This window comes from Acinetobacter sp. LT1 (assembly GCF_059800965.1).
Genome location: NZ_JBBAXE010000002.1, coordinates 113,780 through 171,450 on the forward strand (window position 1 = coordinate 113,780; position 57,671 = coordinate 171,450).

At 38.8% G+C, this 57,671-nt stretch carries 49 protein-coding genes, 2 pseudogenes and 1 riboswitch (2 of these 52 running past the window's edge); of the genes and pseudogenes, 44 read left to right on the forward strand and 7 right to left on the reverse strand.

What is annotated here, in order from left to right; genetic code table 11:
• The 7 genes from WBW42_RS02300 to WBW42_RS02330 all read left to right on the forward strand — a co-directional run.
• Positions 1-222, forward strand: the 3' portion of a protein-coding gene (locus tag WBW42_RS02300; protein ID WP_032056507.1) for an acetyl/propionyl/methylcrotonyl-CoA carboxylase subunit alpha. Its footprint begins 1,497 nt before the window's first position; only the last 222 of its 1,719 coding nucleotides appear in the window; its start codon lies off the left edge, out of view; its stop codon occupies positions 220-222.
• Between the two features lie 303 nt (positions 223-525).
• A complete protein-coding gene (locus WBW42_RS02305) occupies positions 526-1,746 on the forward strand; it encodes a chloride channel protein (RefSeq protein WP_032063565.1) in 1,221 nt (406 codons plus the stop codon).
• A gap of 345 nt (positions 1,747-2,091) precedes the next feature.
• Complete coding sequence (locus WBW42_RS02310) at positions 2,092-3,831, forward strand: ShlB/FhaC/HecB family hemolysin secretion/activation protein (protein WP_032056506.1); 1,740 nt, start codon at positions 2,092-2,094, stop codon at positions 3,829-3,831.
• Positions 3,832-3,877: 46 nt separating this feature from the next.
• Positions 3,878-9,940, forward strand: coding sequence for a two-partner secretion domain-containing protein (locus WBW42_RS02315; RefSeq protein WP_032056505.1), 6,063 nt, complete (start codon positions 3,878-3,880; stop codon positions 9,938-9,940).
• Between the two features lie 11 nt (positions 9,941-9,951).
• A complete protein-coding gene (locus tag WBW42_RS02320; RefSeq protein ID WP_005070065.1) occupies positions 9,952-11,352 on the forward strand; it encodes a hypothetical protein in 1,401 nt (466 codons plus the stop codon).
• Positions 11,353-11,620: 268 nt separating this feature from the next.
• Positions 11,621-12,136 carry an SMI1/KNR4 family protein gene (locus tag WBW42_RS02325; RefSeq protein ID WP_005070062.1) on the forward strand — a complete coding sequence of 172 codons (516 nt, stop codon included), beginning with the start codon at positions 11,621-11,623 and terminating at the stop codon, positions 12,134-12,136.
• A gap of 792 nt (positions 12,137-12,928) precedes the next feature.
• Positions 12,929-13,495, forward strand: a complete 567-nt coding sequence (locus WBW42_RS02330; protein ID WP_032056504.1) for a TetR/AcrR family transcriptional regulator — start codon at positions 12,929-12,931, stop codon at positions 13,493-13,495.
• Positions 13,496-13,546: 51 nt separating this feature from the next.
• Here WBW42_RS02330 and WBW42_RS02335 read toward each other — a convergent pair whose 3' ends face one another.
• Positions 13,547-13,978: an SRPBCC family protein gene (locus WBW42_RS02335; RefSeq protein ID WP_017481476.1), complete on the reverse strand. Its 432-nt coding sequence runs from the start codon at positions 13,976-13,978 to the stop codon at positions 13,547-13,549.
• 140 nt (positions 13,979-14,118) lie between these two features.
• Complete coding sequence (gene yddG / locus WBW42_RS02340; RefSeq protein WP_032056502.1) at positions 14,119-15,039, reverse strand: aromatic amino acid DMT transporter YddG; 921 nt, start codon at positions 15,037-15,039, stop codon at positions 14,119-14,121.
• Positions 15,040-15,242: 203 nt separating this feature from the next.
• On the opposite strand from yddG, the gene WBW42_RS02345 reads away from it, so the two are divergent.
• From WBW42_RS02345 to WBW42_RS02415, 15 genes and pseudogenes are all read left to right on the forward strand, one after another.
• On the forward strand, positions 15,243-16,193 hold the full coding sequence (locus WBW42_RS02345) for a 3-hydroxyacyl-CoA dehydrogenase NAD-binding domain-containing protein (protein ID WP_032056501.1): 951 nt from the start codon (positions 15,243-15,245) through the stop codon (positions 16,191-16,193).
• Between the two features lie 236 nt (positions 16,194-16,429).
• On the forward strand, positions 16,430-17,593 hold the full coding sequence (locus WBW42_RS02350; RefSeq protein ID WP_017402877.1) for a zinc-dependent alcohol dehydrogenase: 1,164 nt from the start codon (positions 16,430-16,432) through the stop codon (positions 17,591-17,593).
• Positions 17,594-17,782: 189 nt separating this feature from the next.
• Positions 17,783-17,878: riboswitch (guanidine-I (ykkC/yxkD leader) on the forward strand.
• Between the two features lie 28 nt (positions 17,879-17,906).
• On the forward strand, positions 17,907-18,647 hold the full coding sequence (locus WBW42_RS02355; RefSeq protein WP_032056499.1) for an urea amidolyase associated protein UAAP1: 741 nt from the start codon (positions 17,907-17,909) through the stop codon (positions 18,645-18,647).
• 15 nt (positions 18,648-18,662) lie between these two features.
• On the forward strand, positions 18,663-19,316 hold the full coding sequence (locus WBW42_RS02360) for an urea amidolyase associated protein UAAP2 (RefSeq protein WP_032056498.1): 654 nt from the start codon (positions 18,663-18,665) through the stop codon (positions 19,314-19,316).
• Between the two features lie 2 nt (positions 19,317-19,318).
• Positions 19,319-20,101: pseudogene (locus WBW42_RS02365) on the forward strand (biotin carboxylase N-terminal domain-containing protein); the annotation flags it as partial.
• Positions 20,101-21,999 (forward strand): annotated as a pseudogene (locus tag WBW42_RS02370) (ImcF-related family protein); the annotation flags it as partial. The pseudogenes WBW42_RS02365 and WBW42_RS02370, both read left to right, overlap by 1 nt.
• Before the next feature lie 37 nt (positions 22,000-22,036).
• Positions 22,037-22,996: a type VI secretion system-associated protein TagF gene (tagF, locus tag WBW42_RS02375; protein WP_014206363.1), complete on the forward strand. Its 960-nt coding sequence runs from the start codon at positions 22,037-22,039 to the stop codon at positions 22,994-22,996.
• A gap of 2 nt (positions 22,997-22,998) precedes the next feature.
• Positions 22,999-23,766, forward strand: coding sequence for an OmpA family protein (locus tag WBW42_RS02380; protein WP_005076738.1), 768 nt, complete (start codon positions 22,999-23,001; stop codon positions 23,764-23,766).
• A gap of 16 nt (positions 23,767-23,782) precedes the next feature.
• Positions 23,783-24,046, forward strand: a complete 264-nt coding sequence (locus tag WBW42_RS02385) for a PAAR domain-containing protein (protein ID WP_004793184.1) — start codon at positions 23,783-23,785, stop codon at positions 24,044-24,046.
• 148 nt (positions 24,047-24,194) lie between these two features.
• Positions 24,195-26,876 (forward strand): type VI secretion system ATPase TssH, encoded by a 2,682-nt coding sequence (gene tssH / locus WBW42_RS02390; RefSeq protein ID WP_080776913.1) that lies wholly within the window; start codon positions 24,195-24,197, stop codon positions 26,874-26,876.
• Positions 26,877-26,898: 22 nt separating this feature from the next.
• Positions 26,899-27,993 (forward strand): type VI secretion system protein TssA, encoded by a 1,095-nt coding sequence (tssA, locus tag WBW42_RS02395; RefSeq protein ID WP_032012867.1) that lies wholly within the window; start codon positions 26,899-26,901, stop codon positions 27,991-27,993.
• A 16-nt stretch (positions 27,994-28,009) separates the two neighbouring features.
• A complete protein-coding gene (tssK, locus tag WBW42_RS02400) occupies positions 28,010-29,374 on the forward strand; it encodes a type VI secretion system baseplate subunit TssK (protein WP_032056494.1) in 1,365 nt (454 codons plus the stop codon).
• Between the two features lie 17 nt (positions 29,375-29,391).
• A complete protein-coding gene (gene icmH / locus WBW42_RS02405; RefSeq protein WP_002114531.1) occupies positions 29,392-30,198 on the forward strand; it encodes a type IVB secretion system protein IcmH/DotU in 807 nt (268 codons plus the stop codon).
• Between the two features lie 12 nt (positions 30,199-30,210).
• On the forward strand, positions 30,211-30,834 hold the full coding sequence (locus WBW42_RS02410; RefSeq protein ID WP_017385507.1) for a hypothetical protein: 624 nt from the start codon (positions 30,211-30,213) through the stop codon (positions 30,832-30,834).
• 7 nt (positions 30,835-30,841) lie between these two features.
• Positions 30,842-31,795, forward strand: a complete 954-nt coding sequence (locus tag WBW42_RS02415; RefSeq protein WP_032012871.1) for a M15 family metallopeptidase — start codon at positions 30,842-30,844, stop codon at positions 31,793-31,795.
• On the opposite strand, the gene WBW42_RS02420 is transcribed toward WBW42_RS02415, so the two are convergent.
• Positions 31,792-32,649 (reverse strand): LysR family transcriptional regulator, encoded by an 858-nt coding sequence (locus WBW42_RS02420; protein ID WP_163114364.1) that lies wholly within the window; start codon positions 32,647-32,649, stop codon positions 31,792-31,794. The genes WBW42_RS02415 and WBW42_RS02420 overlap by 4 nt on opposite strands.
• A gap of 147 nt (positions 32,650-32,796) precedes the next feature.
• On the opposite strand from WBW42_RS02420, the gene WBW42_RS02425 reads away from it, so the two are divergent.
• The 4 genes from WBW42_RS02425 (at position 32,797) to WBW42_RS02440 (ending at position 36,433) form a co-directional block, all read left to right on the forward strand.
• Positions 32,797-33,465, forward strand: coding sequence for an ankyrin repeat domain-containing protein (locus WBW42_RS02425; protein ID WP_032056492.1), 669 nt, complete (start codon positions 32,797-32,799; stop codon positions 33,463-33,465).
• A gap of 16 nt (positions 33,466-33,481) precedes the next feature.
• A complete protein-coding gene (locus WBW42_RS02430) occupies positions 33,482-33,964 on the forward strand; it encodes a nucleoside deaminase (protein WP_032056491.1) in 483 nt (160 codons plus the stop codon).
• Positions 33,964-35,145, forward strand: coding sequence for a cyanate transporter (locus WBW42_RS02435; RefSeq protein ID WP_032056490.1), 1,182 nt, complete (start codon positions 33,964-33,966; stop codon positions 35,143-35,145). The genes WBW42_RS02430 and WBW42_RS02435 overlap by 1 nt, the downstream gene beginning before the upstream one ends.
• 130 nt (positions 35,146-35,275) lie before the next feature.
• On the forward strand, positions 35,276-36,433 hold the full coding sequence (locus WBW42_RS02440) for a winged helix-turn-helix domain-containing protein (RefSeq protein WP_032063495.1): 1,158 nt from the start codon (positions 35,276-35,278) through the stop codon (positions 36,431-36,433).
• Positions 36,434-36,470: 37 nt separating this feature from the next.
• Here WBW42_RS02440 and WBW42_RS02445 read toward each other — a convergent pair whose 3' ends face one another.
• Positions 36,471-36,926 carry a GNAT family N-acetyltransferase gene (locus WBW42_RS02445; RefSeq protein WP_032056488.1) on the reverse strand — a complete coding sequence of 152 codons (456 nt, stop codon included), beginning with the start codon at positions 36,924-36,926 and terminating at the stop codon, positions 36,471-36,473.
• A gap of 112 nt (positions 36,927-37,038) precedes the next feature.
• Between WBW42_RS02445 and pdxR the strand changes: the two genes are divergently transcribed.
• Positions 37,039-38,514, forward strand: coding sequence for a MocR-like pyridoxine biosynthesis transcription factor PdxR (gene pdxR, locus WBW42_RS02450; RefSeq protein ID WP_032056487.1), 1,476 nt, complete (start codon positions 37,039-37,041; stop codon positions 38,512-38,514).
• 274 nt (positions 38,515-38,788) lie between these two features.
• Here pdxR and WBW42_RS02455 read toward each other — a convergent pair whose 3' ends face one another.
• Positions 38,789-39,448 carry an epoxyqueuosine reductase QueH gene (locus WBW42_RS02455; RefSeq protein ID WP_068938179.1) on the reverse strand — a complete coding sequence of 220 codons (660 nt, stop codon included), beginning with the start codon at positions 39,446-39,448 and terminating at the stop codon, positions 38,789-38,791.
• Positions 39,449-39,902: 454 nt separating this feature from the next.
• Between WBW42_RS02455 and WBW42_RS02460 the strand changes: the two genes are divergently transcribed.
• From WBW42_RS02460 to WBW42_RS02470, 3 genes are all read left to right on the forward strand, one after another.
• Complete coding sequence (locus WBW42_RS02460) at positions 39,903-40,196, forward strand: hypothetical protein (RefSeq protein ID WP_005070027.1); 294 nt, start codon at positions 39,903-39,905, stop codon at positions 40,194-40,196.
• A 194-nt stretch (positions 40,197-40,390) separates the two neighbouring features.
• A complete protein-coding gene (soxR, locus tag WBW42_RS02465) occupies positions 40,391-40,858 on the forward strand; it encodes a redox-sensitive transcriptional activator SoxR (protein ID WP_032056485.1) in 468 nt (155 codons plus the stop codon).
• 158 nt (positions 40,859-41,016) lie between these two features.
• A complete protein-coding gene (locus tag WBW42_RS02470; RefSeq protein ID WP_025466543.1) occupies positions 41,017-41,451 on the forward strand; it encodes an I78 family peptidase inhibitor in 435 nt (144 codons plus the stop codon).
• 71 nt (positions 41,452-41,522) lie between these two features.
• On the opposite strand, the gene WBW42_RS02475 is transcribed toward WBW42_RS02470, so the two are convergent.
• Positions 41,523-42,146 (reverse strand): hypothetical protein, encoded by a 624-nt coding sequence (locus tag WBW42_RS02475; protein ID WP_032056483.1) that lies wholly within the window; start codon positions 42,144-42,146, stop codon positions 41,523-41,525.
• A gap of 470 nt (positions 42,147-42,616) precedes the next feature.
• On the opposite strand from WBW42_RS02475, the gene WBW42_RS02480 reads away from it, so the two are divergent.
• Positions 42,617-43,996: an L-serine ammonia-lyase gene (locus tag WBW42_RS02480; RefSeq protein ID WP_032056482.1), complete on the forward strand. Its 1,380-nt coding sequence runs from the start codon at positions 42,617-42,619 to the stop codon at positions 43,994-43,996.
• A 42-nt stretch (positions 43,997-44,038) separates the two neighbouring features.
• Here WBW42_RS02480 and paaZ read toward each other — a convergent pair whose 3' ends face one another.
• On the reverse strand, positions 44,039-46,141 hold the full coding sequence (paaZ, locus tag WBW42_RS02485; RefSeq protein WP_032056481.1) for a phenylacetic acid degradation bifunctional protein PaaZ: 2,103 nt from the start codon (positions 46,139-46,141) through the stop codon (positions 44,039-44,041).
• Positions 46,142-46,406: 265 nt separating this feature from the next.
• On the opposite strand from paaZ, the gene paaA reads away from it, so the two are divergent.
• The 13 genes from paaA to WBW42_RS02550 form a co-directional block, all read left to right on the forward strand.
• Positions 46,407-47,345: a 1,2-phenylacetyl-CoA epoxidase subunit PaaA gene (gene paaA, locus WBW42_RS02490; protein ID WP_014206395.1), complete on the forward strand. Its 939-nt coding sequence runs from the start codon at positions 46,407-46,409 to the stop codon at positions 47,343-47,345.
• Between the two features lie 32 nt (positions 47,346-47,377).
• On the forward strand, positions 47,378-47,668 hold the full coding sequence (gene paaB, locus WBW42_RS02495; RefSeq protein ID WP_000389648.1) for a 1,2-phenylacetyl-CoA epoxidase subunit PaaB: 291 nt from the start codon (positions 47,378-47,380) through the stop codon (positions 47,666-47,668).
• A gap of 12 nt (positions 47,669-47,680) precedes the next feature.
• Positions 47,681-48,436 (forward strand): 1,2-phenylacetyl-CoA epoxidase subunit PaaC, encoded by a 756-nt coding sequence (paaC, locus tag WBW42_RS02500; protein ID WP_032056480.1) that lies wholly within the window; start codon positions 47,681-47,683, stop codon positions 48,434-48,436.
• 16 nt (positions 48,437-48,452) lie between these two features.
• Positions 48,453-48,953, forward strand: coding sequence for a 1,2-phenylacetyl-CoA epoxidase subunit PaaD (gene paaD, locus WBW42_RS02505; RefSeq protein ID WP_001177938.1), 501 nt, complete (start codon positions 48,453-48,455; stop codon positions 48,951-48,953).
• A 23-nt stretch (positions 48,954-48,976) separates the two neighbouring features.
• Positions 48,977-50,038: a 1,2-phenylacetyl-CoA epoxidase subunit PaaE gene (gene paaE / locus WBW42_RS02510; RefSeq protein WP_032056479.1), complete on the forward strand. Its 1,062-nt coding sequence runs from the start codon at positions 48,977-48,979 to the stop codon at positions 50,036-50,038.
• A gap of 8 nt (positions 50,039-50,046) precedes the next feature.
• Positions 50,047-50,820, forward strand: a complete 774-nt coding sequence (locus WBW42_RS02515) for an enoyl-CoA hydratase-related protein (RefSeq protein WP_032056478.1) — start codon at positions 50,047-50,049, stop codon at positions 50,818-50,820.
• Positions 50,820-51,611, forward strand: coding sequence for a 2-(1,2-epoxy-1,2-dihydrophenyl)acetyl-CoA isomerase PaaG (paaG, locus tag WBW42_RS02520; RefSeq protein WP_002046513.1), 792 nt, complete (start codon positions 50,820-50,822; stop codon positions 51,609-51,611). The genes WBW42_RS02515 and paaG overlap by 1 nt, the downstream gene beginning before the upstream one ends.
• A 2-nt stretch (positions 51,612-51,613) precedes the next feature.
• Entirely contained in the window at positions 51,614-53,152 is a 1,539-nt protein-coding gene (locus WBW42_RS02525) for a 3-hydroxyacyl-CoA dehydrogenase (protein WP_032056477.1), read from the forward strand.
• 12 nt (positions 53,153-53,164) lie between these two features.
• Positions 53,165-54,373, forward strand: coding sequence for a 3-oxoadipyl-CoA thiolase (pcaF, locus tag WBW42_RS02530; protein ID WP_032056476.1), 1,209 nt, complete (start codon positions 53,165-53,167; stop codon positions 54,371-54,373).
• Between the two features lie 40 nt (positions 54,374-54,413).
• On the forward strand, positions 54,414-55,703 hold the full coding sequence (paaK, locus tag WBW42_RS02535) for a phenylacetate--CoA ligase PaaK (protein WP_000377856.1): 1,290 nt from the start codon (positions 54,414-54,416) through the stop codon (positions 55,701-55,703).
• 53 nt (positions 55,704-55,756) lie between these two features.
• Positions 55,757-56,722 (forward strand): phenylacetic acid degradation operon negative regulatory protein PaaX, encoded by a 966-nt coding sequence (gene paaX / locus WBW42_RS02540; RefSeq protein WP_000062822.1) that lies wholly within the window; start codon positions 55,757-55,759, stop codon positions 56,720-56,722.
• Positions 56,709-57,314 carry a DapH/DapD/GlmU-related protein gene (locus WBW42_RS02545; RefSeq protein WP_032056475.1) on the forward strand — a complete coding sequence of 202 codons (606 nt, stop codon included), beginning with the start codon at positions 56,709-56,711 and terminating at the stop codon, positions 57,312-57,314. Before paaX ends, WBW42_RS02545 begins: the two co-directional genes overlap by 14 nt.
• Positions 57,315-57,391: 77 nt before the next feature.
• Positions 57,392-57,671, forward strand: partial view of a PaaI family thioesterase gene (locus WBW42_RS02550; protein WP_032056474.1) — the 5' portion only. The gene runs 104 nt beyond the window's last position; only the first 280 of its 384 coding nucleotides appear in the window; the start codon lies at positions 57,392-57,394; its stop codon lies beyond the right edge, outside the window.

Sequence of the window (57,671 nt, forward strand, 5' to 3'; positions counted from 1 at the left end):
CCAGAAGTGAGTGCCGAGCATTTACTTGCCCCAATTAATGGTGTGATTAGCACTTGGAAAGTCGAAAATGGTGAGCAAGTCACCGAAGGCCAAGTGGTTGCGATTATGGAGGCCATGAAAATGGAAGTGCAGGTACTGGCACACCGCAGTGGTGTTATTCAGATTGGCGCAGAGAAGGGCGCGACCTGTCATGCAGAAACTGTGATTGCGAGTATTAATTAAGTTTTGAATAAATGATTTGGCTCACTTAAGCATCAGTTTAACTGGGTCAAATCGAATGCTTATTTATTCACTTAGTTCGTTATTTTTCGCAGTACTCGTTAACCATTTTCAGCTTGAAAATTAGCACTAATTATGAGATATTCCTCACAGTTTAGTGATATGAAAATTAATCACTGTATTGAAAGCTCGCTTATGCGGGCTTTAATTTTTAGCCCAGTTTAAGCATTTCTCACTTAATGAGCTGGCAGCATAAAAACAATTTGAGAATTTGGCACTCACTCAAAGGCGAATTGAAGAAAGCGAATGAAAATTCTACCTTCATCTGAATATGATCAAATTCTAAAATACAGTGTCTATTGGCTCGTCATCTCGATCGTGATTGGAGTCGTAGCGGGGTTGGCATCGACTTTAATTTTTGTCGCTTTTGATATTTCGAATAAAGTTCGAAGTCTGCATCACTGGCTCATCTACTTTTTACCTTTTGTAGGTTTTGGTATTGGTTATCTCATTAAAAAATATGGATCACCGATTGAGCGGGGAACTCATTTACTGATTGATGAAATTCACCAGCCTAAGTCGTTTATTCCAAAACGAATGAGCCCCATCATTTTTATTACTTCAATTTTAACGCAGTTATTCGGTGGTTCGGCAGGGCGTGAGGCCCCAGCGGTTCAGCTTTCAGGTGCCTTAATTGACCACTTAAGCCATATATTAAAAGTCTCGGAAGATAACCGAAAAATCTGTTTAATCGCCAGTATTGGTGCAGGCTTTGCAGGGGTGTTTGGCTTGCCTCTAGCGGGTGCAATCTATGGTTTAGAAATTACTGCTTTAGGTAATTTAAGATATTCAGCTATTTTTCCATGTTTTGTGTCGGCTCTGATTGCATCGGCCATTCCTGAGCTATTTGATATTGTTCATCCGCATATTTTTTATGTGATTAGTGAGTTTCCCGCCATTCATTTTGGCACGCTCATGAACTTAATTGTGGCAGGTCTGATCTTTGGCCTAGTCGCACGTTTCTTTATTGCGGCCATCCATTTTGCGAGTGACGTCTTTTATAAATACGTTCGGTATTTGCCTTTAAGAACCATGGTGGGTGGTATTGTCATTATGCTACTTACGTTGTTCACTGCGCATCAGCAATACAACGGTTTGGGTACAGATAAAATCATTTCATCTTTTTATGTACCGATTGAGTTTTACGACTTTTTTAACAAGACTATTTTTACAGCCATCACTTTAGGTTCAGGCTTTAAAGGTGGTGAAATTACGCCATTGTTTTATGTAGGTGCGACATTAGGGAATGCTTTAGGGGCGATTTTAGACCTACCAATTTCATTGCTTGCAGGCTTAGGTTTGGTAAGTCTGTTTTCTGGAGCAAGTAAGGCACCGTTAACATCTATTATTTTAGCTGTTGAGCTATTTGGAATGAATGTTGCGACTTATGCGATTATTACTTGTTTGTTGGCGGCGTTATTTTCTGGGAATTGTGGGTTGTATCGCCGTAAAAAGTTGATGGATTGATTAAGCATTTCTAAGGAGTTGAGTGGTTTTAGAGTGCTTAACTCCTATTAAATCTTCTTTTTTTTAATAATAAAAATTGGCCTAGTAAATGAAAATAATTCTAAAAATATGAAAAGAATTGAATTTATAGCTTTATAAAAGAAGATGGAAATTAATTTTAATGAACAACTATTGTTTCCTAAATATTTAAACTATAGGTATACATTAATAAAAATTAAAAATATTTAAAAAATTTCCAAAATGTTTCAATTATGAATTTTTTATGACATTTATTGTTGATTGTGAATGATTCATGTAGTTTTTGTTTGATTTTTTATCCATTTGGTAAATTAAAAATAACATTTTATGCAAAACAAAATTTTTTTTACTCACGCTTTTTTTCTTTTGTATGGGGTAGCTACACATGCATACGCCATCGATGATATTTCTTTACCAGATCGTATACGTCAGGAACAACGTTTAAAAGAGCTTAATCAACAATTAGAAGAGCAAATCACTCAGCTTGCACCTAAACCTGTCACTACCCAATTGCAGGATTTTAAAACTATAGTCGTTTCGGAAGAGCCATGCGTTAAGGTCAAGAATATTGATTTTGATAGAAAGACGTTACAGGACCCTGAACACTATAAATTTCACTTTATGCTTCGGGCAATCTGGAATCATCCGCAGAAGATTATTGGCAAGTGTATTGGTACGCAAAGCTTACGTAACCTCGTTAATTTCGCCCAAAATGAATTGATTAAGAAGGGTTTTATTACCAGTCAGGTTACTGTTGATCCTCAAGATATTCAGCAAGGTTCTTTGCGACTTGGTGTGCAGATTGGGCGTTTACGTAAGATCATCGTTGAAGGTGAGCAACTCTCTTTATTACAACTTAAAGCATCTTTACCATTTAAAGAAGGCGATGTCCTTAATCTACAACAACTTGATCAGGGTCTCGAAAACTTAAAACGAGCTTATACGGTAGATATACAAATTGTGCCGTCAAATGAGTCTGTTCAGGAAGCTAAAGGGTATAGTGATCTGATTATTAAGTTACAGCCACAATCAAAAATCAATTTAAATTTTGGTCTGGATAATTCAGGAAGTAAAGATACAGGTCGTTATATAGGTAGTCTTGGACTCAATATTAATAATCCATTCTATTTAAGTGATTATTTTTCTTTTAATTTTAGTCATTCATTAGATAACTTAAATCGAGACTTAAATAAAAACTACTTTGTAAGTTATCAGCTTCCATTAGGAAATTATGATTTCAGTACTAGCTATAGCCGTTATCAATACGAGCAAAATGTATTGGGTGCAAATGGTGTACTACGTTATCACGGCTTAAGTCAGCAGGGTAATTTGAATGTATCTCGTGTACTTAGCCGAAGTGGACAGCATAAAACTAGCCTCTATGGCAAGCTCTACCATAAGCAAAATTCAAACTTTATTGATGATATTGAAATCGAAGTACAACGTAGAAAAACTTCAGGCTGGAATGCAGGGATACAACATCGCCAATATCTGGGTGATGCTGTATTAGATGCGGGTTTGGATTATCGGCATGGCACAGGCGCATTTGATGCGTTGTTAGCACCAGAAGAACAAATTAAGGACATTGATAAAAATCCATTACCATCAGAAGGGTATTCCCGTGCACCAATATGGAGTGCCGATTTACGTTTTCAAATGCCATTTCAGCTTTTAAATGTGCCAGCGCAATACCGTTTGAACTGGCGTGGACAATATGCTCCACGAGTTTTAGTACCTAATGATCGTTTTTATATCGGTGGTCGTTATAGCGTTCGAGGTTTTGATGGTGAACTGATGCTATCAGGCGATAACGGACAGTATTTACAACAGGAAATCAGCGTAAATACAAAAATTCCAAATACACAAATGTATGTTGCCGTAGATCAGGGCTGGGTTAACGGTAAGAACAGTATTGCTGGGCAGCGCCATCTAATGGGGAGTGTCGTAGGTCTACGAAGTTATCTGAACCATTTTTATATTGATGCCTTTACAGGGCGAGGCCTAATCGCTCCGCAGAGTATAAAAAAAGACTGGATATTTGGATTTAGCCTAAATGCTTTTTATTAAGTTTCCTTAAGAAACAAAATTAATTTTAATTAGAGAAAACTGACTTATGAATAAAAATCTTTATCGAATTGTTTTTAACAAAGCTCGTAACATGTTTATGGCTGTTGCGGAGAATGTTAGAAGCCAGAGCAAGGCGGCAGGACAATCTACCTCCTCAGAAATAGAGCGTTCGGGACAATCATCAGGACAAGAAAAATCATTTCATCAACTGTGGCATGTCAAGGCATTAGTAGCAAGTATTAGCTTATTAGTACCATTTGCTCCTGTCTATGCTGCTATTGTCGCAGATAGTGCAGCAAATGCTGCTAATAGAGCAGTCATTGGTGCTGGTAAGAACTCAGCAGGCACAACAGTTCCGGTGGTCAATATCCAGACCCCTAAAAATGGTATTTCCCACAATATCTATAAACAGTTTGATGTATTGGCTGAAGGTGCTGTTTTAAATAACAGTCGAACAGGAGCAACCACCAAAACAGTAGGGGCCGTAGGGGCAAACCCATTTTTAGCGACTGGTGAAGCGCGAGTTATTTTAAATGAGGTAAATTCAACAGCTGCTTCAAGATTTGAAGGTAACTTAGAAGTCGCAGGGCAAATGGCAGATGTGATTATTGCCAACCCGTCTGGTATTAACATTAAAGGCGGTGGCTTTATTAATGCCAATAAGGCAATTTTTACTACGGGTAAACCTCAATTAAATGCCGATGGTAGTATTAAACAGTTCACAGTTGATCAAGGGAGAATTACGGTTTCAGCAAATCCTAACTCTAAGTTTGGATTAGGGGGAAATAATAACGATGTAAATTATGTAGACCTTTATGCTCGTGCATTAGAACTTAGTGCAGAACTCCGAGCCAAAAATGATATTCAGGTGATTGCAGGGGCGAATACTATCGGTGCAGATTTACAGAATGTTATGGCTAAAACAGGAATAGGGACTGCACCGACATTAGCTGTGGACGTGAAAGCACTGGGCGGGATGTATGCCAATAACATCTATTTGATGGGGACAGAAAAGGGCTTGGGCGTTACCAATGCAGGGACTCTTCAGGCAGTCAACAATCTGGTAATTACCAGTGCAGGGAAAATTGAGCATAATGGTACAATCAGTTCAACCAGTAAAACCCAAGGTTTAGTGAACATACAGACAACGGGCACTGGTGCAGTTGCAGATATCAACTCATCAGGGAGTATTAATAGTAATAGCATGCTCAATATTGATTCAGGTAATAACCTGAATGTAAATGCCAAAGAAATTATTATTAATAATGGTAGCTTGGCTTCTTCTCCTTTAATGATCAATACTAAAGGTAATTTAAATTTAGCAGCGAATAGCCGAATTTTTAATGATGCACAGAGTGGGGATGTATATGTTGATGCAGCGAACATCAATCTGGCAACTAACGCAGGCATCACCAGTAATCGTGGTTCTGCTTATATTCAGTCACAAAAAGATGTGGTTGCAGCACAAGGTGCAAAATTAATAGCAGCACAAAATTTGAATGTATCCGGAAAAGGTAAGCTCTCACTGAACGAAAATCAGATACAGGCATCCTTGGGTTCAATAAACCTACAAGCAGATTCTTCAAATACAGATGGTTTAATTGATATCCGAGGTGGGACTATTTATGGGGGTAAAGATTTAAACTTATATAGTTCAGGAGATGTAAATTTACAGAATCTTGGATTTGCACTTGAAAATTCTGCAACACGAGTCAAGAATATTAATGCTCATAGTGGACGAAATTTGGTCTGGAACAATGCAACAAAAGTTCTACCCCAGATTACAGGGAAAGTTGCATTGGATGCCGAGAATAATTTAAGTATTTCAGCTCAAGGGGTCTCTAGCAAAGATAGTATCCAATTGCAAGCAGGTCAATTAACATTAAATACTAATCTCACCTCTCAAAAAGATATTAATCTGATCGCAGAAACAACTGATTTATTTCTAAATAATGTATTAAATGCTCAGAATGATATCAACATTTCAGCTTTAACTGGTGGGATTACTGTCAATAGCCTCAAAGCCAATTCCAATGCAGGCAAAACTTCGATTCTTGCGAATAAAAATCTAGTTTTAAATTCACTGCAAGAAATAGAACCAGCTCCTTGGGCAGATCAAGACGGCGCAACAACTGATATGACCTTCATCAATGGTAATAAAGGGGTTATATTAGGGTCAATTGGAGATGGGAATGTACAATTAAAATCTACTCGTATTACTGCTGAACAGGGAGATATTCAACTGATTGCAGGTAATGGTATTTCTTTACAAGCGAATACCGATGTGACAATTAGAGGTGATCATGGATATGATGATATTAGAAAGAATATTTTACAGGGACAATCTTTACAGATTCAGAATAAGAAAGCAGATGTCGTCATTGATAACACCACTTTAACAACCTCTGTTGGTGGTTTATCTATTAATAGCGAGGGAAAAACGACATTATCAAATAGCGAATTAAATTCTAAAGGGAATACTGAGCTTTCTGCCAAAGATCATTTGACTTTACAAAATATAGAAGCGAATGCTGATAAACACATGGCGGTGAGTAGTAAAAAGAACATTTACTTCAATAGTAAGTATGGTTCAACAGCAACTCCAGTTGTTTGGGATTCTTCGAGTTCTGTTAACTTAAAAGCGAATGGTATTTTATCTATGGTGGGTATGGATCATATCGCCAATCGGACAACTTATACTGGCGGAGCGATTTCACTAGAAGCTAATAACTTAATCAGTCCTTCTGCTGGTACCTTAACTTTTAATGCAATGGATAGTTCTGTTCTCACAAATGATCCTGCCCTAAAAAATTTAGAGGGTGATCTTACAATTCAGACAAATGGGGCTTTAACATTGGATCCCAAAATCCATAAGCTCGGTGCTGCAGGAGATTATGAACTTATTTCAAAAAATGGAAAGTTAACTTTATTAGGTTATGGTGGAGCCAATGGTCATTTCTCCGAAACAGTATTCAGATTAACCAACAATATGGGGGGGAGTCACCTAGAAGGAAATAAAGGGGTTGAAATTCAGGGTACTGTAATAAGAAACATGAAAGACCTCAAAATTGTAGCACCTGAGGGAGACATCAAAATTGAAGGGGTAAAAAATACTTTTAATAATTCTACGTATTCAAAACATTCTGATTATTTGTCCAAACAGAGGTTGTATTACGAAAATAAAATACAAGAAATTAATAGATTAGGTGTATTGAATGCGGCCCAAAAGAAACTTGTTGCACAATACACAGAAGAAATTAATGATATTACAAAACAGATTAACTTCTTAAGTCTAGGAACCAACGGAGCTGAACACGCAGGGAGTCTTTTAAGGTCTGAAACAGGGAAAGTTAATATTGTCTCTGGAAAAGGCATTATGATTACGGGGGCGGATATTCTGGCTATTGATGGTCAAGTCAATATTGAAGCTCAAGGTATTGGAGAGAAAATCTATACCTCGACGGCATTAGATAAGAATAGCCAACCCATGAGCATGAATGCGGGTGTTATTCTTGCAGCCCATAATGATTTTTATGATCGTGGCAATGAAACGGATCAAAACTATCAGGCGATCTCATTACTTACACCGACCCTTGTGGAAGGGAAGCGTGGAGTCAATATAAAAACTACAGGAGCACAGGAAGGAAGCAATCTGATTCTTCAAGCAGTAGGTATTAGCTCTTCTGAGGGGGATGTTAAGATTGAATCGAATAAAAATATACTATTTGATGTGGCGCTTGAGCAAAGTTATGATCGGTCAACATCAATTGAAAAGAAGAAGTCATGGGGTGGTTTAAAAAAGAAAACGATTACGACCTTTTCTGAGAATGAATCAACACGACCTGCTTCAGTCGATATTAGTGGCAAGAATATCTATATCGAGAGTAAAGAATTAAATAAAAATCATAAGATCGATATCTATTCAGGACAGTTTATAGCAGAAGGTGGAGATTTATTTATCCGTTCAGGTGGGGATTTATACTTTAATACAGTGAACGAAATTTCCAAGAATCAGTTGGAGGTTAATAAGAAGTCTTCAATATTAGGGATTAAATATAATACTTCAAAAACCAACAGTAGTTATCAGGTGGTTACCCAAATTCCTTCCACATTAACTGCATCATATATTGGGACCAAGTCAGGATTTGATACCCATTTAGCCGGTACAGAGTTTAATTATCTGAAAGAAGCGACAATTGAATCCGGTGGTAAAATATTTTTAGAGCCAAGTGTCACCAGTATTAATAACACTATTAAAAAGGAAAAGAATTCGGTTGTTTGGCAATCGATGCAAGATAAAGGCTCCATTACAGAAACAGCCAAACTTCCAAGTTTTAATGGACCAACTCCACCTATATTTAAAGCAGCGGGTGGATTGAGTGTACAAGTTCCAATTAGCGAAAAAGATGCCAATAAAAAAGTGCTTCGGGATGAAATATTAAAGTTGGCGAATCAGCCTGGAAATACTTATCTTAAAGATTTAGTCAATCGTAATGATGTAGATTGGCAGCAGGTTCTCCTTACCCAAAAGGATTGGGATTATAAATCACAAGGTTTAACTGGAGCCGGAGCGGCCTTAATTGTCATCATAGTCACTATTGCGACAATGGGTACTGGTACAGCAGCGGCGGCTGGAGCTGCGGGTGGAACAGCTGCAAGTGGTACAACAGTGGGGCTTGGCGCGAGCATGCTGGGTACGGCTGGTGTGACTACAACAGCGGCAGGCGCAATTGTTCCGTCAACATTAGGGGTAATGGCAAATGCAGCAGTCACGAGTCTGGCTGCTCAGGCAAGTGTTGGCCTGATTAATAATGGTGGGGATATTGGTAAAACCCTAAAAGAGATGGGAAGTAAAGATTCCATTAAAAATTTGGCTGCATCTGTGGTAACAGCTGGTTTATTGAGTCAAGTTGGTACTGCCCTAAATTTAAAGCCTGACAGTACTCTCCTATCAGATCGTTTAGTAAATAATTTTACCACTTCTGTAGGATCCACCTTAGTACAAACTGCCATTAATGGTGGGAATCTTGGCGATAATTTACAAGTTGCATTACTAGCAGGTCTAGCAGGGGCCTTACAAGGAGAGTTGGCTAGTCAGATTGGAACGAGTTTAGATAAAGTCGATCCGAATATATTTGAATATACAATTCATAAAATTGCTCATGCCGCTGTTGGATGTGCTGCTGCTGCTGCAACGAAGTCTAGTTGTGAGGCAGGTGCGATTGGTGCCGGTGTAGGTGAAATAGTTGCAGGGTTAATGCCAGAACCAGCCAATGGTATTGAATATACTGATGCAGAAAAACTAAAAATCCGGAATATAGGTAAATTAGTTTCTGGAACGGTTGCAGCATATACTGGTTATGATGTAAACACTGCTGCGAACAGTGCTGATACTGCGATTCAGAATAACTCCTTAGTTAGATTAGCAACTACCACAGGTAAGCTATTAGTAAAAGCAGCTGAAATTTATGGTGATATTAAGAAAGCAAATAAGGGTATAGTCGATTCAAAGGTTTTTGTACAAAAACTTAAAGATCAAGGCGTAAGTGAGCTTGTTGGAATAGCTGATGATTTGGTAACTGTTTTTGGTCCTGCCAGTACTCCTTTTGATAGAGCTTTAGCAGCTTTTGACCTTATTATTGGAACAGATTTAAAACCGGGGAAGGCTGAATCATTAAAGCTTGCTCAAGCTGAATTGGATAAATTAAAAGTAGATCAAGCTTATACTTTAAAAGTTTTACAAGTAAAAAAAGACGTAGTTACCAGAAACCGATTAAACGGTAAAGAATTTGAAATGAGTGCTGCAAGTAAATTGGGGGTAAAGCGAAATACCGATCGACAAATGATTACCATAAAAACTGAGAGAGATGGACAGATTAATATTATTCCAGATGCATTCGGTAATGGTGGGACATTAGTTGAGTTCAAGAATGTCCAATATCTTACAGATACCCAGCAACTCAGGGGGTATGGGGCAACAGGAAAACCAGTTACTTTAGTAGTAAATATGAATACAAAGATATCTGAAACAGTGAAGAATAGTATTTTATCTAATAAGGGGACAATTCAAAGATTTGATCCTATCAAAAATACTCTCCACTCATATTAGGAAATTATCAAATGAAGTTTAAGCGTCCTATTTATAGCAAAATTTTTACTCCAAATATGTTGAGAGATCCCCAAGAATTTTTTAAACGGATACACCACTACTGTAATTCCTTTCCAGAAATGCTTCCAGAAAAGTATGGTTTTTGGGAACCATTAAAAATCCCATTTTCACCTGATATAATAGAAAAACTGATTCCTAATGACAGAGGGGGAGCTGCTGATCGATTATTGTGCCAACGTTTAAAAAAGCCCCGTTATCAAGGAAGTTTTTGGCCTTCACTGCATGGAGAGACGCATAGTGAGGAATATCTTACCTCAGAGTTTACTCAAATTGATCAGCATAAATTGATAAATTATCTGAAAACTACTACCTTACAATTTAATGCGGACTTAGCAATTATTGATGCAAATCGGCATTCGGAACCACAGTTAGGAATTAAAGAAGGATGGCGTGGGGTAACACCTTTTTCCTATGAACTAAAACATTGGTTACCAGATATGTATTGGGGAACGGTATTTGGTAAACCTTATGTCGATTTATTTGGCTTAGAGTGTTTATTGTCTACCCCCGCGTATAAAGTAGAAAAGTTATCAGATGATGCTGTTTACATTCAATTAACTGAGCAAGTACAAGATATATTTGAAAAAACAGAACATGTGGATGAACAGCGTGAAATAGTTAAACATCATTTGGGTACTGATGCCTTTTGGTCACCAGAAAAGGCTTATGTAATAAACACGGATTATAGAGTTTTAAAAGGCTTATCTGAACATAATGTAATTAATATTCCTTTGCAGACTAATTATACTGATGTCTTCCGTGTGCCTCATTTTAATTTAATATCAGATGCTTATATGCAAGCAGAAGTGCCGCCGGAAAATATTTATACATATTTGAAGGGAATAAAGGAATTTGGTACCGATCAATGGATTGTTCAATTGTCTCAAGCATGGTTATTACGCATGTTTGATCCTATAGCGCTTGGTTATGGTGTTGAGGATGTTTATAGTCATGGTGAGGTAAGTGAAATAGAGTTTTTTTATAAACCCGATGGATATGACTCTCCTATAGAAAAGGAACTATTTATTGGAGCGTGGGATCGACCAGAGCAAGAAACAATGAGCCGTCAGAAGTATGCTGAATCCATACTTCAAGTATTAGCTAGTAATTACCCATTAGCGCAATCAGAATGGTCAAATGTAGAAAGTAAAGTTGATCATTTTGAGGGGCATTCAGAAGTTTATTTAGACCAAATCGATCCACAAGAGTTTAATTTGTTTCGTATAGCAATTAAAGTAATTGTATTTGAGCGGTTTTTTGTTAAAGTCACTTTCATGGATTATTGGTGTAATGACTTGAGTGAATCTCAAGAAATTTCTAACCCAATTTTTAACTTGTTTAAAGCTAAGTAATATTTATATAAAAAGACTTTTATTGATAAAAATAAGGGGATGAAGCCCCTTATTTTTATTCTGTACAAGAAATATATAGCAGCGAATATAGCTGTTGAATGTTCTGTCATCCACTATGGATGACAGAACATCTGCTTTAATTGAATTATCAATACGTGTGGATTTAAAGGCAGCTAAAAATGTTGATGCCTTAAAAAGCGATCAAAAAATTCTTGTGAAGAATTTAGGGACACCCTTAACAAGAATTTAATTCTTTTTGGAGAAAAATGTGAATGAAGCATTAAGAAAAATAGAGATTCTTTGGAGTAAAGAACTAAAGCACGCTGTTCATAGAGGAGAAAAAACTTTTTTTCAGTTTCGTTGTATTTTGAATAATGGTATTTCACCAGATAGATTTGATGATATCGATTTGCAATTACCCACAGAGTTTAAGGAGTTCCTCTTAGTTAGTAATGGGGCTGATTTATTCAAGGATGAGGAATATGGGCAATGGGGAGCGAGAATATTTAGTATTGATGAGTTACAGTCATCTAATAAATATTATAGAGAGTTAAGGCCTAAAGACTTCACTAAGGGGGATTTGATAATTGGTGAGTTTTATGGTGATTCAGATTTGTTATTGTTAAGGTGTGATCCTGAAAGTAAGGATTATGGCGTTGTACTTATCGCTTTACCTTTTGATAATCGCTCAGATTGGTATTGTTCAGTCAACTTTGAATATTTTATAACTGACTATGTTAATTTTGAGGGCGATAAATTCTGGGAGATGCGAACAAAAAAATAATTTTATTGAAGCTCTAACAAGGGCTAGTTTTTTTAGCATATCCCATTTTATTTATTATTCTAATTATGTTGCAAAGATTAATGCTTAAAATTAAATATATAAGTCATCTCTAGAGCTAATCTATAGTTTTGCTATGTAGTTACTAAATTAATAAAGCAAGAAAGGTATATCCTTATTTTTCTATGAATATATAAGCCCATTTCCGATGGCTAATTTCTTTCTTTTTAAGGATCTATTTTAAAACAAATGTCATTTCCCACGCTTGACGACAACAAAAGCGGATACTATCCTTTGCGGGCTGGCCTACATTGCCAGTCGGTTTTAGCAGACCGTTTTCATCTAGAACATCAAAAAAGTAATTTTTTGGTGGTGAACTCGTTCGTCCCCCTTCGTAGCGGTAGGACGGAGGAGGGACGCCTTCGGGCGTGCCAGTTCCTAGATGACTGGTCTGCTAACCCTTCTTCGTTCTGCCACCATAATCATTTAGCAGTGATCTGGTAGAACTTCTATTTCATCTAGGAGTCCGCTATGCGTACTAATTCTTCTCAATTTTTGGCCTTTGCCAAACTCTCTCTAGCCATACCGCTTAAGCAGTCTATAAATCGGTTTAACCGACCCTAGGTTTTTATGCCTAAACATCGTTACGACTAAAACATAGCAACAATAAAACCGAGGTAGGCGAGCACACCATTATTGTGCGGCTTTTACATGCCTGTTTTTAGCACTCAATTTAAGAGTAACGGCATTTCTATCTCTTTTATATACAACAAAAAATTATTTTAAGCGGTATATATGAACAATTTAGAATCTTCATTTAGAGCACTACGAGTGCTGCACACAGCAAAAGATTTATTTAATCAAGATGGATTTAACAAGGTCGGGGTTGACCGAATTATTGCTGAAGCCAAAATCCCCAAAGCGACTTTCTATAACATCTTTCATTCAAAAGCACGACTGATCGAGATGTGTTTAACCTTTCAAACGGATGCGCTCAAAGTAAAAGTCCTTTCAATTATCAATTCATACAGCGAACTTATGGTGTTCGATAAACTCAAGCAAATTTACTTTTTACATGCCAATTTAGAAGGATTTTACCGTTTACCATTTAAAGCAATTTTTGAAATTGAAAAGTGTTATGCAACGGCTTATCGAGTGGTTGTTGATTATAGAAACTGGTTTATAAATGAGCTTTATAAGCTGCTTCTTACTGTCAAAACTACCGCTTCAATAAAAGATGCCCACATGTTTCTATTTGCAATTGATGGAGCAATGGTTCAGCTGTTAAGTGCCAATAGCGTAGATGAACGAGATAAATTATTAGCTTACTTTTTATTTATGCTATCTGAGCATTCAACTTAAACCTTAAAAACAAAAAGCCCGAGATTGGGCTTTTTTGTGGATATTGGTCTATTAAAACTTAAGTTTTTTAAGCCCACGACTCACACCATTTTGTAGAGCGGCTTTAATTATAGGACCAATAAAAGGTACGCGACCTTTAAAGCTAATGGTGTAATCCAAACGACTACGATTATTTCCCAAGTCAGTAAATTTCATTACACCACGGTGACCTTTAATTGGGCTAATACCGCTGGTAATCGCATATTCAATCAGTTCATTTTCTTTATAGACTAAATTGGTTTCTACAAACGAAGGGGTCAATGGAATAGACATTTTGCGCGCAGAGCCAACACCATTACGAGCGTCTTTTCCGTTGCTAATGCGAGTCACTTTAGCAGGAGCAAAAAGCTTACTTAGGTTTTCATGCTCACTTAAGGTTGCAAATACCTTGTCTACGGGTGCATCAAATTCTTGTACGATGTTGATTTTTTGAGTTTTTAACATCTTATTTCCTCTAGAAATTATTTTGACATTGGTAATTGTCAGAATTTGGATGTTAGCACGCTTTGGGCAATGGGGGAATTCTTCTTCGTCGGAGTTATCGCATACTTAAAAAATTCACTTTGGTACATCTACAATGCTTTTTAGCCTTTTCTTAATTTTTTAAAGAAGGGCTGAATCACAGACCAGTTGGTTGAAACCCAGCAAATAAAGGAACCAGCCGTCACCATTGCTGTTCCTTGCCAAAAGCTCATCGATAATTGAGTTTGTAAAACAAACATTGCCAAAATAGACGAAATGATTGGGGTGAAATAAGAGGCCACCACAAGCACGGTAATGTTTCCATGAATGATGCCAATATTCCACGCGGCATAACCAAAACCCATGGCAGCAGACGCTACTAAAAGGGTGATGACTGTTGGAATATCCATTGACGGAATAGCGAATTGCCCCGATACAAGCAGCTTGAGCCAGAGAGTGAGCGCGACACCAACAAAGAAAATGGAAATTGGATTTTGCCCATTACTTAATTTTTTGGTGAGTACACAGTAAAAAGCCCAAATGATGGCGCCTGCAAATGCCAAAATATAGCTCAGTGGGTTGCTATGAAAATTATCGACAAGACTATTTAGACTAAAATCACCGCTTCCAGTTTGAATAAAAATAATGCCGAAAATTGAAAGCATTAAACCTAAAATAATAAGGAAATTAAACTTTAATTCCTTAAAAATAACAAAAGCTAAAACCGTTAAACTCGGCCACAGATAGTTAACAATACTAATTTCAATTGCTTGTTTTGCTGTCTGAGAGTAAGCAATCGCAAACGAGAAGCACACCTCATAAGCCACGAACAGAATTGTGCCAAATATTAAGTATTTTTTAGAGATCTGCTTAAAATCTGGAACTTTGAAAATGGCAAGCAACAGTAGCGTACTTAAAGAATAAATAAACGTAACACCTAGCTCAGGCCCAATGGCGGCACTGACTTGTTTCATTAAGCCGACCAGAGATGCCCACATGAGAATGGCGCTTAAACCAATCAATGTTGCTAGATTTTTTGACATAAAATTCAGTAAATAACGGTTAAAAAATGGTAAAAGATGAAGCTATATAGATGAAAGGAATCAATTTTCAAGCTAAGGAATATAGGACAAATTATATAAAATATAAACAATTAAATTTATTGATTGGTTGAATCTGCTATGTTTATTTAGCATTCAATTGAGTAACGAAATTTCGAATAAAACAACATTTGTACGAGGAAAATATGGAAGTCATTAAAACGGTTGGTGTTGTTGGAGCAGGTGTAATAGGTGCAAGTTGGACGGCCTTATTTTTATATAAAGGATTTAAAGTTAATGTTTACGACCCGTATCCGATCGATGAAGCGGTCTTTAAAAAAAGAATATCTGCAAATTTAAATGATTTATTGGCTTTAGATCAAAACGTTGAACGCACTCATACTCAACCAGATGTACTGCTTCATCTGGAAATTTTTAATCATTTAAAAGATGCAGTTTCAGATGTAGATTTTATTCAAGAAAATGCCCCTGAACGTCTCGATGTGAAACAAAAGCTATATCAAGATATCACAGCATATTGCCCTGAACATACCATTATTGCTTCAAGTTCATCGGGCTTAAAAGTGTCTGATTTTCAAAAAGAGGCGCAACATCCTGAACGGATTTTATTAGGTCATCCTTTTAATCCGCCTCATCTTTTACCTTTGGTCGAGATCGTTGGTGGTAATCTGACTGATCCTCAAATTTTAAAACAGGCTTCTGAGTTCTATAAACAACTAGGCAAGAATCCAATTGTTTTAAATAAAGAAGTAAAAGGGCATGTGGCAAATCGTTTGCAGGCTGCGCTATGGCGAGAAGCCTTTTCACTGGTTGAACAAGGCGTGTGCTCTGCTGAAGATGTCGATGTCGCGATTACCAGTGGGCCGGGTTTAAGATGGGCGCTCTTTGGCCCCTACATTAATATGCAGCTTGCCAACCAAAAGGGCTTTAAAGAAGCAATTCATCATTTAGGCCCACCAATGACAGAATGGTGGAATGATATGCACACATTTCAACATTCAGATGAGACAACAGAGTTATTGGAAGCACAAACCAACCAGCTATTAACACAATATAAAGATATCGATTTATATGAAACCAGAGATAAAGGTCTAGTCGATATCTTAAAGCTCAGACAGCAACTTAAGTTAGATTGAGTCAAATTTTGAAGACAAGCCAGTCATTTTATTGCAGAGATGATTGGCTTTTTTGTTGGGGTAAATAACAAAAACATGCCTAGCTGAAACAATCCTATATTCATTAAATGTTACTGAAATTCCTATCGCGTTGCATTTGAACTATATGCCTTACGTGAAAAGTAAGAATCGTTGCAAATCGTAAAGAAAGCCTCCTCATAATCAAAGGACATGATAGAAAATAGAGGAATAACAATATGCGCGCTTTAACTTACCACGGTGCAGAAGACGTTCGAGTAGAAACAGTAGCAGACCCTATTATTCAAGAACCAGATGACATTATTTTACGCGTGACTGCCACAGCGATATGTGGCTCTGATTTACATTTATATCGAGGCAAAATCCCTAGAACCGAACAGGGCGATATCTTTGGGCACGAATTTATGGGTGTGGTTGAAGAGGTTGGTCCAGCTGTCACCGCAGTCAAAAAGGGTGATCGTGTCATTGTTCCTTTTGTGATTGCCTGTGGCGAATGTTTCTTTTGCCAACTAGACCTGACCGCTGCCTGCGAAACCACGAATACAGGGCGCGGCGCAATTATTAATAAAAAGCAGATTCCACCAGGCGCAGCTTTGTTTGGTTATAGCCATCTTTACGGCGGTGTACCGGGCGGGCAAGCGGAATATGTGCGTGTGCCAAAAGCCAATAAAGGCCCTTTTAAAGTGCCAACTTCACTGTCAGATGAAAAAGTACTTTTCTTGACCGATATTTTACCGACTGCTTGGCAAGCCGTGACCAATGCCCAAGTGAAGCGTGGCTCAACCGTTGCAATTTATGGTGCTGGTCCAGTCGGACTGTTAAGCGCTGCTTGTGCCAAGATGCTCGGTGCTGAAAAGATATTTATGGTCGATCACAATGACTATCGATTGAACTATGCAGCGGCAACATACGGTGCTATTCCGGTTAATTTTGACGAAGTCGACGCGGCCGAATTTATTATTCAACATACCGACAATTACCGCGGTGTTGATGCTGTGATTGATGCAATTGGTTTCGAGGCCAAAGGCAGTGTGATTGAAACAGTGCTCACCAATCTAAAGCTTGAAGGCTCAAGTGGTGCAGCACTGCGTCAATGTATCGCGGCAGTTCGCCGTGGTGGGGTGGTCAGCGTACCGGGTGTATATGCAGGCCCGATTCATGGTTTCTTATTTGGTGATGCTTTTGATAAAGGCTTAACTTTTAAAATGGGTCAAACTCATGTGCATCAATATTTGCCGCAACTGTTAGAATTGATTGAGCGTGGTGAATTAACACCCGAAACGATTATTACTCACCGAATGAAATTAGAAGATGCCGCAGAGGGTTATCGCATTTTTAATGAAAGAGAAGAGGACTGCCGTAAGGTGATTCTACTTCCTTAAGATTCTCAATCTTATAATTTAGTTTCAAGCCTCTTCGTAAAAGGGGCTTTTTTATTTTCAAGATGCACAATTTTTAGTGCAGCTTTTTATTTTTGAACTTAAACCGCACCCAAACAGCTCAAGTTTAGTATTACTTTTAACCAAAAAAGTAATACTAAGCTGGCATGTCCTTTGCATAGTCATAATCAATCAAAAGTGATCTAGGGTTCCGATACTTACAGTATGTCTGGACCGAGAGTTCACGGTTCCTAGCGAACTACACGGAGGGATAAAAGCCCGGGAGGAAGTCTAAAACTATCCGACAGGAGTAGCTATGAACACTGCAAGTTATCATAACAATCAGGCGATTTGGACCGAACTTTTACCCGGCGGACATCACTGGTCGGGTCGTATTCAAAAAGGAACCATTCTTAGATTTACATCGCTTGGCGCTCAGGCAAATGTTTCTTTGTTTTGTGTAAATGCTGCCGATGTGCTTGAACGTTTTAACATGCCCGACAGTTTAAAAGGGCAACACACCGCCTATTTAAAAGCTTCCAATGTGCTCTATTCAGACCTTGGCCGTGTCATGGCTTCCATTATTCATGATGACCATGGCTGGAACGATGCGCTTTGTGGCCCAAGCCGACCTGAGCAAATTGAAAAGCAATTTGGTGCGCGTACATTTCAAGATGCCCGCAATGATATGTACCAAAACGGCTTAGACAGCTTACTGATTGAAATGTGTAAATACGGACTTGCCAGCCAAGATCTGAGTGCCGCCGTTAACCTATTTTCTAAAGTTGTGCCAGATGAAAACGGCGCTTTGTCTTATGTCAGTTCTGACAACACCAATCAAAGCATTGAACTGCGCTTTGAAATGGACTGCTTAATATTTTTATCTGCTGCACCGCATGGTTTAGACACCAGCCCAATCTATCAACCTGCCGATATTCAACTTAGTTTATTTAAAGCCAATTCTCTAACAGACAGCGATATTTGTCGTGATGCATGTTCGCAAAATCAGCGTGCCTTTCAAAACACAGCCCGCTACTACGCGCTTAGCAATATTTAAATCAGGAGAAGCATCATGACAGTTTTACAATCATTTGAAAAAGCAGTTTTAAATGAAGTTTGTCCTGCGGGTGAAGCGTGGATGTGCGAGGTTAAAAAGGGCCAATATTTTCGAATTATTGACCTTGAGGGAAACCAAGCGGTCGATACTTTATTTATGAGTGCCGACAATCCAACTGAGCGTTATAGCGCAATGGACACTTTGGCTATCAACCAACAGATTTATTTAGAAAAGGGCACCAAGCTCTATAGTAACTTTGGCCGTGCAATTGCCGTTATTCATGATGATAACTGCGGGCGCCATGACACCATTGGCGGTGCCTGTTCTTGTGAAAGTAATACGGTTCGTTATGCACATGATACGTATCCCATGCATAGTTGCCGTAACAACTTTATGTATGCCTTGGCAAAACACCCGATTGCAAAAAAGCATGGTTTAAATGTCCGACACATTGGCCCAAACATTAACTTTTTTATGAATGTGCCTGTGACACCAGACGGCCAGCTTAAATTTGATGACGGAATTTCAGGCCCCGGTAAATATGTAGAAGTTCGGGCAGAAATGGATTTAATTGTTTTAATTTCCAATTGCCCGCAGCTAAACAACCCATGTAATGCCTATAACCCAACCAAAATTCAACTGGTTGTCCGTGAAGCGGAAGGGGTGTAAGCATGTTTAAAAAAGTTCTGATTGCTAACCGCGGTGCAATTGCCTGTCGCGTAATTCGCACCCTTAAAAAACTCGGGATCGCTTCGGTGGCTGTTTACTCCGAAGCCGACCGTGATTCTTTACACGTGACTTTGGCCGATGAAGCTTTTCTGATTGGTCCTGCACCTGCGCATCAAAGTTATTTAAATATTGAAAAAATCCTTGAGGTTGCAAAACAGTCTGGCGCAGAAGCCATTCATCCCGGTTATGGTTTTTTGTCTGAAAATGCCGAGTTTTGTGATCTGTGCGAAAGCCAAGGTATTGCGTTTATTGGGCCAACTTCAAGCCAAATGCTCGACTTTGGGTTAAAGCATACTGCGCGTGAACTTGCTATTAAAAGCAATGTGCCTTTACTTCCGGGCAGTTCATTACTTGCCGATGAAGCTGAGGCTTTAATCGAAGCGGCCCGTATTGGTTATCCGGTCATGCTGAAAAGTACCGCGGGTGGTGGTGGTATTGGTATGCGTCTGGTCTGGAACGAAACCGAGTTAAAAGATGCCTACCAAACTGTGTCTTATTTAGCGCAGGTCAATTTTAAAGACGCAGGGTTGTACTTAGAAAAATTTGTACAACACGCGCGCCACATCGAAGTGCAAATTTTTGGTGATGGGAAAGGGCAAGTTTTAGCGTTGGGTGAGCGTGATTGTTCGGTGCAACGTCGTAATCAGAAGGTGATTGAAGAAACACCTGCACCACACTTAAATGAACAGCAACGCGACTATCTTCAAAAAGTTGCGATTCAACTATGATTCAAGAAGCTGAACAGATCTTGTCGTATGCAATGACCTTAGCAAATGATAAACAATTCCCAGTTTTAGAAGCAGATTCGCAAATTGTTGATCAAACTCGTCAAGTATTGCTCTCTGTTGTTCGTGGGATGCCAGCGCGTGATCGTGTTTATAACGAAATAAAAATGCGTGCTGCGGTACGTTTCCCAGCGCTGACTGTAAGTCAGATTGTGGGTGAGGCAAATAAAAATATTGTATTGGGTAGTTATGCATTACCTGGCGTATTTACCCAAAAAGCTTGGAATGACTATGTAGAAAAAGCAATTGAGGAAGCTGCAGATAAGCCAACAGACAGTAAAGACTGGGTGTTAAATAGTCGACAATCTGATGATTTAACTTTCTCGGGTAGTCCAGAGCAAATTAGAAAGCAGCTAACAGCGCTTTATAAGCAAGAATACATTGCTGAATGGAGAAAATTCTTAAGTGGTATTCACTATGCTAAAGCTGGCCAATTTGCTCAGCAAGTAAAAAATATTGATGTTTTAGGTGAACCGCAAAACTCTCCAATTAGAACATTAATTGAAAGAGTTGCAGTCGAAACAAATTGGGATAATCCGGTTGTTCAAGCTGAGCTTGCAGCTCCACAAAAAGGATTTATTGCATGGTTTAAACGTAAAGTTTTAAATCATGATGACAAGCAAGTTGCTAATCAAGTGGCAAACAATGCCCAAGGTGCTATTTCTCAAGAATATCAAATGTTCTACCAGTTGGTTCGCAAACGTGATGATCAACAAGGTAAGTCATTGCTTGATGAATATATGACAAATTTAGCACTCGTTCGTAGTAAGTTTAATGAGCTTAAAAATGCGGGTGAAATTGGGCCTAATGCAATGACATTAGTCAAACAGACCCTAAATGAGCAAACGTCTGTATTTAACCAAACTCAAAAAATTGTAGATGAAAAAATGGCGGTTGGTTTCAATGAAATTGATCAGCGTTTACTGCAAAAATTAGTAGTTAGCCCACTTACGCAAGCTTTTGAGAGTTTAATTACACCGACACAAGACGAAATTAATAAATTATGGGTAATGCAAGCCTATCAACCATTTACAGCAAATCTTGCTAAGAAATATCCATTTAACTCATCAGCTTCTTTACAAGCAACAAGTAGTGAAATTGGTCAAATCTTGGGTGAGAACGGTAGTATTTCTCGCTTTGTAAAAGAAAGTCTTGATCCATTTGTGATTCGTCGTGGCTATACGTTAACGTCTAAAACTTGGAAAGATTTAGGCATTAGTTTAAATCCTCAATTCGTTATGAATTTCCAAAGATATGTGGCACCAGCCAATGGTATGGCAACTGGTGAGTTGAATGCTCAAGCTCCAGCTGCTCCAGCGACTAACCAATCGAACTTCCAGTTCTACCCAATTCCAAACCCACAATTGCTTTCATATACCGTTGATATTGATGGTCAGCGTATGACTTATGAAAACGGTGTTCAGCAGTGGGTTAACTTCATTTGGCCAAACCAAGGCAGTATTCCAGGTGCTCGTATTACCGCTGTAGATTTACAAGGCCAAACCCATACAATTTTTGATGAACCAGGTGAGTACGGTATTAACCGTTTAATTGATAGTGCTCAACGTAAGGAACAAAATGGTGGATTTGAAATGCTTTGGCGTAGTAAAACTGATCCATCATTATTTGTAAAAATGAATTTCCGTCTAATTAGCAGTAATTCAGGCAGTATTGGTTCAAGCCGTGGTTATGCAGGTATGCAACTGGTTGATAAAGTCACTGCCGACAAAGCAGCTCGTGTGGTGTCTGCTCAGCAAGCTCCAGCTCAAGCTACTCCAGCAAGAACTGAAAATCCTGTTTCAGCACTTGCTCAGCCTTCTGCGGGAGTTAAACCATGACATGGAAAATAACCTCTATGCGAAAGGAGGAGCAATAATGCAAACATTAAAAACAACTCCTTTGTATTACGGCAAAAGTCCTGCACGAGGTGACTTTTTAAAAACAAAAGGTCAGAATGCTCTAATACAGTTGCTTGATCAGTGGATTACTGAAGCATTGGAATACGCAATGCAATCAGGCAGCTTTAAAGAAGCTTATAACACGTTACCTTCACTGGATTTCTTTATTGCGAATCCGAAAGAAAATATGTTTTTAGCGGCAAATCTACTCGCAAGTGAAGATAGTTCAGGTCGATCTTTTCCAATGGTACTGAGCCATTTGTTAGAAATTGATTTACCGTATGATAATTTGTTGTATGCGCCCTATAGCTATAAACATGTACTCGTTGATTTATTTCAAAACAATCGTGCTTTAAAAGGAATTAAAGATTCCGATCTGTTACTTGGAAAATTAGGTCACTTACAAAATCAAATTCAGGTTTTAACTGAACGCGAGTGTGTAGGTTTCTATGAAAATCATACGATGCACTCATTTGCTCAATTAATGAAGTTAAGTATTTATGAATTAGCTCAAAGTATGATTGGTCTAGGATTATTACTGCAGCCGATTTTACAAAATGGAACCAGTCGGTTAAATAAAGTTTTAATCTTACCTATTAATAATCCTGCTTACAGTTATGAAATAGCAGCATTTTGGGTCAGTATTATTTGCCGTTTTTTAAAAGAACATAATACTGAGGTGCTGATAGGTTTGCTACATCGAGAGCAACCCGTATTATTCTTCGGTTTTCAAGGGGCGGATATTTTAGCCCTTAGCGATATTTTTACTCAGAATATGGATAGTAAACACTGGGTTTCTTTAATAGAAGCACAATGGATTGATACTTATTTGGAGCAGAATGCTGGTTTAGCTACGCTAGAACAATCATTATGCCAACGCCAACTAAGTTTAAATCAAGGTTTAAAACTATTTAGACAGACTTTTTTGGGTGAATAATAATGAATCAACGATATCAAACTAAACTTTCACAGCTCATAAAAGGCTGTTTTATCTATGCAATCGCTAACTATGCTTTAGCTCAGCCGATTGTTGTAGAAGGAGTCGTTCCTAACGAGGCAAGTAAACAGGCCATCTTATTAAAAATGCAATCTGTTTATGGTGCTGATCAGGTTGTCGATAAAATACAAGTGAGACCCGTAGCTGCTCCAAATGGATGGAGTGATTCCGTGACTCGAGTGATTACACCTGATCTTAAAAAGGTCTCACAAGGCAAATTAAGCGTAAACGGCACACGTTTTGAGTTGAGTGGGAAAATGCTGAACCCAGCAGATATCCAGCCTACAATTCAATCTTTTCAAGGACTAGTGCAACCGCCGTATCAACTATATTCACAATTATCAGTTAATCAGGCTGAGCAGAAAATTATTGATGATGCACTTAAAAATCGAATTATTGAGTTTGAATCTGGTAGCGCAGTTTTAACTGATGCAGGTCAAAAAATTCTAGATGAGATGGCTATTGCTTTAAATAAAGTAGGTGGTAAGAAAGTCAAAATCGTAGGACATACAGATAGTTCTGGTGATGCGAATAAAAACTTAAAACTTAGCCAAGACCGCGCATTAGCAGTTAAAAACTATTTGATTAGTAAGAGTATTCCCGCCGACCATTTATCTACAGAAGGTTTAGGTTCATCTAAGCCAGTTGCAGATAACACTTCTCCGGAAGGAAGAAAGAAAAACCGTCGGATTGAGTTTACTGTTCTATAAATATAAGGAGAAGAACATGGCTAGCCCTTACATTACGATTGGATGCCCAACAACTGGTGGAGGGCAAGTCATTTCAGGAAACAGTACATTTTTAATTGATGGAATTGCAATTGCCTGTGTAGGAGATAAGGCTACTTGTCCGTTACACAAAACGGTTTCTACGATTGTATCGGGAGACCCAAATATGCTTGTCATGGGAAAATCCGCAGCACGTGTAAATGATTCATTATCATGTGGCTGTAAATTATTACCAAAACAGAGTTTAGTTAATCAAGGATAAGGGTAGAGATATTTTTATATAGATATAAATATCTACTAAAACATATTAACGCTTGAAATGATGAGTAGTTTGTCTGATAAAGCTGAATTTTGTTAATATACAGGCATTATGATTTTAAGCATTAAATTATTTAAAAATATTGAGAGTAATGATGAGTAATTTAAAAATTTTAATTACAAAACTTTCTACAGTTGCACGAACTGCCTTAGAAAAATCGGCTAATGCTTGTGTTATTCAACAAAATTACGAAATTGAAATTGAGCATCTATTTTTAGAATTACTTAATCAATCTTTAGAGAATGATTTAAAAATTTTATTAAAGAAATATAAAATTTCATCTGAAGCTTTAGCTGATGATTTAAAAGAAACAATTTCTCAATTACCAAAAGGTAATACTCGAACTCCTATTTTTGCTAAATCTATTGTTCGTTTGTTTGAACAAGCTTGGTTATTAGCTTCGGCTGAACAAAATCCCGTTATTCGTAGTGGTCATTTATTAGTTGCATTATTAACTGCGCCTGATTTATATCAAATTGCAACAAGAGCTTCGAGTTTATTTGACCTTTTACCGATTGATTCAATGAAACACAAGTTTCTTGAAATTTGTGAGAAGAGTGTTGAACAACAAGATGAAACAAAAACACCACCTGATGAGGCAGAGTCAACAGAGGCGACTGTAGCAAATACCAAAGTAGCTAAAACACCTGCACTTGATCAATATACGATTAATCTCACTGAAAAAGCGAAAAAAGGCGGTATAGATCCAGTTATTGGACGTGAATATGAAATTCGCTTAATGCTCGATATTTTAATGCGTAGACGCCAAAACAATCCGATCTTAACGGGAGAGCCAGGTGTTGGTAAAACAGCTGTAGTGGAAGGTTTGGCTTTAAAAATTGCTCAAGGTTTAGTACCAAACGCCCTAAAAAATGTCCATTTACATGTGCTGGATATGGGACTTTTACAGGCGGGTGCAAGTGTTAAAGGCGAGTTTGAAAACCGTTTAAAACAGGTTATCCAAGAAGTTCAAGCTTCTACTCATCCTATTATTTTATTTATTGATGAAGCGCATACTTTAATTGGTGCAGGTGGACAAGCAGGGCAAAATGATGCTGCAAATCTTTTAAAACCAGCACTTGCACGTGGTGAGTTGCGTACGATTGCTGCGACAACTTGGGCAGAATATAAACAATATTTTGAAAAAGATGCTGCATTGAGCCGACGTTTTCAGGTAGTAAAAGTAGAAGAGCCAACCGAAGAAGTTGCAGTAGATATGTTGCGGGCGATGATTCCAGTCATGCAGCAGCATTTTAAATTGCAAATTGATGATGAGGCGATCGTTACTGCGGTTCATTCTTCACATCGATATATTAGTGGACGCCAACTTCCAGATAAAGCAATTAGTGTGCTTGATACGGCTGCAGCACGTGTTGCGTTGACCCAAAATGCTCAACCTGTAAAGCTTGATCAGTTAAAGGCCCAAGAACATAACTTAAAGCTTGAACAGCAAATTTTAGAAAATGAACATCGTCAGATTCCAATTCATCATGAACGATTGGAAGCTTTAAAAGCTAATTTAGAGTCTTTGCAAAAAGAGATCCAACAAACCGAAGAGCAGTGGCAAAAAGAATTAGAACTTGTCCATAAAATTCAAGAGTTAGAAGCACAGAATCATGCTAATGAGTCTGAAGCTTTCGATCAGATTAATCTACTGCGTAAAGATCTTGCTGATATTCAAGGTCAGCAACCCTTAGTATTTGAAAGAGTAAACTCTCAAATCATTAATGAAATTATTTCTGATTGGACAGGTATTCCTGTTGGAAAAATGGTTAATGATGAAATTAAACAGATATTAACGCTTGAAGATAAATTGGGCGAGCGTGTAATGGGGCAAGATTATGCACTCACACAATTAGTTCAAGGCATTAAAACTTCAAAAGCAAAACTTGAAGATCCTAATAAGCCACAAGGTGTATTTCTTTTAGTGGGACCGAGTGGTGTAGGTAAAACTGAAACTGCATTAACTTTGGCAAATGAGTTATATGGTGGTGAGCAGCATTTAATCACCATTAATATGTCTGAATATCAAGAAGCCCATACTGTATCTTCGCTTAAAGGTGCACCTCCTGGATATGTGGGATATGGTCAAGGTGGTGTTTTAACAGAAGCTGTTCGCCGTAATCCTTATAGTGTTGTGTTGCTTGATGAAATTGAAAAAGCACATAGTGATGTTCAGGAACTGTTCTATCAAGTATTTGATAAAGGTACTTTAGAAGATGGCGAAGGACGAGTAATTGACTTTAAAAACACCACTATTTTGTTGACTTCTAATGCCGGCTCAAGCGCGATCATGCAAGCTTGCTTAAATACACCAGTCGAAGACTGGCCGACAGCTGAAGAGTTGATTGACCACTTAAAACCAAGTTTATATAAGCAATTCAAGCCTGCATTTTTAGGTCGGATGAGAATTGTGCCATATTTCCCATTGCATGACGATCTACTTGTACGAATTATTAAACATAAGTTAGGCAAGATCACAGCAAGAATTGAAAAACAATACGGTACACAAGTCCAGTATTCTGAAGATTTGGTAGAGCTACTTTTAAGTCGCTGTACAGAAGTCGATAGTGGTGCACGTAATGTTGATAATATTTTAAATTCTACGGTGTTACCTGCATTGGCTACAGAAATTTTAGTGGCTTTAGCAGAGCAAAAGTTGCCAAAAATTATCATGATTGATGCTAAAGATGACGAAATTCAATATGTACTAGATCCAGTTGTAAAAGCTGCTAAAAAAAGGACTAGTAAAAAATTGAAGTCAGAAGTTTAAAATTGAATAGAGCTAAAATTAGATGAATATTGATATTTCTGAACTACTCGAACCCATTAGTGATAGTTTACCTTGTGGTGATGACTTTTCGTTTTCTAATGAATTTCATGAAATAAAAAAAGCGAAGACACAAGATGATCTATTACTAGATCAAGGTGATTGGGTTGCTGAGCGCAAACAAGCCGATTGGGACTTTGTAGCAAAGAACACGAGTGTTTTGCTAAAAGATAAAACGAAAGATATTCGTCTATTAACTTGGCTCTTAGAGGCTTGGACTCATCTTTATGGTTTTGAAGGTATGGCTAAAGGTTTAACTTTAAGCCATACCATGCTGAATCAATACTGGCAGGAAATTCACCCTGTTATTGAAGATGATGACTTAGATCAACGCATTGGTTTATTACAGGGTTTAATTAATCAACTTCCGATGTTGTTAAAGAAGGTTTCTTTAACCAATACAGCTCCTTATTATAATTTGCTTGATTACGATAATTTTCTATATCACGAAAATGTTCGCCGTAAACAAACTGAAGAGTATGACAGCCAGTCAGGACCATCTGAATTAGAACAATTCGACCAAGCCATTTTTAATACTTCTAAAACTTTTCAATACTCTAATTATCAAGATTTTAGTTCAGTCTTAACCGAGTGGGATGTTTTAAAACAGACTCTTGATCATTTAATGGGATTAGATTCGCCGAGTTTTGCTGCTATTGATTCGGCATTTGAGACTATTCACAGCACATTACGTAAGATTTATAAAGCAGAAGCTTTTGGTACAGGGCTTGCGCCAATTCAAGAACAGGCTACTGTTATCACGAGTTCATCTATGGAAAATCAAGTGCCTGTACAAGTTGTTTCAGATCAGCCAGCTTTTCAGCCTCAAGCACAAACGCACTTGGCTAACCGTGAACAAGCAATGAAAGTATTGCAAGAGATCGCAGATTACTTCCAAGCAAATGAACCTCATAGTCCTGTGAGCTATATGCTTCAAAAAACGATTAAATGGAGTCAAATGCCATTACACGAGTGGTTAGCGCAAGTCATTAAAGATGAGCATCCATTACAAATGGTTCAGGAAATGTTAGGTGTGCAGCCTAAAAATGAATATGAATAAAGATTGGTAAAGACATATGTTTAAAGCTGAAAAAGTCCTGTGGGGCGAAGGTTTATTTTTAAGACCTCAACATTTCCAAATTCAAGATACGTATCATGAACAACGCCTAAATCATACGGTTCGCGCAGTTGTGCCTTTTTCGTATGGTATTCAAAACTTAAGTTTCGATGAAGCTCAGTTGAGTACGCATATCCTTGCTCTTGAGTCTGTAGAGATGATCTGGCAAGACGGTGAAATTTATCAGGCACCGGCATATGATCTATTGCCTGAACCAATTTTATTAGACGATCTTAATTTACGTGGTGAGATGCTAATCTATTTAGCATTGCCGCTTTTACAAGCAAATAAGCAAAATCTAATTGATCAAAACCAAGTGCAAAAGGGTAGATATCAATCTCACCTTGTTGAAACGCATGATTTATTTACTAATGCTACTGAAGCAGATATTAGTTTGCTACGCCGACGTGCTGTTTTTAAATTATTAGATGTACATAGTAATCCAGACCACAATCTAGATGGTTTCTTATATCTGCCGATTGGAAAGATTAAGCGCCAAAGCTCCGGCGCTTTTGAAATTGATCGAAAGTTTATTCCGCCAATTTTGCATGTGGATGCCTCTGAATCACTCATTTCAAACTTAAAAAGAACACTGAATGTGATTAAGGCAAAAATTAAGACGATTCAAACCAATAACCGAGAAAATGAACAGAAGTTAATTGAATTCCGTTCAGGTGATATCGTTTCATTCTGGTTAGTAAATGCCTTAAACACAGCTCATGCTGGCCTGAATCATTTTGTGCAATATCCACAAATCCATCCAGAACGTTTGTTCTTCGAATTGTTACGTTTAGCAGGTTCTTTATTAACCTTCTCGACGGCGTATGATGTTGATCAGTTGCCTGCCTATAAACACCATAATTTACAAGAAAGTTTTTCGCAGTTAGACACGATTCTACGTGATTTACTCGATACGATTATTTCGAGCCGTTACATCAGTATTGCACTTAAAGAAATCCGCCCTTCATATTGGGTGGGAAGTCTTGAGACCGATAAGATTACTCGAGATACTCGACTTTATATTGCAGTATCAAGTAGCGCAATGCAGACACATGAGTTGATCCAGATTGTACCTTTACGATTCAAGATTGGTAGCACTTTAGATGTTGAGCAACGTGTAGTTGCTGCATTACCTGCAATTCCATTGCATCACTTGATTCAGGTTCCAACAGCGATCCCAGTACGTTCTGGCGTGAGCTATTTTGAAGTTGAACCGCATCATGAATTATACCAGCGCATGTTAGATTCAGAGACGATTTGTATTTATGTTCCGGCTGGCTTCCAAGATATCAGTATTGAACTGATTGCGGTTATGAACGCTTAAGGGTAAAGGAGAGAAAAATGTCACAATCCACAGGTGCTCCTTCTTTATTTGACGATGGGCAAATTGGAACGGGTGGGAACAATAATAGCCAGTCTCAGGCAAAACTACAGGCAATCAATCTTATTGATTTATTGCATGATGGCTTTTATTTGGTTTTTTTGATTCGAAATCAGTATGTGCCGGCAGATGCTCAGCAGTTTCGTGAAAAAATCTTAAATTTACTCAATCAATTTGAGCAACAAGCCAAAAAATTGCAATTTTCAGCTGATGATATTCATGATGCTAAATATGCATTTTGTGCTTTGATTGATGAAACTATCGTAACGCAACAAGACCCAAGCTATTTTAATTTACAAAATGCTTGGTTAATTAGCCCATTGCAATTGAGCTTGTTTGGTTCTCAGTTAGCCGGGTATCGTTTCTTTGAAATATTGGAACAATTGCGAAGTCGTGGAAAAGAACGTCTAGCTGCTTTAGAAGTATTTCATTACTGCCTTTTGCTCGGTTTTCAGGGTAAGTACCGAATTGAATCTATTGAAAGTCTCAACCACTTAGTATCAAGAGTGGGTGATGAAATTGACTATTTAAAAGGGAAAAAAGTTGCTTTTTCGCCGTTCTCGGCAATTCCCGATCAAATACGAAATATTATTCATCGTGAAGTACCTTTCTTTTGGATTTTGATCTTTTTATTGATTTTTGCATTACTTACCTTTGCAGGCTTAAGATTTATGCTCAACAATCAAAATGATAAAGCATTATCTAATTATCAAAATGTGATTTCTGCTCCTCAAGAGCAAGCACATATTACAATTTATTTACCTTGATGATGGAACGAAATGGCTCAGGAAAAACCAACTTCTATTCGAGTTTTACAATCGAATAAAAAAAAGCCGAAATCACCAGTACTTTATATTGTAATTGGCGTGATTGCAGGGGTGTTTGTCAGCATCTCGCTATTCCTGTTCTTGTCTCAACCGAATTCGCCAGAATCAGCAGCAATTGAGAGTAAATCAACGGAAGAGCAAATTTTAAATCAAGATGCTGTACATTCTTCAGATGAACAAAATCAGGTTGCTGTAAGTCAAGATAACGAGACGGACTCAATGAGTCGTGATGGCTTTGAACAGCCAAAAGATAATGAGTTAAGCAATATTTTTAAACCTGTTCCGCATAAAACTGTTGCTACGAATGAACAACGAGTTTCACCATTTGATGAACAGCTAACAGGTGAAAAGAAAGTTCAGGTTGTGCCTCAGCTACAAACGGGTGCAGCTAAAGCGGCTCAACCCAAAATACAGCCAGCTCAGCAAAAACCTGTGAGTAAGCCGCAGCAGCAACAAGTGGCGCAGGCTAAACCCGTAGTTGAGAGTAAAGCTCCAGCCGAACCAGAACCTGAGGTTGAGCCGCCTAAGGCATCGGTAGATATTAAAATTACACGAAGTCCTTTTGCCGTGAATTAATGAACTGATGATGATCTTTCTCATTTTCTTTTGCTTTACATGTTTGGCAATTGGTTTAGCGTTTTTAATGTCTTATGAACTCAGGAGTAGAAGCAAAGATTTTGTTTTGTCATTACTGCCCCAAGGGCGTAAACAGCTTAATCAGGTTAAACAATTTGCTCAAACCATGAATCAGGCAGCTGCTCCTGAAAAATTACAATCTCATTGGCATTTACAGCAGTGGTGGATTGTTATTGCGGGCTTTTTCTTGTTTGCTAGTATTTTAGTGTTTGCTTTAACTCGGCCTATTAGCTCAACCCGAATTGAAGCTGAATATCTGAAAAAAACAGATCCTCAAATTTATGCACTTTTAAATGGTGAAATATTATCGCCACCGCCAGAAGTGGATGAGAGCCTAATTGAAGCTGCAATTGTTGAGGCCACGCAGTTAGAGCAGCAATATTCGTCTCAAAATAGTGGAGCTATTAATTCTTCACCGATTGATAATGCAAGTTTCGATGGTCGAGCTATTTTGGATACAAATTTAGTTGATCGTAAATGGGACAAAATGAACCCACGATATAAACAGCGTTTACTCATGGTCTTTAAAATCATGAAAGAACAATATGGTTATGAGTTGGTTCTATTAGAAGGCTATCGTAGCCCAGCACGTCAGAATATGTTGGCTGGCAATCCAAATACGACTAGAGCGAGGGGGTATCAAAGCTATCACCAATTTGGTTTAGCAGCTGATGTAGCATTTAAGCGAAATGGAAAAGTGGTTATTTCTGAGCGAGATCCGTGGGCAATGCAAGGCTATCGATTATATGGTCAAGTCGCCGAATCGGTTGGTTTGACTTGGGGTGGACGTTGGAAATCTATCCAAGATTATGGGCATACCGAGTTCCGTATGCCAGGCTTAAGAAAAACTCAAGAAATGGCAGAAAAACTGATTGCTGAAAGTTCGAATGATATAAGTTAAATATTTATTGAGGATTGAAAACGTTCTTGTAAAACAGTCGTCATTTTATGTACAAGCTGGGAAATTATCCCAGCTTTTTCCCATGTGTAAATTGAAACGGTCATAGGCGGCACAGCTCCTAATGCATCATATCGACGTACTCTCCGGCCATTGGTCTTAGCTACAGGCAATAAAGATAATCCTAATCCTGTTTCAACACTGACTAACACGCTTTCTAGACTACTACCCGTAAATGCAATATACCAACGTCGCCGTTCGCGCTCTAAGGTTGTGAACATTTCGTCCCGATAAAGTCCGCCTTGAGGAAAGGTCACTAAACTTATGGGATCAGACCATGCAGTTGTTGAATTCTCACTTTCAAACCATGCCATTTCTTCTGGGAATGTAGCGTGGTGATCAGCACTGGCCGCAGGTTCTTTGACAATAATAATATCGAACTCACCATTCCGATAACGTTCTGTTAAGTTGCGACTCAAGCCAGAGGTTACGTCTAAACGAATGGAACGATGCTCTTTGGCAAATATACCAAAAACTTCGGCCATTGCTTGGCTCATCATATCTTCTGGTAAACCAATACGAATGGGAATACTTCCTGCTGGATCTTTAAGTAGCGCTTCAGCTTCTTGTTGGAGAGTCAAAATCCTTTGCGCATAACCAATTAGATATTCTCCAGATGCCGTCAATTTGAAAGGTCTTGCTGTCCGATCTATAAGGGCATGACCGACAGATTCTTCAAGTCGTGCTAACTGCTGACTAACTGTTGATTGAGTCAGGTGTAATCGTTCGGCAGCTGCGGTAAAACCGCCAGTTTCAAAAATAGTGACGAAAGCACGTAAAAGGCGAGGATCAAACATATTAGGTACCGCCACACTAAAAAGCCAATAAGATAAGTATTTATAATCTTAATACTATCGATTAAATAATTTAATTTCCAAATACTTTTGGTGATCTTTATTCTATTTATAAAATGTTTAGCCAAAAATTTCTATTGGGAGGCCACCATGCGTAAGTCACTAATATGGATGAATCTGATTGTCGCATTAGGGGCGTCGGGTTTTACAAATATGACGAATGCAATGGGTGAGTATCCTTTACATCAGGCAGTGATAAATAATGACACACAATCTATCAAACGGATTTTATCTCAAAAAGCTTTAATTGATGAGCGAGATGAAACTGGTTCGACTGCTTTGATGGTCGCTACAAGAGCAAATAATGTACATGCTGCTCATATGCTGATAGAGGCTGGTGCCGATGTAAATGCAAAAGACAATATTCAAGACAGTCCATATTTATATGCTGGTGCACAGGGATATTTAAAAATTCTAAGAATGACACTCATGCATGGTGCCGATTTAAAAAGTATTAACCGTTACGGTGGAACTGCGCTAATTCCAGCAGCGGAACGAGGCAATGTTGAAACAGTCCGTACATTAATTGCGGCCGGTGTAGATGTTAATCATGTGAATAATTTGGGTTGGACAGCATTACTTGAGGCCATCATTTTGGGAAATGGAGAACCTAAATATCAACACATTGTAGAGCTTTTATTGAAAGCAGGTGCTGATCCGAACTTGGCAGATAAAGACGGGATAACTCCCTTAGAACATGCGCGGTCACGAGGATACCTCGAAATTGAAAAAAGACTTCTTGCAGCTGGTGCAAAATAGAAAGTGAGAGTATGTGATGGAAAAAGGTGAACAGTTTTTACGTAAGGCGATTGAGCTTGCCTATAACAATATCGAAAAAGGTGGCAGGCCATTTGGTGCTGTGGTTGTAAAAAATGGAGAAATTATTGCTTCAGGCGTAAATCAGATTCTGGTAACGAATGACCCAACCGCACATGCTGAATTACTGGCGATTCGTGCAGCCAGCCAAGTTTTAGGATCTGCCAATTTAGAAGGCTGCTCTGTGTATGCAAGTGGCCATCCATGCCCAATGTGTATGGCTGCGATGCGTTTAGCTGGTATAAAGTCGGTGAGCTATGCTTATTCTAATGAAGACGGAACACCATTTGGTTTGTCTACAGCTGAAATATATATTGAGCTTGCCAAGCCCTTTGCTGAGCAATCAATGAAAATTCAATATATACCGATCAGAGTTGAAAACCGCACTGATCTTTATGCGCATTGGAAGAATTATCAAGCCAATCATTCAGGCTCAAAATAATGAAGCAGTCTGGAGCTTTTTTGACCCAGCCGATGCTCATTGTAACTGTGGCTTTAGTTGGCCTTAATTTAAGACCATTTATAACGAGTATTGGACCATTGATTGCCAATATTCGAACAGCCACTGGTTTAAGCTTACAAGGGATAGCACTACTTACTTTGCTACCGATGATGCTTATGGGAGTCATTGCATTTGTTGGCCCAATATTGCAGAACTATGTCGGCGAACGAAAAGCTATTCTTGGTGCATTGCTGGCCATTTGTGGAGGATGTGCTGTCCGATTTTTATTTCCTACATCCGAAGGATTAATTCTTAGTGCAATATTAATTGGATTCGGAGTTGCGATGATACAAGCGGCTTTTCCCGGTATGATTAAACGAGAATTTAGTCAATATATTGGGCCGATGATGGGGCTTTATTCGGCTATGCTCATGGGAGGAGGAGCACTAGGTGCATGGTTAGCTCCTATAATTTCAAATATAACGGATGTCTGGTCGATTGGCCTAGCTTTTTTTACCATTCCAGCTTTATTTGCATTTATATTGGCGCTTGTCTTTTTACCTATAAAAGTTAGTTCATCCATTCATCATGCGCCTGTACGCAAGTTGTTAAATCAACCTCGAACATGGTTATTAATGATGTGCTTTGGACTTGTAAATGGTGGCTACTCGTCCGTAGTAGCGTGGTTGGCACCTTCTTTTCAAGATCAGGGTTGGAGTGCAGCACAAAGTGGAAAATTACTCGCTTTGCTGGCCTTGAGCCAAGCAGCTTCAGCGCTAATTTTGCCTGTTTTAGCTAGGAAATATAAAGACCGACGTCCATGGTTATGGTTTACGTTGGCAATGCAGCTAGTCGGTTTCTCTGGAATGGCTTTTATGCCTGATTTTGCCTCTATACTTTGGGCAATTTGTTTGGGCGTAGGTTTGGGGGGATGTTTTGCATTAATGCTTATCGTTGCATTAGACCATTTTGATGATCCGACTCATGCAGGTGCTTTATCTGCACTGATGCAGGGTGGTGGTTTTTTACTGGCAGCAATCCCGCCGTGGATTATTGCAATTTTGCATGATCTTACGGGGGGTTACAAAGCAGGATGGCTTTTCCATTTAGCCAGTGTGATATTGGTTGTTATTTTAGTGATTAGATTGGCTCCTAAAAGTTATTTTAAGATGAGTCTGTAAAATGTTGAGTTAGCCGAGATTTTTTTTATAAAGAATTACTGATGCTAAAGCACAAGCAAATTAGGAAATAGTGATAGGATAGAACTGAAATTTTTCTGCTTCTAAATGAATACAACAATATTTGATTTCTATGACTTCTTCTTTGAAACAGCTCACTTTATTTAATCAAGGTTTAGGAAAAACCAGTCGATTTACAAAAGGTGTGGATGGAACTTTACAGGCGATTGAGCATTTAGGATATGTACAGATTGATACCATATCGGTTGTAGAGCGAGCTCATCACCATATATTGTGGAGCCGAGTGCCTGACTATGAATTAAATCATTTAAATAGTTTGGTTCGTGAGCGCCAGATTTTTGAATATTGGTATCATGCCGCATCTTATCTTCCTATGAAAGATTATCGCTATGCATTGCCTGCCATGATGTCTGTCAGGAACGGAGAAAGCCGTTATTTCAATAGAGGTGATCAACACCTTATGAATGAAATTTTGGCACGTGTTCGTGCTGAAGGAAAAATTCGTCTCCGTGATATTGATAAGAATAATAAAAAGAGTTTGGGAAACTGGTGGAATACCGGACCAGGCCGCCGTGCTTTTGAGCAGTTATATATGCAGGGTGACCTGATGATCTGTGAGCGTAACGGAATGGAAAAGGTCTTTGATTTGACCGAGCGCTGCTTGCCTGAAAATATTGATTTAAGTATGCCTACACTTTATGAATATGCGCAGTATTTATTTAATAATACGCTTCGAGCACATGGTGCATTTACATGGAAACAATTAGTTCATCTAAAGAAAAATGATTTAAAAGAAACTATGCGTGTCGTTCTGAAAGAACATATTGATGCAGGTGTTGTATCAGCAATTAAACTTGAGAATGGTCAAACTTTATATGTTGATGTTGCTGCAATGGAACAAAAGGTTAGTACTGATTTTGGTTTAAAAATACTATCGCCTTTTGATAATTCTCTTATTCATCGTGACCGTCTAGCTTCCTTATTTGAATTTGATTACCGCATTGAATGCTATGTACCAGCGGCTAAACGAGTATATGGTTATTTTTGCTTGCCGATCATATATCAAGACGAGTTAGTAGGCCGAGTAGATTGTAAAGCGCATCGTTCTATCAAAGAATTAGAAGTGATTAGCCTACATCTGGAAAAAACAGTAAAAAATAAGGAGCTCTTCTTCTTCGAACTGGAACAAGAGCTCAAGCGTTTTGCTGCGTTTAATCAATGCTCAACTATTAATGACAAAGTGATTAAGCGTATTCGTACTAAAATTTAGACACCCAAAGCACTCCAGCTTTTGGTGTTTTCACTTTTTAGTTTAAAGGCATACGATATTCAATAATTCCTGGTTTTTGTGCAATCCAGTCATAAAGCTTTTGCGCTGTTAGATTGGTTTTTTGAGTATGCCAATATAAACGGTCACAGTTGTGTTTGATTGCTTGCTTCTGCACATATTCAATGAGTTGCTTACCAATGTGTTGCCCACGAACTTCAGGTGAAACATACAGGTCTTCTAGATAACAGTAATTATTTTCTGCCCATGTTGAACGATGAATAACATAGTGCACAATTCCTAAAACCTGCTCACCTTGTTTAGCAACGGCACAGTACACAGGTTCATTTTCATCGAAGAAACGTTCCCATGTTACTTTTGTGACATGAAGGGGTAAATTCACTTGATAAAAATTTTGGTAAGCAAGCCAATATTTTTCCCATTGTGAATAATCTTGCTGCTGAACAGGAACGATTTGAAGACCTTGATTTTGCATAATAATTACACTCTGTTTTAAAGTAATAAAAAATCGACAACTAGAGTGTAGTTTTGATAGTGGTATTTTTATAAGATACACTTTTGATATTTTTCACAGTACCAGTTTTAATATGGCAGCTCCGATTTCTGCATCTTTTCCACATTTAATTTTGCCAAAAGGCCAGATTAAAGATGGACTATATACGGCTTTGCGTGATGCCATTTTAGATGGAAGACTGACTGCCGGAATAAAATTACCCTCAAGTCGTGCTTTGGCAGAGATGATGTCAATTTCAAGAAATTCTGTATTGGCGGCTCTTGAACGATTACTGGATGAGGGATATTTATTTACCAAACCAAGTTCGGGTACCTATGTTGCTGAGGTTGTGCCAGATCAGTTAATACATGTTCAAAAAAATTCAAAAGAAACGTCTAAAAATACTCATCGTTCCTTAAATATTAATCCAAATCTTGAAACTTTATTGGATTCATGGCGCAAGCAGTCATGGTTAAGTAAAAAGAAAAAGATGTTTCATGTAGGGGTAGGTTGTATTGATTTATTTCCTCATCAACTGTGGGGCAAGCTATTAACACAAGCTTGGCGGCAGTCGTATTATCAGCTTGGTCAATTTTACGACCCACGTGGCTATCTACCTTTGCGTCAGGCAATTTGTGAATATGTTCGCTCCACCCGAGGGCTGAACTGCAACGAAGAGCAAATTATTATCGTAAACGGAACGCAGCAAGCTATTCATTTAACAGCCTATGCATTACTTCAAGCAAATGATGAAGTGTGTTTGGATGAGCCGGGATATGATGCAGCTTTTAAGATTTTTCGAAGTTTTGGTGCACAGGTAAATTTGATCGAGAGTGATGAGGAGGGAATGCAAATCTCTGACATTACAAATCATTACTTCAAAAGCAAACTGGTATATACAGCACCTTCACATCAATTTCCTTTAGGAGGAACTTTAAGTTTAGCTCGCCGTTTTGCTTTATTAGATTGGGCAAACAAAGAAGAAAAATGGATTTTTGAAGACGATTATAATAGTGAGTTTCGCTATGGCACTCACCCAATTCAAGCTCTACAAGGTTTAGATCAGCAGCAAAGAGTCATTTATTCTGGCACTTTTACCAAGATGATGTTTCCAGAGTTTCGTTTAGGGTTCATGGTTGTACCTGAAGCATTAATTGAAACCTTTAGTGCAGCTAAATATTATACTGACGTGCGAAGTTCATATTTAGAGCAGGTCGCTTTAGCTCTATTCATTCAACAAGGCCACTATGCTCGACATGTACGTAAAGTTCGAAAAGCATGCTATGAGCGTCAACAAGTATTGATTAACGCTATTAATGAATACCTTTCAGATGTACTCGATGTTCAGCCAACAGATTCAGGCATTCATCTTATATGTTGGTTAAAAGCATCATGGACTGAGCAGGAGTTTATTTCTCATTGCTCGGCATTGGATTTGGAGATTCAACCTCTATCAAGATATTGTCAACTTGAGTCGAAAAAAGCAGCAGTTCTGTTGGGCTATGCTGCACATCAACCTGAGGAAATGGTGGAAAATATCAAGAGACTAGCCATCAGTATCAAAAAGTAAAATAGCTAAACTTTTCAAAATTATATCAGGATTTTAGAGTGATTTTATTTTTAATGAGAAGGGCAAAATATTTATTCGATTTTAATATTTTGATGAAATTTTAAAAAATTTAAATTTAAAAGATTTATTAATCTTATTTTAAGCTAACTTCATTATTTTAATAATATCAAAGCTCAGTACAGTACACCTTTTGGCCACATTCTCCAGATGTGGCCTTTTTTTATTAGGAATAAATACAGCTTAGAATGAATTAATTTTTTAAGGAGAATAGGATTTAATCTTCTTCCATGGCATTACTATAAAACTTAACACCTAGTTTAATTCGGTCTCGACCATTACTCATACGCCAACGGTTGGTGTCACGTAAAGAATATACACAACCGCAATATTCCTGTTGGTAAAATTCCTCTCGCTTACTGATTTCAATCATTCGACTAGAGCCACCATTTTTTCGCCAGTTATAATCCCAATATTGAATATCTGGATAATTGGATGCTGCTCGAATTCCGCAATCATTAATTTGAGCCATATTTTTCCAACGAGAAATTCCTAACGAACTACTGATGAGACTAAAGCCGTGTTCATGTGCATAAAGGGCAGTTCGTTCAAAACGCATATCGAAACACATGGTACAACGAATACCGCGTTCTGGTTCATCTTCCATACCTTTAGCTCGAGCAAACCAATTATCCGTATCATAATCTGCATCGATAAATGGAATATTATGCTTTTCTGCAAAACGAATATTTTCTTCCTTACGGATGAGATATTCTTTTACCGGATGAATATTAGGATTATAAAAAAATATCGAAAATTTAATTCTAGAATCAATTAATGCCTCCATAACTTCTCCTGAACAAGGAGCACAGCAAGAATGAAGTAATAATTGATCATGTCCAGATGGGAGTTCTAATTTTAAACGTTGAGCTGACATAATAAAAAATTAAATTGCAATTCTAATAATTATATATTTTTATATTGCATAATGTGAACTGAATTATTTTCAATTAAACATGAAATTAATTTAATATCTTAAATTTTATTTATTACTTTATTTGTGGTTTAGTTGAATATAATGAAATAATTAGATTATTAAATATTAAAATTATTTATATCGGTACTTTTAAATTTATTAACCGAAATACTATATAGTAATATAAAATATAGATAAATTTAATATTTTTTAAAATAATAATATTAAAAGATAGTTAGGTAAGTGATTGATGTTTCTAAATATAATTTGAAATTTTTTATGTTTTTATTGTGATGCGTGTCACAAATAGACCTTATTTTTTCAATTAAAATATTTCTTTAGATTTGTAGCTTTAATAAATCTATACTATAAAACTTGATATGTTTTTAAATTTAAGTGTGTGATTATTTGAGATATGAAAGATTGGCAATGTAAGTATTGTAATGGTTACATTATGGTTAATCATTCAAAGATCAGCGTAGGAGAAAAAGTTTACTTTTTGGTATATAAATTTGATGCAAAGAATGAACGGAAAAAATTATATAAAAAGGGAATTGTAGTTGCTCGCTACGATAATATACTTCACATTGAGTCACGTAAAAAAACTTATAAGATCGAACAGGCTAAGGTCTATCCATTAGGAGCACCAATGCCTTTCGTTTACAACATGTTTTGGGTTTGCGGGTGCCCATGTACCCTACAAAATTAATTTCTTAAATTTAAATGTCAGCAGCTCATTTTATAAATTTAATTGAATTAATAATCGTATCAAATTTATTTTCTCAGCTTTTATAGAAAAGTTAAGACCAATAAACTCAGAAAAATGACTTTGAATGGTTGAGTGATTGATTTGACAAAAACAGTAGGCTCTCTTATAAACCTCGAGTAAAGTTGAGGTTAGTCATGATAAGTGAAAATAAAAAAGCTGACTCTAGTCGAGTTTTGACTGTGGGTGAAGTTGCAAAAAGGAGTGGAGTTCCTGTCTCGACCCTACATTTTTATGAGACGAAAGGGCTGATAAAAAGTATAAGAACCAATGGTAATCAGCGCCGCTTTCCATTAATTGTTTTAAGGTATATTGCGATTATTAAAGTTGCTCAAAGAGTAGGAATTCCTTTAAATGAAATTAAAGAGGCTCTTAGCGCATATCCTATGGGGAGCAAATTAACAGCTAAGCAATGGAAGGATTTATCGAGTCATTGGCGAGAAAATTTGGATGATCGAATTCAAAAATTAACTCGATTAAGAGATGAAATGGACTGGTGTATTGGTTGCGGTTGCTTATCACTAGAGCAATGTCCATTAAGAAATCCTGAAGATGTTTTAGGGCAAGACGGATCTGGAGCACGAATTTTAGAAAGACCTGAATAGAATAGTTCAAAAATGGCTTTTAATTGGAAACATCTTAATTTCCAATAAATTAAATTTATTTTGCTAGAATATTCAAGTGAGTTTTTTATTGTAAACAAGTCATATGGAACATGAATTTTTTTGATATCTTTAGTTTTTTTATTAAGAAGCAAAAATTTATGAAAAAAATTATCTTTCTTGGTTTAGCGCTTGTTTCGTTAACGGCTTGTTCATCTGTACAACATAAAGATCCAACTCCACCAAAAATTGGTTCACCAAACCCAGCTAGTCAATATTGTGTTGAACAAGGCGGGAAATTAGAAATTAGAAATGAAGCAAATGGTCAGGTTGGGTATTGTCATTTACCAAACGGCCAAGTCGTGGAAGAATGGAAATTATTCCGTGATAATCAAGCGAACTGTGTAGCAGAAGAAGCTCAAAAATTAGTGGGTCAAACTGGCCTTACTGATGATCAAATTAAACAAAAAACTAAATCAGAAATTGTGCGCAAAGTGGCTCCAGGTCAACCAATGACTATGGATTATCGTACAAACCGAGTTACAGTTACTATTGATCCTGCTTCTAAGAAAATTACTCAAGCAACCTGTGGTTAATGTGTGTAATTAAAGTTTGGTAAATCAAATTTTAAAGAAAAGAGCCTGCTGAAAATGCAGGCTTTTTTACTTTAATTTTGGGAATAATGGATAACGGGATACTCTTTTTGTTGTGGCAGTTGCTGTAAAGCCTGATTAATTTTGATGAGAAAAATATCAACTTTATCTTGGCTTGGATTGTTGGTGTTGTATGAGGCTCTTTCTTGATAGTTAATTCCACATCCAATAATTTTCATATTTGCGGGATTAAAGCTCCAGTCATTTTTATTTTTGATCGAGATATCTAAATCACTATCACATTCTTTCCAGAGTTTTAAAAATTGATTGGAATATACAGCGGGAGCTTCTTGTGCTCGGTAGGCTGTAAATCCTTGCATTTCAGAGTTAGCAAATTGAAGGAGATGATTGGTAGGCATTCCTCCCCAAAGTATAGCCGTATCTTTCGGTAGCTTTATCCACGTTATATTCTCTTCTTTAAGAGGTGCAGTTTGCTCATCTTTCTGTTTGGACTTTTGAGATTTATAAACCAGTTTTGTTCCAACAGGAACCGTTACACCTTTGACTTGAGTGCTCTGTGTTGTATAGAAATACGGCGAATCATCACGGTTACAGCCTGTTGGGTTATAACAACCAATACAACCACTTAACAATAAAAGCGGACAACTTAAAATACTTAATTTGAAAACTCGATCCATTTTTCTTGTCTTTAATTATCTCTAGAAATTTAATATATCAGTATTTAAATCAATAATAAAAAAAGCCCCTAGCGGACTAGAGGCAGAAAAACATCAGATGCAAGAACAGGTGAATTATGCATCTGAGTTAAGTAGGTTGTATCAAACCATGTAGAGCACTTTACCAGCAAAAATGAATAAAAATAGGGAGGTGCGACTAATGGCTAATATTTGTAGTTTTTTATTTGTACAACTTCCTGTACTTGTTTTAAGGAAGGGGGCGCTAATACATTTATATTTGTTAATAAAAACTACAAAAGTTATGGCTGTGAACAAAGTTATTTATCGTGATTGTTCAACCGTTGTCTTTTTGTGCTACTGCCGAAGAGTTATTCGTGATTTGTACTTGGCTTAATGATAATTTTAGAGTTATCCGAAAGGACACAATAATGACGAACATACGAATAATAATGAATCGAAGGTAGGACCACGTGTTTATTAGTGTATTTGATCTTTTTAAAATTGGCATCGGTCCATCTAGCTCCCATACAGTTGGACCCATGCGAGCGGCATACAGTTTTGTGGATGATTTATTGAAGCAAGACGATTTACAAGCAACGGTTAGAGTTCAGGTGAAGTTATACGGTTCGCTGTCGGCAACGGGTGTCGGTCATGCGACAGACAAGGCTGTTCTATTAGGTTTAATGGGCTTTGACCCTGAACATATCGATACTCAAGTCAGTACAAGCTTAATTGAAGATGTTCTTGAGAATAAAGCAATCAGGCTTAATCAACAAAAGACTATTTCTTTTGATTATAAGCATGATGTGCTTTTTTTAGATGAATCTTTGCCTTATCACCCCAATGCAATGGAATTGATTGCTTACAGTGATGCTAAAGAAATTTTATATGCAGAAACTTACTATTCGGTGGGTGGCGGTTTTATTGTTAGTCAAAGACAATTAACACATACCCAAACTGAAACCAACGATGTTAAGGTTCCATATCCATTTCACAGTGCGGCTGAACTTTTAAGCTTATGTAAGACTCATCATTTATCAGTGAGCGAGTTAATGCTTGAAAATGAAAAAAGCTGGCGTAGTGAAACTGAGATTCGCAGCAAGATTATGGAAATCTGGAAAGTGATGCAGCAGTGCATTCACAATGGGCTAATCAATGAAGGAATATTACCCGGTGGATTAAATGTAAAACGCCGAGCCAAAAAAATTCACGATAAGTTATTAAATAAGAAAAATTCAAACCTGATTGTGACGACTTTCCATGCCATGGAGTGGGTCAATTTATTTGCTTTAGCGGTAAATGAAGAAAATGCTGCTGGCGGCCGAGTAGTGACGGCACCTACAAATGGTGCAGCAGGGATTATTCCAGCAGTTTTATATTACTACGTGACTTTCTCTAAAGACTTTTCCGAAGATAAAGTGGTTCGTTTCTTTTTAAGTGCAGCAGCCGTTGGCATTTTATGTAAACTCAATGCTTCTATTTCTGGTGCAGAAGTAGGGTGTCAGGGCGAAGTCGGTTCGGCATGTGCGATGGCTTCGGCGGGTTTAGCCGAAATTTTAGGAGCATCACCTGAGCAAGTGGAACATGCGGCTGAAATTGGGCTTGAACATAATTTGGGTTTAACGTGTGACCCGATTGGTGGTTTGGTTCAGGTGCCTTGTATTGAACGAAATGCAATTGCAGCCGTAAAAGCCATTAATGCAGCCCAAATGGCACTTCATGATGACGATGAACACTTTGTCACGCTAGATAAAGTGATTCAGACCATGAAAGAAACAGGCAGAGATATGTCTGAGAAATATAAAGAGACTTCAAAAGGTGGTCTCGCTGTTAACGCAATTGAGTGCTAAAAAAAAGAGATGGGGACGAGGTACCCCATCTCAATTTAAACATTAAGCCTCGCGAGCAACTAAGGTTAAAATGTCGTAAGTTGCGACAAGTTCACCACGTTGGTTTTTGACTTTGATATCCCACACTACAACGCCATGAGCAGGTTGAGACGGGTCTTTTTGTGGTTTAGGTGTTTTTTGCTTACAGGTGAGTTCAACCTGGATTGAGTCACCAATTTTAACCGGTTCAACAAAACGTAAGTTGTCCATACCGTAGTTGGCAATCACAGGACCTTGTGCTGCATCTACAAATAGACCTGCTGCAGCAGACACAATGAAGTAACCATGTGCCACACGCTCTCCAAAGAAAGACTCGGCCGCGGCGATTTTGTCGGTATGCGCATAGAAGTAGTCACCACTTAAACAAGCAAAATTGACAATATCAGCTTCGGTGACTGTACGACGCGCTGTTAATAAACGTTCACCAATCACTAACTCATCAAAAGACTTTTTAAATGGATGTACACGGTCTTCATTAACTTTTGAGCCAGCAGTCCATGAGTGGGTAATTTGTGTCAGACTATTTGGAGAACCCTGAATTGCAGTGCGCTGCATGTAGTGTTTAACGGCGCGAATACCACCTAACTCTTCACCACCACCTGCACGACCAGGTCCGCCGTGTACTAAATGCGGAAGTGGCGAACCATGACCTGTACTTTCTTTTGCCGATTCTGCATCAAGTACATGCACACGGCCATGCCAAGGCGCAATTTTTTGAATAATCTGTTCAATATTCTCATCGTTATTTTTAACGACAGAAGCCACTAGGCTACCTTCACCACGTGAAACAAGATCAGCTAGTTCTTCAATGTTTTGATATGGCATGAGTGTACATACCGGACCGAAAGCTTCTGTGGTATGAACATTCGTTGCTTGTAAAGGTTGTTCGCACACCAATAAAGTTGGAGCGAAAAAAGCACCTTTTTCAGGATGGTCTGCATTAAATGTAAAACTATCGTTGCCACCAAAAACAATTTTTGCGTCTTTGCTGAGTTCGGCAACTTTTTCTGCAACGTCATGTTTTTGCTTAATGCTCGCTAAAGCACCCATGGTGGTTTCTTCTTTTTGAGGGTCGCCCACCACAACTTTAGCAAGTTTGGCAGTTAGCTTTTCTTGCACAGTCGCTAACAAGTTTTCAGGAACAAATGCACGACGAATTGCAGTACATTTTTGGCCTGCTTTTGTGGTCATTTCACGGAAGACTTCACGCACAAATAAATCGACAGTTTCTTCATTTGCCTCAGGGCTTAAAATTGCACTGTTGACTGAGTCGGCTTCCATGCTAAATGGAATCGAATATTTATTGAGGTGAGGGTGGTTACGTAGTTTTTGACCTGTATAAGCAGAACCTGTAAATGTAACGCAGTCTTGTGGACCTAAGTGGTCGAACAAGTCATAAGTCTGACCGCAAATGAGTTGGAGCGAGCCTTTTGGTAACACATGTGCTTCTTCAATAGCTTTTACAACCGCTTGAGTTAATTGAGAACCATCGGTTGCAGGCTTAACAATACATGGCACACCAGCAAGTAGCGTCGGTGCAATCTTTTCAAGCATTCCCCAAATTGGAAAGTTAAAAGCATTAATGTGAACTGCAACACCTGCTTTAGGACTTAAAATGTGTTTAGCGCCGAAAGTGCCATTTTTAGATAATTGAATCCAGCTATCTTCAGTAATAATTTTTTCGTCATTGAGTTCACGGCGAACCAGACTCGAATAAGCAAATAATGTCTGGATCCCGCCTTCAATATCAATCCATGCATCTTTACGAGTTGCACCTGTTGCATAAGCAAGTTTGTAGAACTCTTCTTTACGCTCAAGTAAATGTTGGGCAATTTGTTTTAACGCATTAGCACGTTGGTGAAATGTCCAGTTAGCCAGTTCTGAACCATTTTGTTTGGCATATTGAACAACACGTTTCATATCAATGCCATGACTACTTACGGCATAAATCGGTTCACCTGTAATAGCATGATAAACAGGACGTAGTTCTTCACTCGTCGAATGCCATGTTCCATAGACATAAGAAGCAAGATGAGACAGTTGATGCTCAGACTGCTGAAAATCTGTGTCAGTTGAGGTTCCTTCTAGGTGTGCTTGTTCAAGCATGACCAAACTCCTTTTTTATTTGATACATCAATTATAAAAATTGCAAAAATATGATTCATAATTTCAGATTAATTTGTATAAAAGTCAACTTTATTTTGATTTTTAAAAGTAAAAAAGTTTTTTACATTTAAATTAGTTATATAAATTTCAATATCTTGTATTGGTTTGTTGTTGTAGATTTAATTTGATACTAAAAAATTAGTTGACTTTGTTTTTTGTGTATCGAAAAATAGATTTAAGGGTGATACCTACAGGGAATGAAAGAATGGAAAACAATTACCAGAAATTTGAACAAAATATTGCCAATGAAATTACGATCGAGGCTAAGGATCAAATGCCTGATGCCTACCGCAAAACATTGATTCGTCAAATCGGGCAACATGGCCATTCTGAAATTGTAGGTATGTTGCCTGAAGGAAACTGGATTACTCGTGCGCCAACTTTAAAACGCAAAGCGGTTTTGCTTGCGAAAGTACAAGATGAAGCGGGTCATGGTCTGTATTTGTATAGCGCGGCAGAAACTTTAGGTGCTGACCGTGATGACATGATGGAAAAATTAATTGATGGGAAAATGAAATACTCATCAATTTTTAACTATCCAACTTTGACTTGGGCAGATGTTGCTGCAATTGGATGGCTTGTCGATGGGGCAGCCATTGTGAACCAAGTTGCGCTTTGCCGTACTTCATATGGGCCATATGCACGTGCAATGGTACGTATTTGTAAAGAAGAAAGTTTCCACCAACGTCAAGGTTTTGAAGCCATGATGGCTTTGGCAAACGGTACACCAGAACAAAAGCAGATGGCACAAGATGCAGTAAATCGCTACTGGTGGCCAGCACTGATGATGTTTGGCCCAAGTGATGAGCATTCTCCAAACAGCGCGCAAAGCATGGCGTGGAAAATCAAACGCTTTAGTAACGATGAATTACGTCAAAAGTTTGTCGATAACACTGTACCGCAAGTGTTGCAACTTGGCTTGGAAGTACCGGACCCAGATTTAAAGTTCAATGAAGAAACAGGTCACTATGAGTTTGGCGAGATTGACTGGCACGAATTTAATGAAGTGATTGCTGGACGTGGACCATGTAATCACGAGCGTATCGAAGCTCGCCGTAAAGCATGGGAAAACGGTAAATGGGTTCGTGATGCAGCAGTGGTCTACGCGAAAAAACAGCAGCTTGAAGCGAACAAAGTGGCTTAACAAGATTTATGGAAAAATTTGAGGAAATCAAAATGGAAGATAAAAACAACTGGTCGCTCTATGAAGTATTTGTACGTAGTAAACAAGGCTTAAGCCACCGTCACGTAGGCAGCTTAAGAGCACCTGATGATGAAATTGCACTGCAACATGCTCGTGATGTTTACACGCGTCGTAATGAAGGAATTAGCATTTGGGTGGTTCGTTCAGAACTGATTAAGTCATCACAGCCAGATGAAAAAGCTGAATTTTTCGATCCTTCTTTAGACAAGGTTTATCGTCATCCGACTTTTTACCATATCCCAGATGGCATTGAGCACATGTAAGGGGAATGGCAAATGAATCATTCAGTTTTATCTAAATTCTTATTACATATTGGCGATAGCCAACTGGTTTTATCTCAGCGTTTGGCTGAATGGTGCGGGCATGCACCTGAGCTTGAAATTGATATTGCCTTAGCAAATATCGGCTTGGACTTGTTAGGTCAAGCAAGAAACTTTCTGACTTTGGCTGGTCAATATGATGAAGCTAAGCGTGATGAAGACCAGCTTGCGTATTTCCGTACAGAACGTGAGTTTTTAAACCTCTTATTGTGTGAACAACCCAATGGTGACTTTGCACAAACGATAGTACGCCAATGGTTAATGGACCATTACCATCTTCATTTATTTACGGCTTTAGCGCAAAGCTCACTTTCCGAATTAAGTGCGCTTGCCGTGAAATCTTTAAAAGAAGTGAAGTATCACATCCGCTTTTCAACAAGCTGGATGGAACGTTTAAGTTTAAGCACAGATGAAGCACATCAACGTGTGCAAGAAGGTTTAAATAATTTATGGCGCTTTACCGCTGAATTATTTGAACTGAGTGCAGACGAACAAGCATTAGTTGCAGAAGGTGTGATTCCAGATTTTTCAAATGAAAAAGAACAATGGAACCAAACCATTGCAGATGAGCTTAAGCGTTTTGAATTAAATGTTGCTGTGAACGGTGCTTATCGCCGTGGTGCGAAACAAGGATTGCATACCGAGCATTTAGGTTATTTGTTGGCTGAAATGCAATGTATTCAAAGAACTTATCCGGGAATGACCTGGTAAGACAAGGAGGTGAGCCATGCAAATGATTCGTCATTGCATCGACCAATGTTGGGATGTTCTACAAACGGTAAGTGACCCTGAAATTCCAGTTTTATCGGTTGTCGATTTAGGTATGATCCGCGGTGTAGAGATTAACGATCAACAAGAAATTATTGTTCGTCTAACTCCGACATATAGCGGTTGCCCAGCAACAGATATGTTGAAAGCACAAATTGTTGAGGCATTTACCGCAGAAGCTTTGACACCGGTCAAAGTGATGGTCGATTTGTCAGAAGCATGGACCACGGACTGGATGTCTGAAGCAGGGAAAAAGAAACTGCAAGTTTATGGCATTGCACCACCTGAAGGGTTGGCGCATCAGTGCGGAACTCACGTTCATTTAAATGATGGTGTCGAGTGCCCACGTTGTAAAAGCCGACATACCCGACTGTTAACAGAGTTTAGTTCTACCGCCTGTAAAGCACTTTATAAATGTCAGGACTGTCTTGAGCCTTTTGATTACTTCAAATGTATTTAAGTCTTTAGATAAGGAAATCAGCCATGAGCCAATTTGTACCATTAAAAGTAAAAAGTATTACGCCGCAAACCGATCAGGCAATTTGTATTGCATTTGACGTTGTACCTGAACAACAAGAACAATTTCAATTTCAACCGGGTCAACACTTAACCATTCGCCACTTAACTGAAGCTGGTGAAATCCGCCGTTGTTATTCAATTTGTAGCTATGCGGGTAAAGAAGACATCAGCATTGCGGTTAAAAAAATTGATCAAGGGCAATTTTCAAACTGGGCAAATGACCATTTGAAAGTGGGCGATGTACTTGAAGTCATGCCACCACAAGGTGTGTTTTTTCAAAAAGCAGCCAAGATCGGCGGACAAAACTATTTAGGTGTTGCTGCGGGCAGTGGTATTACTCCGATTTTATCAATTGTTAAGCAAGTTTTGTTTGAACAACCTGAAGCTAAATTTACCTTGCTCTATGGCAATCGCTCATGGAAACAAACCATGTTTGCCGAGCAAATTATGGATTTGAAAGATCAGTTTAAAGAACGCTTTCAGCTCATCAATATCTTTTCTCGTGAGTTCAACGATAGTGAACTGATGAATGGTCGTATTGATGCAGAAAAGCTTAAGCAACTTTTTGATTTTGAAGTGCTTGAAACAGATTTTGATCATGCTTTTGCCTGCGGCCCAGACGAAATGATGAATGCCGTAGAAAACACGTTGCCGAACTTTGGTATTGCCAAAGAGCGCATTCACACCGAACGTTTCCATACAGGACAAGCGCGTAAACGTAGTGTTGAAGCGGATGCAAACCGTAAAGAAGAAAAGGTCAACATCATTTTAGATGGCCGTGAGCTGATTGTTTCTGTGGCTCAAGATGATGAAAGTATTCTTGATGCGGCTTTACGTGCAGGTGCTGACTTACCGTATGCCTGTAAAGGCGGGGTGTGTGCGACCTGTCGTTGTAAGGTGCTTTCTGGCGAAGTCGACATGTTCCTTAACTATAGTCTTGAAGAAGATGAAGTTGAAAAGGGTTATGTGCTGAGCTGTCAAACCTTACCAAAAGGCTCAAATGTTCGTTTGAGTTTTGATGAGTAGAGGCTGTCATGCAAGAGTTGATCAAAGCCAGCACAACAGCTGACGGTGTTTTGTTATTAACCCTAAACCGTCCAGAAAAAAGAAATGCTTTAAACAATGCAACATTGCAGTGTTTATGCGAGTTGCTCGAAGAAGCTGAACATAATGCTCAAGTCAAAGCGGTGGTTTTAACGGGTAACGCTCAGTGTTTTGCGGCTGGAGCAGATCTTAGCGAGTTGGCTGCAATGGACGCCGTGTCTTTGCAACTCGATATTCGCCCGAAGCTTTGGCAAAAAATTGATGCGTTTAGTAAGCCACTGATTAGCGCAGTGAATGGTTATGCCTTAGGTGCTGGGTTTGAGTTGGTTTTGCATTCGGATATGGTCGTTTGCGGTGAAAATGCCCGCTTTGCTTTACCTGAAATTACTTTGGGAATGTTGCCGGGTGCAGGCGGAACACAGCGTTTAGCGCGCTTGGTTGGGCAACAGCTCACAATGCGCTGGGCCATGACAGGTGAAATGATTTCGGCAAAACAGGCGGAGCAACATGGCATTTGCAGCCAAGTGGTGCCGACTGAATTAACCGTTGAATATGCGGTTCAACTTGCAACCAAAATTGCCAAACAAGCGCCTTTAGCGATTCGCGTGATTAAACAATCAATTAAAAGTATTCATGAAACAACGTTAAGTCAGGGACTCAAGTTTGAACGTCAAAACTTTGTCTGGCTGGCGGCTACAAAAGATCGAAACGAAGGGATTAATGCTTTCTTTGAGAAAAGAAAGCCAGTGTTTAGAGGTGAGTGATGGACTATCAAAATATTATTGCTGAAGAAAAAAATGGTGTTGGCTACCTGACATTTAACCGCCCAAAAGCACTGAATAGCTTTAACGTTGATATGCACCGTGAAGTGGCTGAGGTTTTAAACCAGTGGACCAAAAATCCGGATGTTCGTTGTGTTGTGATTAGTGGTGAAGGCCGTGGCTTCTGTGCAGGGCAAGACTTAGGCGACCGTGTAGTTGACCCAAACGCTGAAGCTCCAGATTTAGGATATTCCATTGAAACTTACTATAACCCGCTCATTAAAACGATTGTAAATATGCCAAAGCCTGTCATTTGCGCGGTAAATGGTGTGGCAGCAGGTGCAGGGGCAAATATTGCACTGGCATGTGACTTGGTGATTGCAGCTAAATCGGCAAACTTCGTACAAGCATTTTGCCGCTTAGGTTTGGTTCCAGACTCTGCGGGTACATGGTTTTTACCACGTGCTGTAGGCCATGCGCGTGCGATGGGTTTGGCTTTGTTAGGTGACAAGCTCCCAGCAGAAACCGCAAAAGAATGGGGCATGATTTGGGATGTTGTAGAAGATGCTGAACTCAAAACAAAAGTGACTGAACTCGCTGAACGTTTAGCAAAACAGCCTACATTTGGCTTATCTCTTATTAAAAAAGCTATTCATCAATCAAGCAACAACACTTTTGATGAGCAAATGTTGTTAGAGCGTGATTTACAACGTATTGCGGGTCGTTCTGAAGATTATCGTGAAGGTGTACAAGCCTTTATGAATAAACGTGAACCAAATTTTAAAGGGCGTTAAGCATGACAGATTTAGACTTATCTCGTGCCCGAATTGCCGTTATTGGTTCTGGCACCATGGGCATCGGCATTGCTCAGTTAGCCATCGTTAATGGGCATTCGACCGTTTTATATGATCTGGACGCTCAAAAAGCGCAACAAGCCGTTCACGGCTTAGGGCAGACATTTAAAAAGCTGGTTGAAAAGAGCAAGCTCACAGAGCAGCAAGCGGATGAAGCTTTAGCGCGTTTAACGGTGGTCAATCAAATTGAAGCTTTAAGTGAGGCTGACTTAGTCATTGAGGCAGTTGTTGAGAAAAAAGAAGTTAAACAGTCTTTATTTAAGCAACTTGCTGAAATTTGTAGTGCACAAACCATTTTTGCAAGTAACACATCTTCAATTTCAGTGACTGCAATTGCGGCGGGTATTGCTCATCCTGAGCGCGTAGTAGGTTTACACTTTTTTAACCCTGCGCCAGTCATGAAATTGGTCGAAATTGTACAAGGCTTAAAAACACCAAACAGCTTATGTTTGGCTCTAAAAAACTTAATGTTGAATTGGAAAAAAATTCCAGTACTCACCAAGTCGACTCCCGGTTTTATTGTTAACCGAATTGCACGGCCGTTTTATGCAGAAGGCTTTAGAGCACTGCAAGAACAAGTCACCAGCTATGACCAGCTAGATTATGCCTTAAAGCAATGTGGCGGTTTTGCGATGGGGCCGTGCGAACTTACCGACCTTATTGGTCAAGATGTTAACTTTTCGGTGACGCAAAGCGTTTACCAAGAGTTTTTTTACGAGCCACGCTACCGTCCAAGTCTCATTCAAAAAGAATTGGTCGATGCAGGTGCTTGGGGCCGTAAGTCAAAACAGGGATTTTATAGTTATAACGAAAAAAATCAGTACGAGACATTTCAGCCTCAAGCTGTGGTTGCCAAGCCAATTGATGCCCATATTCAGCTAAAAGGGACTTGGTCTCAGCTACCTGCGTTTTTAACCCGTTTAGGTTTAAAAAGCGGATCTGCGAGTGATGACAATATCCTTCAAATTGATGATATCGACTTGCGTTTAAGCCAAGGTGAGTCAGCCAATATTCATTACCTAAGCCGTAAAGTGGTTTTAATGGATTGGCATCATGATTTTGAGCAGGCGGAGGCTTTAGTACTGAGTCATAACGAGCTTTGTGAAGCAAGTGATCTGGCTAAAGTTGAGGCTTACTTTGCACAGTTTGGTATCAGCGTGATGTGGATTAAAGACCATCCGGCACTGTTAACCTTACGCACCATCGCTTTACTCATTAATGAAGCCTGTGAAGCAAGTTTACATGGTGTTGCGAGTCTGGAAGATATTGATAATGCCATGAAATATGGAGTGAATTATCCTAAAGGTCCTTACCAGTGGTTGACACAAATGGGCGGTGCTTATGTGCTCCAAACCTTAAATAACTTATATGCACTGTATGGAGAGGAAAAATATCGCGCGAGTATCTACCTCAAGCAATATGTAGCGAAAACTCAAAATATTGCTACTCAATATTCACGTGATATGACCGAATTTGCATAATCAGGAGTCAACATGGAAGACGTTTTAATTTGCGATTTTATTCGTACCCCAATTGGACGATATGCAGGTGCCCTAAGTGCTGTACGTGCAGATGATTTAGCTGCATTGCCCATCAAATATTTAAAAGATAAACACCCGAACCTACCGTGGAATAAGGTAGACGAAGTGTTTTTAGGATGTGCTAACCAAGCAGGTGAAGACAACCGTAACGTTGCCCGTATGGCAACACTGTTAGCAGGCTTACCTGACACAGTGCCAGCCATGACGGTCAATCGTTTATGTGCTTCTGGCTTAGATGCGGTAGGACTTGCGGCACGCTCAATCAAAGCAGGTGAAGCGCAGTTTGTATTGGCAGGTGGTGTTGAGTCGATGAGCCGTGCACCATTTGTACAAGCTAAACCAACAGAAGCATTTAGCCGTACACCTGAAATTTATGACACCACCATTGGCTGGCGCTTTGTAAATAAGCAACTTAAAGCGCAATACGGCACCGACAGCATGCCGGAAACTGCCGAAAATGTAGCTGAAAAATATCAGATTAGTCGTGAAGACCAAGATGCGTTTGCATTGCGTAGTCAACAAAAAACGGCTGCGGCACAACAAAACGGTTTCTTTAACGATGAGATTTTGCCTGTCGAGATTGTAGACCGTAAGAAAAACGTAGTTGTGGTGAACCGTGATGAACATCCGCGTGAAACAACACTTGAAGCACTCGCTAAACTAAAAGCACCATTTAAAAAAGAAGGCGGTTCGGTGACTGCCGGAAATGCCTCTGGTGTAAATGACGGTGCCGCGTGTGTGTTAATTACTAATCGCACATTTGCAGATACACATGGTTTAAAACCTCTAGCGCGAGTGATAGGCATTGCAAGTGCAGGGGTTGAACCCAAATATATGGGTATAGGTCCTGTTCCGGCTGTGCAGAAAATTTTAAAGCAAACAGGTTTAACGCTAGATCAGATGGATGTGATTGAGCTGAATGAAGCATTCGCAGCCCAATCTTTAGCATGTATGCGTGAACTCGGTCTAAAAGATGACGATGAACGCGTTAACCCAAATGGTGGTGCGATTGCACTCGGACATCCGCTCGGTATGAGTGGTACACGTTTGGTGATTACGGCAACACGTGAGCTAAAAAAACGCGGTGGACGCTATGCACTTTGCACGATGTGTGTAGGTGTTGGACAAGGTGTCGCACTGATTTTGGAAAACTTAAATTAATTCAGACGGTTTTTAAAATTACATAATGAGGAGAGAGGCGATGGACAGCCTTACAATGGATAATGTTGAGCAATTAACACTTGCAGAGCTTAGAGAGCTGCAAACTAAACGGTTAAAACAAACCCTGACTTTTGTATATGAAAATAGTCCGGTCTATAAGAAAAAGTTCGATGAAGCGGGTGTACATCCTGATGACTTCGTGACTTTAGACGATCTGGCAAAGTTTCCATTTACCACCAAACAGGATTTAAGAGACAACTATCCTTTTGGAATGTTTGCCGTACCTCAAGAGCAAATTGTGCGTTTACATGCATCATCAGGTACAACGGGTAAACCGACAGTAGTGGGTTACACCCAAAAAGATATTAATACTTGGTCGGACATTGTTGCGCGTTGCTTACGCATGGCAGGTTTAACCGCGAAAGATATGGTTCAGGTGGCTTATGGCTATGGGCTATTTACAGGTGGTCTAGGAGCACATTATGGTGCCGAGCGCTTAGGTGCAACGGTTATTCCAATGTCTGGCGGGCAAACTGAAAAGCAAGTTCAGCTTATTCAAGACTTTAAACCGACTGCAATTATGGTTACGCCATCGTATTGCGTGAGCATTATTGAAAAGCTCGAGCAACAATTTGGTACCGCACGTAATACGTCTTTAAAAGTCGGTATTTTTGGTGCCGAGCCGTGGACCAACGAACTGCGCCGTGAAATTGAAGAACGTCTCAATATTAAAGCACTCGATATTTATGGTTTGTCTGAGGTGATGGGACCGGGTGTTGCGATGCAGTGCTTAGGTGAGGGCGAGGGATTAACCATTTGGGAAGATCATTTCTACCCAGAAATTATTAACCCTGAAACAGGTGAAGTCTGTAAAGATGGCGAACTTGGCGAGTTAGTCTTTACGACTATTACCAAAGAAGGCTTACCGATTATTCGTTACCGTACTCGTGATTTGACCCGCTTACTACCGGGTGAAAATCTGGCAATGCGTAAGATGGATAAAATTGTGGGCCGTAGCGACGACATGCTGATTATTCGCGGTGTGAACGTTTTCCCGACCCAAATTGAAGAGCAAATTTTGCAAGTTCCACATTTAGTTCCAAATTATGAAATTTTGGTGACTAAGAAAGGCCATATGGATACTTTGCATATTCGTACAGAGATGTGTCATAACTGTACTATACAGGCCAATCAACTTGCTCAGGAGTTGATGAAACGCATTAAAACCATGATTGGGATTAGTGTTACTGTAGAAGTTGTGACAGAAGCGACCTTACCTCGTTCGGAAGGAAAGGCAAAGCGGGTAATCGATATGCGTCAGATTGCTTAACATCAAGATCATTCAGGGTATAGAATCTATACCCTGAAACTAAACGCCAAGACATGAGTATGAGTGCAAAAATACAGCAAATAATTGATTCTGTTGTAAAGAATGAAACCTTAAGTGGAACTTCGCTTATTTCGACAATTTTTGGAGATTCAGTACTTCATCGGGGTGGAAACATTAGTCTTGCAAGCCTGATTCAGTTATTAGAGCTGTTTGGTTTTAATGACCGCGCTGTAAGAACCTCTGTTTTTCGTTTAGTTAAAAATGATTGGTTATGCTCAGACAAAATCGGCAGAACCAGCTTTTATCGAATTACCGATTCAAGCCGTTCGACTTATTTGCAGGCCGAGCAACGCATTTATAACGACCAGATGAAAGAGTGGGACCATTATTGGGATCTTATTCTGATGTCTAGCCTCGATACTGAAAATAAAGCGTTGTTAAAGAAAGAACTCGAATGGTTAGGATTTGCCAATATTTCGACAAACTTAATGGCTTATCCGGGTTGTAACCGTATTGAACTGCAACGCTTATTGGTTGACTTAAATATGAGTGAGCAAGTGGTGGTGTTTAAAGCCGAAACCTTGCAGCTCTTTAATAACTCGGTCGATACCATTGGCCGTATGCTCAGAACCAACTGGCCCATCGATGAATTACGCCAAAGATATCTACAGTTTCTCGATATTTTTAGAGAAATTGGCGTGTTGCTGATGCAAGAAAACGAACAACTCGAACCTGTTCAGGCTTTTCAAATTCGAACTTTGCTGATTCATTATTATCGACGGATTTTATTAAAAGACCCTGCATTACCGCTTGAATTGTTGCCAACTGACTGGCCCGCGATTAGTGCACGAACGTTATCAATGAATATTTATAAAAAAGTATTTGAACCTGCGGATGAATACTTCTTGTCTGTTGCCGCAACAGCAGAAGGGCCAATGCCAAATGCCACAGCACATTATTGGCGCCGTTTCGGAGGTTTGGTGGCGACAAATGAGAGGTTAAATCATGCCTTGTTATAGTATTGACGGTGTTATTCCAGTGGTTAGCCCAGAGGCTTTTGTACATCCAACCGCTGTTTTAATTGGTGATGTGATTATTGAAGCGGGTGTATATGTAGGGCCATTTGCTTCACTGCGTGCCGATTTTGGTCGTATTCATATTAAGCAAAATGCCAATATACAAGATAGCTGCACCGTACATGGTTTTCCGCAAAGCGTGACTTTAGTTGAAGAAATGGGGCACATTGGGCATGGGGCAATTTTGCATGGTTGCCGCATTGGCAAAAATGTTTTGGTCGGCATGAACAGCGTAATTTTGGACTATGCCGAAATTGGTGAAAACACCATTATTGGCGCAAATAGTTTGGTCAAAACCAAAGATGTTATTCCGGCAAATGTATTGGCAATGGGCAGTCCTGCCAAGGTTGCACGTGATTTATCAGAACAAGAAAAAAAGTGGAAAACCAGAGGCACGCAAGAATACATTGAGCTTGCACAGCGCTGCTTAAACACAATGCAAGAAGTTCAGCCTTTAACTTCAGAGTCAGATGACCGCCTGACTTATAAGGACTTTAGTTCTTCAAACTATCAGATTAAACAAGATAGCGTTTAACGGTTCTTAACAAGTCGATTTCAATACACATAGATTCATAACACTTAAGGAATACTCGCACGAGTAGGGAGACGTTTGTGCAAAAAATGGAAACCACTGCGGTTGATCAATTCGCAGAGCTATTGGGTGTTCAAGTGCTGCATCGCAGTTTTGATGAAGCGCATTGCAAGCTTAATGTAAAAGACGAACACATGAATGCCTTAGGCGGCGTGCATGGTGGCGTCATATTTTCTTTAGCCGATATTGCTTTTGCGATGGCTTGTAATGCAGGGGATGCACCATATACTGGCTTACAGGCTGATATTCGTTATATGAGCGGTGCGAAAGATAGGGTGTTAATTGCATCGGCAACCAAGG

Bases quoted from the DNA above. Each gene is read 5' to 3' on its own strand.
- paaA (WP_014206395.1), top strand. From the start codon at position 46,407: ATGGAAAACAATTACCAGAAATTTGAACAAAATATTGCCAATGAAATT.
- WBW42_RS02385 (WP_004793184.1), top strand. From the start codon at position 23,783: ATGGCTAGCCCTTACATTACGATTGGATGCCCAACAACTGGTGGAGGG.
- WBW42_RS02315 (WP_032056505.1), top strand. From the start codon at position 3,878: ATGAATAAAAATCTTTATCGAATTGTTTTTAACAAAGCTCGTAACATG.
- soxR (WP_032056485.1), top strand. From the start codon at position 40,391: ATGATAAGTGAAAATAAAAAAGCTGACTCTAGTCGAGTTTTGACTGTG.
- tssH (WP_080776913.1), top strand. From the start codon at position 24,195: ATGATGAGTAATTTAAAAATTTTAATTACAAAACTTTCTACAGTTGCA.
- WBW42_RS02380 (WP_005076738.1), top strand. From the start codon at position 22,999: ATGAATCAACGATATCAAACTAAACTTTCACAGCTCATAAAAGGCTGT.
- WBW42_RS02430 (WP_032056491.1), top strand. From the start codon at position 33,482: ATGGAAAAAGGTGAACAGTTTTTACGTAAGGCGATTGAGCTTGCCTAT.
- WBW42_RS02525 (WP_032056477.1), top strand. From the start codon at position 51,614: ATGACAGATTTAGACTTATCTCGTGCCCGAATTGCCGTTATTGGTTCT.
- WBW42_RS02320 (WP_005070065.1), top strand. From the start codon at position 9,952: ATGAAGTTTAAGCGTCCTATTTATAGCAAAATTTTTACTCCAAATATG.
- WBW42_RS02440 (WP_032063495.1), top strand. From the start codon at position 35,276: ATGACTTCTTCTTTGAAACAGCTCACTTTATTTAATCAAGGTTTAGGA.
- WBW42_RS02470 (WP_025466543.1), top strand. From the start codon at position 41,017: ATGAAAAAAATTATCTTTCTTGGTTTAGCGCTTGTTTCGTTAACGGCT.
- WBW42_RS02455 (WP_068938179.1), bottom strand. From the start codon at position 39,448: ATGTCAGCTCAACGTTTAAAATTAGAACTCCCATCTGGACATGATCAA.
- WBW42_RS02350 (WP_017402877.1), top strand. From the start codon at position 16,430: ATGCGCGCTTTAACTTACCACGGTGCAGAAGACGTTCGAGTAGAAACA.
- WBW42_RS02420 (WP_163114364.1), bottom strand. From the start codon at position 32,649: ATGTTTGATCCTCGCCTTTTACGTGCTTTCGTCACTATTTTTGAAACT.
- WBW42_RS02445 (WP_032056488.1), bottom strand. From the start codon at position 36,926: ATGCAAAATCAAGGTCTTCAAATCGTTCCTGTTCAGCAGCAAGATTAT.
- WBW42_RS02515 (WP_032056478.1), top strand. From the start codon at position 50,047: ATGCAAGAGTTGATCAAAGCCAGCACAACAGCTGACGGTGTTTTGTTA.
- WBW42_RS02360 (WP_032056498.1), top strand. From the start codon at position 18,663: ATGACAGTTTTACAATCATTTGAAAAAGCAGTTTTAAATGAAGTTTGT.
- WBW42_RS02355 (WP_032056499.1), top strand. From the start codon at position 17,907: ATGAACACTGCAAGTTATCATAACAATCAGGCGATTTGGACCGAACTT.
- WBW42_RS02305 (WP_032063565.1), top strand. From the start codon at position 526: ATGAAAATTCTACCTTCATCTGAATATGATCAAATTCTAAAATACAGT.
- paaK (WP_000377856.1), top strand. From the start codon at position 54,414: ATGGACAGCCTTACAATGGATAATGTTGAGCAATTAACACTTGCAGAG.
- icmH (WP_002114531.1), top strand. From the start codon at position 29,392: ATGTCACAATCCACAGGTGCTCCTTCTTTATTTGACGATGGGCAAATT.
- WBW42_RS02475 (WP_032056483.1), bottom strand. From the start codon at position 42,146: ATGGATCGAGTTTTCAAATTAAGTATTTTAAGTTGTCCGCTTTTATTG.
- pdxR (WP_032056487.1), top strand. From the start codon at position 37,039: ATGGCAGCTCCGATTTCTGCATCTTTTCCACATTTAATTTTGCCAAAA.
- paaE (WP_032056479.1), top strand. From the start codon at position 48,977: ATGAGCCAATTTGTACCATTAAAAGTAAAAAGTATTACGCCGCAAACC.
- WBW42_RS02335 (WP_017481476.1), bottom strand. From the start codon at position 13,978: ATGTTAAAAACTCAAAAAATCAACATCGTACAAGAATTTGATGCACCC.
- yddG (WP_032056502.1), bottom strand. From the start codon at position 15,039: ATGTCAAAAAATCTAGCAACATTGATTGGTTTAAGCGCCATTCTCATG.
- WBW42_RS02330 (WP_032056504.1), top strand. From the start codon at position 12,929: ATGAACAATTTAGAATCTTCATTTAGAGCACTACGAGTGCTGCACACA.
- WBW42_RS02345 (WP_032056501.1), top strand. From the start codon at position 15,243: ATGGAAGTCATTAAAACGGTTGGTGTTGTTGGAGCAGGTGTAATAGGT.
- WBW42_RS02410 (WP_017385507.1), top strand. From the start codon at position 30,211: ATGGCTCAGGAAAAACCAACTTCTATTCGAGTTTTACAATCGAATAAA.
- paaG (WP_002046513.1), top strand. From the start codon at position 50,820: ATGGACTATCAAAATATTATTGCTGAAGAAAAAAATGGTGTTGGCTAC.
- paaB (WP_000389648.1), top strand. From the start codon at position 47,378: ATGGAAGATAAAAACAACTGGTCGCTCTATGAAGTATTTGTACGTAGT.
- paaC (WP_032056480.1), top strand. From the start codon at position 47,681: ATGAATCATTCAGTTTTATCTAAATTCTTATTACATATTGGCGATAGC.
- WBW42_RS02435 (WP_032056490.1), top strand. From the start codon at position 33,964: ATGAAGCAGTCTGGAGCTTTTTTGACCCAGCCGATGCTCATTGTAACT.
- tssK (WP_032056494.1), top strand. From the start codon at position 28,010: ATGTTTAAAGCTGAAAAAGTCCTGTGGGGCGAAGGTTTATTTTTAAGA.
- pcaF (WP_032056476.1), top strand. From the start codon at position 53,165: ATGGAAGACGTTTTAATTTGCGATTTTATTCGTACCCCAATTGGACGA.
- WBW42_RS02425 (WP_032056492.1), top strand. From the start codon at position 32,797: ATGCGTAAGTCACTAATATGGATGAATCTGATTGTCGCATTAGGGGCG.
- WBW42_RS02415 (WP_032012871.1), top strand. From the start codon at position 30,842: ATGATGATCTTTCTCATTTTCTTTTGCTTTACATGTTTGGCAATTGGT.
- paaD (WP_001177938.1), top strand. From the start codon at position 48,453: ATGCAAATGATTCGTCATTGCATCGACCAATGTTGGGATGTTCTACAA.
- paaX (WP_000062822.1), top strand. From the start codon at position 55,757: ATGAGTATGAGTGCAAAAATACAGCAAATAATTGATTCTGTTGTAAAG.
- WBW42_RS02310 (WP_032056506.1), top strand. From the start codon at position 2,092: ATGCAAAACAAAATTTTTTTTACTCACGCTTTTTTTCTTTTGTATGGG.
- WBW42_RS02460 (WP_005070027.1), top strand. From the start codon at position 39,903: ATGAAAGATTGGCAATGTAAGTATTGTAATGGTTACATTATGGTTAAT.
- WBW42_RS02545 (WP_032056475.1), top strand. From the start codon at position 56,709: ATGCCTTGTTATAGTATTGACGGTGTTATTCCAGTGGTTAGCCCAGAG.
- tssA (WP_032012867.1), top strand. From the start codon at position 26,899: ATGAATATTGATATTTCTGAACTACTCGAACCCATTAGTGATAGTTTA.
- tagF (WP_014206363.1), top strand. From the start codon at position 22,037: ATGCAAACATTAAAAACAACTCCTTTGTATTACGGCAAAAGTCCTGCA.
- paaZ (WP_032056481.1), bottom strand. From the start codon at position 46,141: ATGCTTGAACAAGCACACCTAGAAGGAACCTCAACTGACACAGATTTT.